Annotated in this window: 55 protein-coding genes (1 of these 55 running past the window's edge); 34 read left to right on the plus strand and 21 right to left on the minus strand. The window is 68.5% G+C overall.

Annotated features, from left to right (window positions below; translation table 11 throughout):
- Both ACFPZ3_RS48255 and ACFPZ3_RS48260 read left to right on the plus strand, forming a co-directional pair.
- The coding region (locus ACFPZ3_RS48255) for a type II secretion system F family protein (RefSeq protein WP_379521155.1) at positions 1–332 on the plus strand (332 nt) is incomplete at its 5' end.
- Positions 333–415: 83 nt separating this feature from the next.
- Complete coding sequence (locus ACFPZ3_RS48260; RefSeq protein WP_379521156.1) at positions 416–1,372, plus strand: alpha/beta fold hydrolase; 957 nt, start codon at positions 416–418, stop codon at positions 1,370–1,372.
- Here the strand turns inward: ACFPZ3_RS48260 and ACFPZ3_RS48265 are convergent.
- Positions 1,307–1,798, minus strand: coding sequence for an HIT family protein (locus ACFPZ3_RS48265; protein WP_379521224.1), 492 nt, complete (start codon positions 1,796–1,798; stop codon positions 1,307–1,309). The genes ACFPZ3_RS48260 and ACFPZ3_RS48265 overlap by 66 nt on opposite strands.
- Positions 1,799–2,264: 466 nt before the next feature.
- Here ACFPZ3_RS48265 and ACFPZ3_RS48270 point away from each other — a divergent pair, with 466 nt between their 5' ends.
- Positions 2,265–2,537 carry a hypothetical protein gene (locus tag ACFPZ3_RS48270; RefSeq protein WP_379521157.1) on the plus strand — a complete coding sequence of 91 codons (273 nt, stop codon included), beginning with the start codon at positions 2,265–2,267 and terminating at the stop codon, positions 2,535–2,537.
- A 417-nt stretch (positions 2,538–2,954) separates the two neighbouring features.
- On the opposite strand, the gene ACFPZ3_RS48275 is transcribed toward ACFPZ3_RS48270, so the two are convergent.
- The gene (locus ACFPZ3_RS48275; RefSeq protein ID WP_379521158.1) at positions 2,955–3,734 is read right to left on the minus strand and encodes a tyrosine-protein phosphatase; all 780 of its coding nucleotides are present in this window, start codon (positions 3,732–3,734) and stop codon (positions 2,955–2,957) included.
- 256 nt (positions 3,735–3,990) lie between these two features.
- On the opposite strand from ACFPZ3_RS48275, the gene ACFPZ3_RS48280 reads away from it, so the two are divergent.
- The 4 genes from ACFPZ3_RS48280 (at position 3,991) to ACFPZ3_RS48295 (ending at position 7,775) form a co-directional block, all read left to right on the plus strand.
- On the plus strand, positions 3,991–4,575 hold the full coding sequence (locus ACFPZ3_RS48280) for a DUF4244 domain-containing protein (protein WP_379521159.1): 585 nt from the start codon (positions 3,991–3,993) through the stop codon (positions 4,573–4,575).
- A 56-nt stretch (positions 4,576–4,631) separates the two neighbouring features.
- Positions 4,632–4,952 (plus strand): TadE family type IV pilus minor pilin, encoded by a 321-nt coding sequence (locus ACFPZ3_RS48285; RefSeq protein ID WP_379521160.1) that lies wholly within the window; start codon positions 4,632–4,634, stop codon positions 4,950–4,952.
- The gene (locus ACFPZ3_RS48290; protein ID WP_379521161.1) at positions 4,949–5,398 is read left to right on the plus strand and encodes an Rv3654c family TadE-like protein; all 450 of its coding nucleotides are present in this window, start codon (positions 4,949–4,951) and stop codon (positions 5,396–5,398) included. The genes ACFPZ3_RS48285 and ACFPZ3_RS48290 overlap by 4 nt, the downstream gene beginning before the upstream one ends.
- Before the next feature lie 373 nt (positions 5,399–5,771).
- Entirely contained in the window at positions 5,772–7,775 is a 2,004-nt protein-coding gene (locus ACFPZ3_RS48295) for a hypothetical protein (RefSeq protein ID WP_379521162.1), read from the plus strand.
- Between the two features lie 325 nt (positions 7,776–8,100).
- On the opposite strand, the gene ACFPZ3_RS48300 is transcribed toward ACFPZ3_RS48295, so the two are convergent.
- Entirely contained in the window at positions 8,101–9,828 is a 1,728-nt protein-coding gene (locus tag ACFPZ3_RS48300) for a Zn-binding domain-containing protein (RefSeq protein WP_379521163.1), read from the minus strand.
- Between ACFPZ3_RS48300 and ACFPZ3_RS48305 the strand changes: the two genes are divergently transcribed.
- The 3 genes from ACFPZ3_RS48305 to ACFPZ3_RS48315 are packed head-to-tail and all read left to right on the plus strand — an operon-like array spanning position 9,815 to position 12,864.
- A complete protein-coding gene (locus ACFPZ3_RS48305; RefSeq protein ID WP_379521164.1) occupies positions 9,815–10,675 on the plus strand; it encodes an ATP-binding cassette domain-containing protein in 861 nt (286 codons plus the stop codon). The genes ACFPZ3_RS48300 and ACFPZ3_RS48305 overlap by 14 nt on opposite strands.
- The gene (locus tag ACFPZ3_RS48310) at positions 10,675–11,469 is read left to right on the plus strand and encodes an ABC transporter permease (protein WP_379521165.1); all 795 of its coding nucleotides are present in this window, start codon (positions 10,675–10,677) and stop codon (positions 11,467–11,469) included. The genes ACFPZ3_RS48305 and ACFPZ3_RS48310 overlap by 1 nt, the downstream gene beginning before the upstream one ends.
- Before the next feature lie 12 nt (positions 11,470–11,481).
- Positions 11,482–12,864, plus strand: coding sequence for an ATP-binding protein (locus ACFPZ3_RS48315; protein ID WP_379521166.1), 1,383 nt, complete (start codon positions 11,482–11,484; stop codon positions 12,862–12,864).
- A 3-nt stretch (positions 12,865–12,867) separates the two neighbouring features.
- Here ACFPZ3_RS48315 and betA read toward each other — a convergent pair whose 3' ends face one another.
- The 5 genes from betA to ACFPZ3_RS48340 are packed head-to-tail and all read right to left on the minus strand — an operon-like array spanning position 12,868 to position 19,417.
- On the minus strand, positions 12,868–14,493 hold the full coding sequence (betA, locus tag ACFPZ3_RS48320; protein WP_379521167.1) for a choline dehydrogenase: 1,626 nt from the start codon (positions 14,491–14,493) through the stop codon (positions 12,868–12,870).
- On the minus strand, positions 14,490–15,428 hold the full coding sequence (locus ACFPZ3_RS48325; RefSeq protein WP_379521168.1) for an ABC transporter substrate-binding protein: 939 nt from the start codon (positions 15,426–15,428) through the stop codon (positions 14,490–14,492). The genes betA and ACFPZ3_RS48325 overlap by 4 nt, the downstream gene beginning before the upstream one ends.
- 49 nt (positions 15,429–15,477) lie before the next feature.
- Complete coding sequence (locus ACFPZ3_RS48330; RefSeq protein WP_379521169.1) at positions 15,478–16,452, minus strand: ABC transporter substrate-binding protein; 975 nt, start codon at positions 16,450–16,452, stop codon at positions 15,478–15,480.
- Positions 16,449–18,365 carry an ABC transporter permease gene (locus ACFPZ3_RS48335; protein ID WP_379521170.1) on the minus strand — a complete coding sequence of 639 codons (1,917 nt, stop codon included), beginning with the start codon at positions 18,363–18,365 and terminating at the stop codon, positions 16,449–16,451. Before ACFPZ3_RS48335 ends, ACFPZ3_RS48330 begins: the two co-directional genes overlap by 4 nt.
- Complete coding sequence (locus tag ACFPZ3_RS48340) at positions 18,362–19,417, minus strand: quaternary amine ABC transporter ATP-binding protein (RefSeq protein WP_379521171.1); 1,056 nt, start codon at positions 19,415–19,417, stop codon at positions 18,362–18,364. Before ACFPZ3_RS48340 ends, ACFPZ3_RS48335 begins: the two co-directional genes overlap by 4 nt.
- Positions 19,418–19,756: 339 nt before the next feature.
- On the opposite strand from ACFPZ3_RS48340, the gene ACFPZ3_RS48345 reads away from it, so the two are divergent.
- From ACFPZ3_RS48345 to ACFPZ3_RS48360, 4 genes are all read left to right on the plus strand, one after another.
- A complete protein-coding gene (locus ACFPZ3_RS48345) occupies positions 19,757–22,354 on the plus strand; it encodes a sensor histidine kinase (RefSeq protein ID WP_379521172.1) in 2,598 nt (865 codons plus the stop codon).
- Positions 22,351–22,773, plus strand: coding sequence for a roadblock/LC7 domain-containing protein (locus ACFPZ3_RS48350; RefSeq protein WP_379521173.1), 423 nt, complete (start codon positions 22,351–22,353; stop codon positions 22,771–22,773). Before ACFPZ3_RS48345 ends, ACFPZ3_RS48350 begins: the two co-directional genes overlap by 4 nt.
- A 66-nt stretch (positions 22,774–22,839) precedes the next feature.
- Positions 22,840–23,154, plus strand: coding sequence for a DUF742 domain-containing protein (locus tag ACFPZ3_RS48355; protein ID WP_379521225.1), 315 nt, complete (start codon positions 22,840–22,842; stop codon positions 23,152–23,154).
- Entirely contained in the window at positions 23,135–23,701 is a 567-nt protein-coding gene (locus ACFPZ3_RS48360; protein ID WP_379521174.1) for a GTP-binding protein, read from the plus strand. The genes ACFPZ3_RS48355 and ACFPZ3_RS48360 overlap by 20 nt, the downstream gene beginning before the upstream one ends.
- A gap of 26 nt (positions 23,702–23,727) precedes the next feature.
- On the opposite strand, the gene ACFPZ3_RS48365 is transcribed toward ACFPZ3_RS48360, so the two are convergent.
- Together ACFPZ3_RS48365 and ACFPZ3_RS48370 are read right to left on the minus strand one after the other, a co-directional pair.
- Positions 23,728–24,687, minus strand: a complete 960-nt coding sequence (locus ACFPZ3_RS48365) for an SIS domain-containing protein (protein WP_379521175.1) — start codon at positions 24,685–24,687, stop codon at positions 23,728–23,730.
- Positions 24,684–25,847 carry a phosphotransferase gene (locus ACFPZ3_RS48370; RefSeq protein ID WP_379521176.1) on the minus strand — a complete coding sequence of 388 codons (1,164 nt, stop codon included), beginning with the start codon at positions 25,845–25,847 and terminating at the stop codon, positions 24,684–24,686. The genes ACFPZ3_RS48365 and ACFPZ3_RS48370 overlap by 4 nt, the downstream gene beginning before the upstream one ends.
- 172 nt (positions 25,848–26,019) lie before the next feature.
- Here ACFPZ3_RS48370 and ACFPZ3_RS48375 point away from each other — a divergent pair, with 172 nt between their 5' ends.
- The 4 genes from ACFPZ3_RS48375 to ACFPZ3_RS48390 are packed head-to-tail and all read left to right on the plus strand — an operon-like array spanning position 26,020 to position 29,827.
- The gene (locus tag ACFPZ3_RS48375; protein ID WP_379521177.1) at positions 26,020–27,141 is read left to right on the plus strand and encodes a polyamine ABC transporter substrate-binding protein; all 1,122 of its coding nucleotides are present in this window, start codon (positions 26,020–26,022) and stop codon (positions 27,139–27,141) included.
- A gap of 38 nt (positions 27,142–27,179) precedes the next feature.
- Complete coding sequence (locus tag ACFPZ3_RS48380; protein WP_379521178.1) at positions 27,180–28,019, plus strand: ABC transporter permease; 840 nt, start codon at positions 27,180–27,182, stop codon at positions 28,017–28,019.
- Positions 28,012–28,791, plus strand: coding sequence for an ABC transporter permease (locus ACFPZ3_RS48385; RefSeq protein ID WP_379521179.1), 780 nt, complete (start codon positions 28,012–28,014; stop codon positions 28,789–28,791). Before ACFPZ3_RS48380 ends, ACFPZ3_RS48385 begins: the two co-directional genes overlap by 8 nt.
- Positions 28,778–29,827, plus strand: coding sequence for an ABC transporter ATP-binding protein (locus ACFPZ3_RS48390; protein ID WP_379521180.1), 1,050 nt, complete (start codon positions 28,778–28,780; stop codon positions 29,825–29,827). Before ACFPZ3_RS48385 ends, ACFPZ3_RS48390 begins: the two co-directional genes overlap by 14 nt.
- Here the strand turns inward: ACFPZ3_RS48390 and ACFPZ3_RS48395 are convergent.
- The gene (locus ACFPZ3_RS48395; RefSeq protein ID WP_379521181.1) at positions 29,821–30,426 is read right to left on the minus strand and encodes a TetR/AcrR family transcriptional regulator; all 606 of its coding nucleotides are present in this window, start codon (positions 30,424–30,426) and stop codon (positions 29,821–29,823) included. The two genes, ACFPZ3_RS48390 and ACFPZ3_RS48395, sit on opposite strands and share 7 nt — an antisense overlap.
- 125 nt (positions 30,427–30,551) lie before the next feature.
- On the opposite strand from ACFPZ3_RS48395, the gene ACFPZ3_RS48400 reads away from it, so the two are divergent.
- From ACFPZ3_RS48400 to ACFPZ3_RS48425, 6 genes are all read left to right on the plus strand, one after another.
- A complete protein-coding gene (locus tag ACFPZ3_RS48400; protein ID WP_379521182.1) occupies positions 30,552–31,889 on the plus strand; it encodes a glycosyltransferase in 1,338 nt (445 codons plus the stop codon).
- A 28-nt stretch (positions 31,890–31,917) separates the two neighbouring features.
- Complete coding sequence (locus ACFPZ3_RS48405; protein WP_379521183.1) at positions 31,918–33,315, plus strand: aminobutyraldehyde dehydrogenase; 1,398 nt, start codon at positions 31,918–31,920, stop codon at positions 33,313–33,315.
- Positions 33,316–33,491: 176 nt separating this feature from the next.
- Entirely contained in the window at positions 33,492–36,761 is a 3,270-nt protein-coding gene (locus ACFPZ3_RS48410; protein ID WP_379521184.1) for a nitrate- and nitrite sensing domain-containing protein, read from the plus strand.
- The gene (locus tag ACFPZ3_RS48415; RefSeq protein ID WP_425570490.1) at positions 36,758–37,180 is read left to right on the plus strand and encodes a roadblock/LC7 domain-containing protein; all 423 of its coding nucleotides are present in this window, start codon (positions 36,758–36,760) and stop codon (positions 37,178–37,180) included. Before ACFPZ3_RS48410 ends, ACFPZ3_RS48415 begins: the two co-directional genes overlap by 4 nt.
- Before the next feature lie 21 nt (positions 37,181–37,201).
- Positions 37,202–37,609 (plus strand): DUF742 domain-containing protein, encoded by a 408-nt coding sequence (locus ACFPZ3_RS48420; protein WP_235030067.1) that lies wholly within the window; start codon positions 37,202–37,204, stop codon positions 37,607–37,609.
- Complete coding sequence (locus ACFPZ3_RS48425) at positions 37,590–38,168, plus strand: GTP-binding protein (protein WP_379521185.1); 579 nt, start codon at positions 37,590–37,592, stop codon at positions 38,166–38,168. The genes ACFPZ3_RS48420 and ACFPZ3_RS48425 overlap by 20 nt, the downstream gene beginning before the upstream one ends.
- 107 nt (positions 38,169–38,275) lie before the next feature.
- On the opposite strand, the gene ACFPZ3_RS48430 is transcribed toward ACFPZ3_RS48425, so the two are convergent.
- The 6 genes from ACFPZ3_RS48430 to ACFPZ3_RS48455 form a co-directional block, all read right to left on the minus strand.
- Positions 38,276–38,431: an SHOCT domain-containing protein gene (locus ACFPZ3_RS48430; RefSeq protein WP_379521186.1), complete on the minus strand. Its 156-nt coding sequence runs from the start codon at positions 38,429–38,431 to the stop codon at positions 38,276–38,278.
- 135 nt (positions 38,432–38,566) lie between these two features.
- On the minus strand, positions 38,567–39,337 hold the full coding sequence (locus ACFPZ3_RS48435) for an ABC transporter ATP-binding protein (RefSeq protein WP_379521187.1): 771 nt from the start codon (positions 39,335–39,337) through the stop codon (positions 38,567–38,569).
- Between the two features lie 148 nt (positions 39,338–39,485).
- The gene (locus ACFPZ3_RS48440) at positions 39,486–40,709 is read right to left on the minus strand and encodes a flavin-dependent oxidoreductase (protein WP_379521226.1); all 1,224 of its coding nucleotides are present in this window, start codon (positions 40,707–40,709) and stop codon (positions 39,486–39,488) included.
- Between the two features lie 81 nt (positions 40,710–40,790).
- The gene (locus ACFPZ3_RS48445) at positions 40,791–41,594 is read right to left on the minus strand and encodes an ABC transporter permease (protein WP_379521188.1); all 804 of its coding nucleotides are present in this window, start codon (positions 41,592–41,594) and stop codon (positions 40,791–40,793) included.
- Positions 41,591–42,406, minus strand: coding sequence for an ABC transporter permease (locus ACFPZ3_RS48450; RefSeq protein ID WP_379521189.1), 816 nt, complete (start codon positions 42,404–42,406; stop codon positions 41,591–41,593). Before ACFPZ3_RS48450 ends, ACFPZ3_RS48445 begins: the two co-directional genes overlap by 4 nt.
- Positions 42,403–43,401, minus strand: a complete 999-nt coding sequence (locus tag ACFPZ3_RS48455) for an ABC transporter substrate-binding protein (protein ID WP_379521190.1) — start codon at positions 43,399–43,401, stop codon at positions 42,403–42,405. Before ACFPZ3_RS48455 ends, ACFPZ3_RS48450 begins: the two co-directional genes overlap by 4 nt.
- 603 nt (positions 43,402–44,004) lie before the next feature.
- Between ACFPZ3_RS48455 and ACFPZ3_RS48460 the strand changes: the two genes are divergently transcribed.
- The 7 genes from ACFPZ3_RS48460 (at position 44,005) to ACFPZ3_RS48490 (ending at position 51,080) form a co-directional block, all read left to right on the plus strand.
- Positions 44,005–46,866, plus strand: a complete 2,862-nt coding sequence (locus ACFPZ3_RS48460) for a sensor histidine kinase (protein ID WP_379521191.1) — start codon at positions 44,005–44,007, stop codon at positions 46,864–46,866.
- A complete protein-coding gene (locus ACFPZ3_RS48465) occupies positions 46,863–47,285 on the plus strand; it encodes a roadblock/LC7 domain-containing protein (protein WP_364114691.1) in 423 nt (140 codons plus the stop codon). Before ACFPZ3_RS48460 ends, ACFPZ3_RS48465 begins: the two co-directional genes overlap by 4 nt.
- A 65-nt stretch (positions 47,286–47,350) precedes the next feature.
- Positions 47,351–47,698: a DUF742 domain-containing protein gene (locus ACFPZ3_RS48470; protein WP_165977372.1), complete on the plus strand. Its 348-nt coding sequence runs from the start codon at positions 47,351–47,353 to the stop codon at positions 47,696–47,698.
- Positions 47,679–48,266: a GTP-binding protein gene (locus ACFPZ3_RS48475; RefSeq protein ID WP_379521192.1), complete on the plus strand. Its 588-nt coding sequence runs from the start codon at positions 47,679–47,681 to the stop codon at positions 48,264–48,266. Before ACFPZ3_RS48470 ends, ACFPZ3_RS48475 begins: the two co-directional genes overlap by 20 nt.
- A 106-nt stretch (positions 48,267–48,372) precedes the next feature.
- Positions 48,373–49,746 (plus strand): aldehyde dehydrogenase family protein, encoded by a 1,374-nt coding sequence (locus ACFPZ3_RS48480; RefSeq protein WP_379521193.1) that lies wholly within the window; start codon positions 48,373–48,375, stop codon positions 49,744–49,746.
- Positions 49,747–49,751: 5 nt separating this feature from the next.
- Entirely contained in the window at positions 49,752–50,189 is a 438-nt protein-coding gene (locus ACFPZ3_RS48485; RefSeq protein ID WP_379521194.1) for a DUF3598 family protein, read from the plus strand.
- Positions 50,190–51,080, plus strand: coding sequence for a nitrilase-related carbon-nitrogen hydrolase (locus tag ACFPZ3_RS48490; protein ID WP_379521195.1), 891 nt, complete (start codon positions 50,190–50,192; stop codon positions 51,078–51,080).
- Here ACFPZ3_RS48490 and ACFPZ3_RS48495 read toward each other — a convergent pair.
- From ACFPZ3_RS48495 to ACFPZ3_RS48510, 4 genes are all read right to left on the minus strand, one after another.
- On the minus strand, positions 51,077–51,865 hold the full coding sequence (locus ACFPZ3_RS48495; protein ID WP_379521196.1) for an ABC transporter permease: 789 nt from the start codon (positions 51,863–51,865) through the stop codon (positions 51,077–51,079). The two genes, ACFPZ3_RS48490 and ACFPZ3_RS48495, sit on opposite strands and share 4 nt — an antisense overlap.
- Positions 51,862–52,734, minus strand: a complete 873-nt coding sequence (locus ACFPZ3_RS48500) for an ABC transporter permease (RefSeq protein ID WP_379521197.1) — start codon at positions 52,732–52,734, stop codon at positions 51,862–51,864. The genes ACFPZ3_RS48495 and ACFPZ3_RS48500 overlap by 4 nt, the downstream gene beginning before the upstream one ends.
- Positions 52,731–53,681 carry an ABC transporter substrate-binding protein gene (locus ACFPZ3_RS48505; protein ID WP_379521198.1) on the minus strand — a complete coding sequence of 317 codons (951 nt, stop codon included), beginning with the start codon at positions 53,679–53,681 and terminating at the stop codon, positions 52,731–52,733. The genes ACFPZ3_RS48500 and ACFPZ3_RS48505 overlap by 4 nt, the downstream gene beginning before the upstream one ends.
- 70 nt (positions 53,682–53,751) lie before the next feature.
- Positions 53,752–53,928, minus strand: a complete 177-nt coding sequence (locus tag ACFPZ3_RS48510; RefSeq protein ID WP_379521199.1) for a hypothetical protein — start codon at positions 53,926–53,928, stop codon at positions 53,752–53,754.
- Between the two features lie 160 nt (positions 53,929–54,088).
- Here ACFPZ3_RS48510 and ACFPZ3_RS48515 point away from each other — a divergent pair, with 160 nt between their 5' ends.
- The 3 genes in view from ACFPZ3_RS48515 to ACFPZ3_RS48525 are tightly spaced (at most 27 nt apart) and all read left to right on the plus strand, a layout consistent with a single transcriptional unit that may run on beyond the window.
- Positions 54,089–54,895: a class I SAM-dependent methyltransferase gene (locus ACFPZ3_RS48515; RefSeq protein ID WP_379521200.1), complete on the plus strand. Its 807-nt coding sequence runs from the start codon at positions 54,089–54,091 to the stop codon at positions 54,893–54,895.
- Positions 54,896–54,922: 27 nt separating this feature from the next.
- A complete protein-coding gene (locus tag ACFPZ3_RS48520; protein ID WP_379521201.1) occupies positions 54,923–55,774 on the plus strand; it encodes a cyclase family protein in 852 nt (283 codons plus the stop codon).
- On the plus strand, positions 55,767–56,291 hold the beginning of the coding sequence (locus ACFPZ3_RS48525) for an MmgE/PrpD family protein (protein ID WP_379521202.1). It continues 891 nt past the right edge of the window; the window shows 525 of its 1,416 coding nt (coding positions 1–525); its start codon is at positions 55,767–55,769; its stop codon lies off the right edge, out of view. The genes ACFPZ3_RS48520 and ACFPZ3_RS48525 overlap by 8 nt, the downstream gene beginning before the upstream one ends.

The raw sequence follows: 56,291 nt of genomic DNA on the forward strand, positions 1-56,291 counted from the left end.
CGCTCGGCGAACGCCTGACCTGGGTAAGCAACCAACTGCGACTGGGTGCCGACCCAGAGCCGACCTGGACCGCCCTCGCCAGAGACCCAGCCATGGGCCGACTATCCCGGGCCATGAGCCGAGCGGTTCAAAGCGGCGCCCCCGTAGCCGACGTCCTGACACGCCTGGCAGACGACGCCCGTGAAGCAGCCAGAGCGGAATCGGTCGCATCAGCCAGAAGCGTCGGCGTAAAGGCGGTAGCCCCTTTGGGCCTGTGCTTCCTACCGGCCTTCGTTCTCCTTGGAATCATCCCGGTAATAGCTGGCCTAGCCTCCACTATCATCATCCCGTAATGCCACTGACTTCTCTCTCGGGTCACCCATGTGGGTCTGTGCGACCCACCCGGACGGCGCACGTGGTGACTCGGAACCGTCGCATGAACGGCGCATCAGATTGCGTGGAACCGCCGGGTGAAGATGCCGCAACGGTGCTGTCTTCAATGACAACAAGCACTACTGCGCAGAAGAATGAGAGTGAGGCCCGCACGGTCAGAGAAGGCTGTGCCAGCATGGCCAGTATGGCGATCTTTGTCCAAGAGGCAGGTCCGGTCGACGCTCCGACGGTAGTGCTGCTGCACGCAGTGGGCACCAGCGGTTGGATGTGGACCAAGCAGGTCTCCGCACTGGCGACCGACATGCGTGTAATCGTTCCCGACCTGCCAGGACATGGGCAGAGCAACACGAGCCCATGGGTCTCGATCGCCGATACCGCCCGTCTGGTAGCCGAGACGGTCTCCGAGCGGGTGCCGTCGGGCCGGGCGCACATCGTCGGGCTTTCCTTGGGAGGCTACGTGGGCGTCTATCTGGCCGCGACAGCTCCCGAGATGGTGGCCAGCGCGATTGTGAGCGGGGTGAACGTGCTGCCGTTCCCCAACCCGGGCAGATTGCGGCTCATGAGTGCGCTGATAGCACCGGTCATGAAATGGGGGCCGGTACTGCGAGCCAATGCTCGCGCGCTCAACGTCCCCGCCGCCGACAGCGACGGCTACCAGAGAGCCGCACGGGCCACCACCCGGCAGGCATTCCGCAAGGTCAGCAGCGAAGCCCTCGACTTCCGGCTTCCGTCGCGGGCCAAGAACTCCGGATGCCGGATCCTGGCAGTGGCCGGTGAGAACGAGCACGATCTCACGAAGCGATCCTTGGCCGAAATCGCCGCAACATTTCCCCATGGCGAAGCCTGCCTGGCGTCCGGCGTGGGACATGGGTGGAGCGGCGAAAAGCCTGAACTGTTCACGGCCATGATCCGTGCCGAGGTCACGGGCTCTCGGCTACCCGAAGGACTCATCTCCGTGCCCGCGGGGGATGACCCTGTCAGTCATACGAGGAGCGCGTAGTCGCCGCGTGAGCCGCGCTCGAGCCTCGATCACCCGTGCCAACACCTCTTGAAGCTCCTGAGAGGAAGCGCGCCGAGAACGCCACATCACCCTCGCGTCATCATCCCGCCACCTCGGAACGACGTGAGCATGGTAATGAAAGACCTCCTGCCCGGCCGCCTCCCCCGTGGCATGGGTGACCGACAGTCCGTCCGGGGCCAGCGCCACCCGCAGCAGGGCGCCCACGCGATGCACCAGCCGAGCAACCTTCGCGCAGGCATCCTCTGACAGCTCCCACAGATCCCGCGCATGCCCCCGGGGGATGACGAGCGTATGACCCGCCGTAGCAGGGGCGATGTCCAAGAACGCCACCGCGTGTTCGTCCTCCAGCACCCGATAGGCGGGAGCCCGACCGGCAACGATCTCGCAAAAGATGCAAGCGTCCATCTGCACGATGATCGCACCCAACCAACCCGTACTACTCCACGCACCACCTCGCACATGTTCGCGCGAGCATGTGCGCTTTGCCGGAACGACTCGTTGGAGGCGATCGCGACGCTCGCGTTCCCCCTTCCCAGCGGTCAGACTCGCGTTCCCCCTCCCCAGCGGTCAGAAAGGTCAGGTCAGCGCCGCGATTGTCGAGCTCCAGAGAGGGCCAGTTCGTCAGCACAAACTGTCCGCGCAACGGGAAACCTCACCAAGGTCAGCGACGCGGGCACCTTGGGGCTCGGGCCACGGAGGTCTGAACGCAACCCAGGGGAGAAACACGCCGAGCTCCAGGAGAAAGAACCACACCCAGACTAGGGGAGACGTCTGCACCAGCTCGATTCATCTGCCACTGTGCTCACCGTCGGACCCCGAGCCGCGTCACAGGTATCGGGATCGCCTCCACAGTGTCGTAAAGGTGGAATGAGTGAACGTAGAGGCACAGATCATCGAGTTGATGCTGCGCATCCAGGAATTCGAACCAGGCCCCCTGACTCGCGAGGACATCATCGTGATCACGATGGGCATAGTCCTGGCGCTGACCAACCTCTCCGAGATCCGGGCAGAGGTGAGACAAGACCTGGCCGCCCTCAGCGACGAACTCGCAGGCCTCCGACGCCACATGAACGAACACCTCACCTCCATCCGCTCGGAACTGCTGCTCACGCTCAGCAATCTGCGACGCGACGTGACCAAATAACGACCGGCCATCCGCCCGCCGCCGGAGAAACGAAAGCCCGGTCTGCGCCTTGATCCCTCATCCGAGGACGCAGACCGGGCTGGCACCTTCGAAACCGCCCCAGCGGCAAGCTCGTCCCAGCCGCCCCAGGTCCTCGGCAGGGTGGCAGAAGTGCCCAGCCGCGCAGGTCTCGCATCCTCAGCGGAACGCCTGACATCCGAGCCCGGCTGCCCAGGTCGCCCGACCTTCCCCGCACGACGGCCAAAGGGCTCGACAGCCCGAGCCCCGCACCCAGCACCCGTGCGACCCACGCCAACGCGACCACCTGGCGATACGCAAGGCGCGCAAAGACGACCCACGCTGGCACCGCGAACTTCGCCCGGACGGGTCCCGACCTCACACGGACGGGTCCCGACCTCACCCGAACAGCGACCGCGACTACCGTACGAGCCGCCCCCGAAGCGCGACGAGATCACCATCGCCAAGCCCAGCCGCGCGGAGATGAGCCTCGACATCCAGCCCGTCCAACGCGGCGAACAGAGCAGCCCGAGCAGTGGTGTTCTTCCTGTCCAGAATCCCCCGTATCTCATCGGTCTGGTCATCAACCTCCAGCGCCTCGAAGAGCGGAGGCAGCCGATCCGTGCTCAGTTCATAATCCGAAGCGATGTCCTCGGGCCGAACCCCCGCGAGCGCCAGCAGCAACATGACGATCAGACCGGTCCGATCGCGCCCCAGCCCGCAGTGAACGAGCACCCCTCCTGGCTGCGCACGAGCGACGGCGGCGACGGCCGCGGCACAGAACCGCGCCTTGCGTTCGATGAACACGCGGTAGTAGAGCGGCGAACCATCAAGCTCGTTCTCCCGCAGATAAGTCCAGAACGTCGTGTCGGCAGAATCATCCAACGGCACTTGTACGGTCGTCAGCCCCGCAGGCCGGCCCCACTGATCATCTTGGCGTTCCCTGTCGTTTCGCAGATCGACGATGGTCCGGACCCCGTGCCCCGCGAGCGCCGCCCACCCGACCGCGGTGAGTCGTTCCGGGTTGTCCGAACGAATCACTGACCCCGCACGGATGACACCGCCCCCGGACACCGGAATCCCCCCGAGATCGCGCACGTTGAAGCACCCCTCCCAGTCGAGATGTCGTTCAACCTGCGCGGACCGGCCCTCGCCGTCAGAAGCCTTTTCCGGATGAGCCTCGCGAATGCATTCACTCATGGCAGATGTGACGCCCCTCGCCCCACAGTTGTTCTCCCGATCGCCGATGAGGTGCTGACCAGCGGAAACACCAGCGACAGGCCGCTTACTGGCCGCCGCGGGGCAGCGCAGCCGTATATCCCCAGGTCACCCCTCTGATTGTGGATAAGCGTTGGTTCTCCACAGAACGCCGTTCGGTCCATCGGCGGCCACCCCGCCTCCGCGACCCTTGGACTCCCGCCGGGCACAACTCCCGGCTCCAACACCTGGAGGCAAGATGCACAGTCCCGCCACCACGCCAGACGACATCAAAGCCACCCCAGCACGCGTCCCCACATCGAGCAGCCACATCATCGGAAGCCCGACCCTCGCAGGGCGAAAGCGCACAGCCACCAACACCCTCAACGAGCCTCACCAGACAACAAAAGCCACAGCCACCGGCACCGTCAACGAGCCTTGCCAGGCAACAGAAGCCACAGCCACCGGCACCGTCAACGAGCCTCGCCAGGCAACAGAAGCCACAGCCACCCGCGCCATCACACCTACCATTCCAGACACTCACGAGTCGACCCCAAGCACCCCCACCAACCAGCAAGAAGCCCCCGCCACCCCGAACAAGCACGCATCGACACCCTCTCTGGCCCCGAGTCGACGCACGAGAAGCGCCTGGCCGCGATACAACAAATGGCTCCACTACGCGGCCGTCAATCGAGAGCGCGGCATGTCAACCGCCGAGTACGCGGTGGGCACCATAGCCGCCTGTGCTTTCGCCGCTCTCCTTTTCAAGGTCGTGAGCAGCCCGGAGGTCCAGGAAATGCTGACATCCCTCATCAACCGAGCACTCAACACCGCGAAGGAATGACACCCCGCCCCAAGCGGACCTTCATGAGCGCCAAGCGGCCAGCATCGCGGGGTTCTGTGACGGCCGAGACCGCCGTGATGCTGCCCGCTCTCATGATCGTGCTGGCAGCCGCCCTGTGGGCGATTCAAGCCGTCGGCGTCCAACTCGAATGCGTGGACGCCGTACGAGCGGCTGCCCGAGCCGCCGCGAGAGGCGAGCCGCTGGACCAGGTCCGCGATTTCGCCCGAGCAGCCACCAGCCCGAACGCTCAAGTAGCCATAACCCGCGAGGAAGAGTTGACAAAGGTGCAGATCACCATAGAAGTACGCCCCTCCTGGGCCGAATCCCTACCCAGCGTCCACGTATCGGCCACCGCCACCGCAAGCACCGAACATTGACCCCACGCCGCCCCCCAAACCAGGAGATACCGATCAACCCCAAAGACCGCGGCTCGGCAACCATCTGGGGCGTGGCGCTCATGGGCCTGCTCATGGTAGTCGCCACAGCGCTCGCCACGGTGGGTTCCATACGTGTCGCCCACCATCGGGTCAACAGCGCCGCCGACCTCAGCGCCCTGGCCGCCGCCAAGCTGGCGCTGATCGACCCGGAAGGAGCCTGCGAGAGAGCTTCCACGCTGGCCGCTCAGAACGACGTCGAGCTGACGCAATGCAAGATCACCGACGATATCGCCGACGTCTGGACCGCGTTACGGCTCTCGCTCCCGTTATTAGGCTCTCGAACCCTGACGGGCAGATCACGCGCCGGCCCGGCAACCCCACTGCAGGCCAGAAACGGTCATCAGGAAGAGCCTGGCATAAGAGACAGAACTGATGTGGTGCGGTAGATCGACAAGTGCGACCACGAAATTGGCCGGGCCCTCCCGACAAGAGGGCCGACGGCGAGCCCTCGTACATGCAAGACAGCAGTTGAAAAGGGTGCCGTTCGACGGTGGGGCGCTTTGTGGCGGTTGTGGCTCGAGAGACAATGTCGCAATCGAGTCACGACTTCTTGGACGTGGTGTCCAAGAGTTGACTATTTCCCGTAAGGTTCCGCTTACCCTCGGTCCATGCCGTATGCGACAGGGGCTCTAGGAGAGCAGGAACGCAGTCGCTAGGGTGCGGGTCCGGGGACGGTCGGTGACCGTATCGGCCGGGCGGACTGCACTTCCGGTCGTCGCATGAACGCCCTGAGGGTGCTCAGGCGGCGCGAGGCTCTCGATGGAGGGAAGCGTCGTGACGGTAGTCGGCAGAGTGGTGGCCGCAGGGACGATCGTGGCCGCTTCCATCGCGCTTGGCGGCTCCGCTCAAGCTGCTGTGGCGACGGATCGGTTCACGTCCTCTGGCCAGACCCCATCCTTGTGGCGTACTGACTCCTCGGGACAGATCACCGCGCCCTCCGATGGCCAGGTGGTTTCGGATGCCTCCGTCACGGTTTCCGCGCGTACGGGGCTGGTGCAGCTGAATATGGGGCTGTACGTCGATGGGCCTTCCACCTCCAGCCAGAAGGTGGCCGGCGGTGGGGCCAACCAGACGATCTCCGGTACGTTCGCGGCGGGCGACGCCCCCAACGGGACCTTCACCGTCACGCTCAAGGGAGAGATCACCGGGACCAGCTACGCGACCAGCACGTTCAAGCTGCGTCGTCCCGCCGAGGCGCCGGGGAACGTGAACGCGAGCAGGCAGGGCACCGAGAAGGTCCTCGTGACCTGGAGCAGGGGAACCGAGCCTGACCTGCAGTCCTACGAGGTCTCCAACACCCAGTCCGGCGTGGTGGGGAGGCTGCCGGCCGACAGCGCGTGCTCGGGTTCCTCGTGCAAGGCGGTGCTCGCCGTGCCGGCCAAGGCGGTGGGGCAGAAGGTGGGATTCACGGTGAAGGCGTTCAGGGGTGATGGCGATGGCGGATCGGTCGAGTCGGGCGATTCGGCTGCCGCGTACATCTCCTTCCCCGCCGTGACCTCAGCCCGGCCGACGAAGAAGAAGACCACCACCGATCAAGCGACGAAGAACAGAGACGCCAAGAGCGTCGACGCACTGCCCACGCTGCCCGCCAAGAAGCAGGCCCTCCCTTCGACCAGTCCGACTCGTAAGTCCACAACCACGAAGCTGCCAGACATACCCGACGCTGATTCGAGCGGCAACCTGCCGATTCCGACCGCCGACGAGCAGGGCGAGAATGGCGAGCTGGTTCCGGCCGATGCGAAAGACGGGGCGGATTCGGCTCCCGTACAGAGCGATGGGGTGAAGGCCCAGTCGAGCGAGTCTCCGATCGGGAACATCGGCCAGTACGGCCTCTACGTCGCAGGAGGCATCCTCCTCCTGCTGCTCGGCGCCCACGCGGGCGCCTGGGCCAGGCGCCGCGCGCTGTCCACCGCCGGGCCCGGCGCCGCGTCCGTCACCTCACCCCCTGGTGACAGCGGTACGCCGGCGCAGGCCGCCAACGCGAACCGTGGAGCGCAGGCCAAGCAGGAGACCGGCAGCACTCCGACCACCACGGCGCCACCACGTCGGCCGGCCGTCATCCTGGCCGTCGCCAAAACTCGCGTCCCAGAGCCGGCGTCTCCGTCCCGGGCTGAGCCATCAGGGCCCGAGGGTGGGGCTCCGTCCAGTGCTCGTGTTGAGCGGCCGGGGTCGGCGGACGGCGTGTCGTCCAGCGTTCATGTTGAGCGGCCGGGGTTGGTGGAGGGGGTGTCGTCCAGCGCTCGTGCTGAGCGATGGGCGTCGGGGTATGGGGTGCCGTACAGCGCGCGTGCTGAGCGGCCGAGGACAGAGGGCAGGCCGCCGATCAGCGCTCGTGCTGAGCAACCAGGGTCGGAGGATGGGCTGCCGAACGGTGCTCGGGGGCTGCGAACGGGGTGGGGTGCGGAGGCGCCGTACAGCGCTTCGAGTGGGCGACCGGTGTCGGAGGCCGAGTCGCTGCCGCGGTCCGAGGAGTCGCTGTCGCGGTCCGAGGAGTCGCCGGGAGCGGTTCATATCGCCTTGCCGAGTTCGGCGGTTACAGAAGTGCCGGAGACCTCCGCTCCGATCGTCACGCCTGCCGTGCGCCTGGAAGAGCGCTGGGACGATTACCTGCCGCCGTCACCGAGGTCCATGGAGGACAGCGGGTTCTGGGAACGTCCGCAGCCAGGGGTGGCCGATTTCTGGGCCGCTGATGAAGACGATGGTGACGGAAAGCATGATGGGCAGGCTTATGCCGGTCGTCGGCACCGGGGTGGTGAAAGTTAGTAGGTCGACGGTTGGTTTGATATTCCGTCGTGCCGCGAGGGTGGGCTCTTAACCGAAGGCGCCGAAACCTCTCGATGGGGTCGCGATTCGCCGGTGCAGGAATGGGCTTCGACGATGTGCGGGGGTCCTCATGCTGCGATGTGCGGGCCTGTGGCGACAGGGCAGGTCAGGCCTGGTTCTTGGTGGGGTTAGGGCTGTCGGGGTGTCGGTGGCGGATGGTGTCCTCAGTGCTGTTGTGGAGCGTTTCTGTTGGGCTCCGCATGGGTTGGTTGGTGATTGATTCTGGTACGGGGCTCGGGGTATCGCTTGCCGGTTTCGGATTGGGTTATTGGGTGTCCAGGAGTGTGTTGAGGAGGCGGATGGCGCCTCGTTTGTCCAAGGGCTCGTTGCCGTTGCCGCATTTCGGGGATTGGATGCAGGAAGGGCAGCCTCGTTCGCATTCGCAGGACGTGATCGCCTCGCGTGTGGCCGTCAGCCAGTCGGTGGCGCGGGCGTAGCCGCGTTCGGCGAAGCCGGCGCCGCCCTCGTGGCCGTCGTACACGAAGACGGTGAGCAGACCGGTGTCGGCGTGCAGTTCCGTGGAGACGCCGCCGATGTCCCAGCGGTCGCAGGTGGCGAACAGGGGGAGCAGGCCGATGGAGGCGTGCTCGGCGGCGTGCGCGGCTCCGCCGAGGTCGATGCCTGCTTCGGCGAGAGGGGCCACTGCTGAGGCGGGGAGTGTCCACCAGACGGCACGGGTGCGGAGGGTGCGGGGTGGGAGGTCCAAGGGCTCGTCGCCGAGCATTTCGCCTGATTGGAGGCGTCTCTTCAGGTAGGAGACCACTTGGCGGGTCACCTCTACCTCACCGAAGTGCAGTGCGCCGGGGCCCAGAGGGTGGGAGCGCTGGGTTGAGAGGATGGAAATGTCGGTGATGTCGCGGGCGAACGTTGAGTAGTCGGGGTTGGCGCTTGAGACCAGGGCCACTCCGGCGTCCAGGTCCAGGAGTTCCACCAGGAAGGTCTCGCCCTGGTGGAGATAGATCGCGCCGGTGTGGACCGTGGTGTGGGCCGACGACTCGTCCACGCTGCCCAGGAGGCGGCCCGTGGACGACTCCACGACCTGAATGGGGGCGCCTCCGCCGCCTCGGATGTCGGCGAGGTCGGTGGCGCGCTCGCGCCTGGTCCAGAACCAGCCTGCCGGGCGCCTTCTGAGCAGGCCTTGAGCCACCAGGTCTTCGAGGACCTCTGACGTGGTGGCGCCGAAGATCGGCAGGTCGTCCTCGGACAGCGGGATCTCGGCGGCCGCGGCGCAGAGGTGGGGGCCCAGGACGTACGGGTTGTCGGGGTCGAGGACGATCGCCTCGACGGGCTGGCCGAACAGGGCCTGGGGGTGGTGTACGAGGTAGGTGTCCAGCGGGTCGTCCCGGGCGATCAGGATGGCGAGGGCGTCCTGCCCGTCCCGTCCTGCCCGGCCCGCCTGCTGCCAGAGGGAGGCGCGGGTGCCGGGCCAGCCCGCGATCAGTACGGCGTCCAGGCCCGAGACGTCGACGCCGAGTTCGAGGGCGTTCGTGGTGGCCAGGCCCAGGATGGTGCCTGCTCGGAGGGCCTTTTCGAGGAGCCTGCGGTCTTCGGCGAGGTAGCCGGCCCGGTAGGCGGCGATCTTGTCCGGGAGGTCGGCCAGGTCTGAGGGAGGAGGTTCCGGAAGCGCCCAGGTCAGAGGGCCTTGGGTATGTGGCGGGGGTTGAGGGTTTCGGGTGTGTGGGAGTTGAGGGGCCTGAGTGCGATGGGGCTGAGGGCCCTGAGCGTGTGGGGGTTGAGGGTTCCCGGGGTGCGCGGTTTGCGGGGTTTGGGCGGGCAGCGCTGGATGGTCGTCGGTGTGGGGGGTGGGGGAGTCCTGGGCGTGGGGTGTCAGGGGGTCCTGGGTGTGGGGAGATCGAGGGGTTTGTGTGGGCGAAGCCGGAGGACCGTCGGCCTTTGCGGGTTGAGGGGTGTGGGAGTTCTCGGGGTGCGCGGTTTGCGGGGTTTGGACGGGCGGCGCTGGACGGTCCTCGGCGTGGGGGGTGGGCCAGGGCACGGTCTGCGGCCTGCTCGGCCCGAACGGCGCGGGAAAGACCACGGCCGTCCGCATCCTCACCACGCTCCTGCGCCCCTCGGGCGGGCGCGCGGAGGTGGCCGGCTTCGACGTGACCACCCAGCCCCGCCAGGTACGCCGCAACATCGGCCTGGTCGGCCAGCACGCCGCCGTGGACGAGCTCCTGACCGGGCGGCAGAACCTGGAGATGTTCGGCCGCCTCCACCACCTCGGCGCCGCCGCGGCCAGGGCCAGGGCGGGGGAGCTGCTGGAACGGTTCGGCCTGGAGCACACGGGACCGGCCAAGGAGTTCTCCGGAGGCATGCGCCGCCGGCTCGACCTGGCGGCGAGCATGATCCTTACGCCGCCCGTGCTGTTCCTGGACGAGCCGACGACCGGGCTCGACCCGCGCAGCCGTACGGGGATCTGGCGCGCGGTGCGCGACCTGGTGTCCGGCGGCACCACGGTGTTGCTGACCACCCAATACCTGGAGGAGGCCGACCAGCTCGCGGACCGGATCTCGGTGATCGACGCGGGCCGGGTGGTCGCCGAGGGCACGCCGGACGAGCTCAAGTCCAAGCTCGGCGGCGACCGGCTCGACGTGGTGATCCACGACCCGGAACGGCTGGCCGAGGCCGCCGGGATCGTCGGCCGCGTGGCGGCCGGGCCCGCCGAGGTCGATCGGGACACCAGGCACGTCAGCGCGCCGGTGAGCGAACGGGTGCGGGCCCTCACGGAGGTGCTCGCGGCCCTGTCGGCGGCCGGGATCGAGGCCGAGGACGTCGCCGTACGCCGCCCCACCCTTGACGAGGTCTTCCTCAACCTCACTCACGCCGGAGGTGGCGCCTGATGACCGCTGTATCGCTGCGCTGGGCGCTGGCCGACGGCTGGACGGTCGCCCGCCGCGACCTGATCCACTGGGCCAACCAGCCCATGACGGTGGTGTTCGGGGTGGTCTTCCCCGTGGTCATCACCCTCGCCTTCGGCTACCTGTTCGGCGGCGCGGTGGAGGTGCCCGCCGGGGCCGGCTACTTCGCCTTCCTCATGCCCGGCATGTACGGCATGACCATGCTCTTCGGCCTGAGCGCCACCATGATCGCCGTCACCACGGACGCCTCGAAGGGTGTCACCGACCGCTTCCGCTCCATGCCCATGGCCCCCTCGGCCGTCCTCATCGGGCGCGCTGTCGCCGACCTGCTGAACTCGGTCCTGATCCTGGCGGGCCTGCTCATCTGCGGGCTCGCGGTCGGCTGGCGCCCCTCCACCCTCACCGGCGCCCTGGCCGCCGTCGGCCTGCTGCTGCTCCTGCGCTTCTCCTTGTTGTGGGTGGGCATGTACCTGGGCCTGCTCACCAAGGACCCGGGCGGGGTGGTCGCGATCCAGACCCTGGAGTTCCCGATCGGCTTCCTCTCGAACGCCTTCGTCGCCCCGGACACCATGCCGGGCTGGCTCGGGGCGATCTCGGAGTGGAACCCGCTGTCGTCCACGGTGGCGGCGGCCAGGCAACTCTTCGGCAACCCTGGGTGGGGCGGGGACTCGTGGGTGGCCCAGCACGCCATCCTGATGGCCGTGGTGTGGCCGGTGGTGATCACGGCCGTCTTCTTCGCGTTGTCGGTCCGCCTCTACCAGCGCCTGGATCGCTGAACTGTCGGCTCAGTGATCCGTGAAGTGTCGGTCGCGGTAACCGTGAAATGTCGGTATTTCTTCAGCGAAGTGTCGGTTCAAAGTCCCGTGAAATGTCGGTCCTCCCTCTGTAGAATGTCGTTTCCGCAGGTTGGAGGTATCGAATTGGATCTTGTTGCGCGACGCATAGCGGCTCATGCGGCGGAGTTTCTGGAGTCGTTCAGGGTGGTGATCATCAATGGGCCACGCCAGTCCGGCAAGACCACCCTGCTCCGTCAACTGGAGGCCTGTCGCGGGGGCACGTACCTGATCCTGGACGATCGGACGTTGCGTGCCGCCGCCCATGCCGACCCGGAGGCGTTCGTCGCTGACGGGCCGAAACCGATGATGATCGACGGAATTCAGCGCGGCGGCGACGACCTGGTGCTCGCGATCAAGGAGGTGGTCGACCGCTCCCCGACGCGAGGGCAGTTCGTGCTCGCCGGTTCGACCAGGTTCCTGGCCACCCCTTCACTCAGCGAGTCGCTGGTCGGCAGAGCGGGCATCCTCGAGGTCTGGCCATTCGCACAACATGAACTCGTCGGCGGTGACACCTCCTTCCTCGTGAGGGCGTTTGAGGAGCCAGAGTCCTTCAGGGCGACCGCGCAAAGCTCTCACAGCCGGACGGACTACTTCGATCTCATCGTCAGGGGCTTCTACCCCGAGGCCATGGCAATGCGGTCGGAACACGCCCGAGCCGAGTGGTACAGCGCCTACGTGCAGGGGATCATCGACACCGACATCCGTGAGATGGCGAAGATCGACGAGCCGAGCAATCTGCGGCAACTTCTGAGGCTCACCGCGGCCGCCACGGCTCAGGAGCTCAACCTGGTCAAGACCGCAAGCGATCTGGGGCTTCACCGCACGACGGTCAGCCGTTACCTCGGGCTGCTGGAAACAGTGTTCCTGGTCAAGCCGTTGCCTGCCTGGTCGCGCAACCTCAACGCCAGGGCCGTGCGACGGCCGAAACTGCACATCACCGACACCGGGCTCGCAGCGCACCTGCTCTCCGTGGACGCCGAAGGGCTGGGGGCGCGGGTGGCGCCCGCACGAGGAGCGCTCGTGGAGACGTTCATCGCCAACGAGCTGGCCAAGCAGGCGACCTGGTCTCCGTTCCGGACCAACCTCTATCACTGGCGCGTCAGCCAAGGCGCGGAGGTCGACATGGTGGTCGAGCGGACCAATGGCCGCGTGATCGGGGTGGAGGCCAAGGCCACGGACGCTGTCGACCTCGGCGACTTCAAGGGCTTGAGCACGCTCAGAGATTCTCTTGGGGATCAGTTCGTCCACGGGTTCGTGCTCTACACCGGTCGGCGATCGCTGGCCTTCGGCGACCGGCTGACGGCTCTGCCGATCAGCGCGCTGTGGGACCGATAGGACTTACCCGTGCCGGTGGAACTCCACCGGCTCGGGGGTCAGGGGGGTGTTGCCGAGGATGAGGTCGGCGGACTTCTCGGCGAGCATCATGACCGGGGCGTAGATGTTGCCGTTCGTGACGTACGGCATGGCCGAGGCGTCCACGACGCGGAGCCCGTCCAGACCGTGCACGCGCATGGTGTCCGGGTCCACGACCGAGAGGTCGTCGGTGCCCATCTTGCAGGTGCACGACGGGTGGAGGGCCGTTTCCGCGTCCTTGGCCACCCAGGCGAGGATCTCCTCGTCGGTGCGGACCTGCGGGCCGGGGGAGAGTTCGCCGCCGTCCAGGCCGGCCCACGCGGGCTGGGCGAGGATCTTCCTGGCGTGCCTGATCGCCTCCACCCACTCCGTGCGGTCCTGGTCCGTGGACAGGTAGTTGAAGCGCAGGGCGGGCTTGTGGCGGGGGTCGGCGGAGGTGATGCGGACCGAGCCGCGCGAGTCGGAGTACATCGGGCCGATGTGCACCTGGTAGCCGTGCCCGCCCGCCGGCGCCGAGCCGTCGTAGCGGACCGCGATGGGCAGGAAGTGGAACATCAGGTTCGGGTAGGCCACCGTGTCGTTCGAGCGGATGAAGCCCCCGGCCTCGAAGTGGTTGGTGGCCCCGGGGCCGCGGCGGCGGAAGAGCCAGTCGGCGCCGATGAAGGGGCGTCGCCACATGGCGAGGGAGGGCTGCTGGGAGACGGGCTGCGTGCAGGCGTGCTGGACGTAGACCTCCAGATGGTCCTGGAGGTTCTCGCCGACGCCGGGGAGGTCGTGGATCGGCTCTATGCCGAGCGGTTCGAGCAGCGAGCTCGGGCCGACGCCGGAGAGCTGGAGGAGCTGGGGGGTGTTGACGGCGCCGCCGCAGAGGATGACCTCCGAGGCCTCGATGCGTTCGCCGCCGCACTGGACGCCCACCGCGCGGGTTCCGTCGAAGAGGATCTTCTCGACGAAGGCGCGGGTCCTGACCTTCAGGTTCGGCCGGTCGCGTACGGGATGGAGGTACGCGCGGGCGGCGCTGAGGCGGCGGCCGCGGTGGATGGTGCGGTCGAAGGCGGCGAAGCCCTCCTGGCGGTAGCCGTTGACGTCGTCGGTCAGCGGATGGCCGGCCTGCTGGACCGCCTCGAAGAACGCCTCGAACAGCGGGCCGCGCGCGGGGCCGCGTTCCAGCTTGAGCGGGCCCCGGTCACCGCGGAAGGCCGTGCCGGGGTCGGCCAGGCAGTTCTCCATCTTCTTGAAGTACGGCAGGCAGTGCGCGTAGTCCCAGTGCTTCATGCCGGGATCGGCCGCCCAGCGTTCGTAGTCGAGCGGGTTGCCGCGCTGGAAGATCATGCCGTTGATGCTGCTGGAGCCGCCCAGGACCTTGCCGCGGGCGTGGTAGACGCGCCGCCCGTCCATGTACGGCTCCGGCTCCGACTCGTACTTCCAGTCGTAGAAGCGGCTGCCGATCGGGAACATCAGCGCGGCCGGCATGTGGATGAACACGTCCCAGAGGTAGTCGGGCCGGCCGGCCTCCAGCACCAGCACCGAGGTCGATGGGTCGGCGCTCAGCCGGTTGGCCAGGGCGCAACCGGCCGAGCCGCCGCCCACGATGACGAAGTCGAACCTCAACGGGGGATCCAGTCCTTCCACACGATCTTGTTCTCGTCCACCCACCGCTTCGCGGCGTCCTCGGCGCTCATCTTCTCGTTGATCATGTCGCTGGCCACGGCGTTCTGGTCGTCGTTGGTCCAGGTGAAGTTGCGCACCAGCTCGTACGCCGGCCCGCCCGTCTCCGCGAACCGCCGGCTGACGATCTTGTCCAGCAAGTACGGCGGGTAGTCGCAGGCGACCCTGGCCGCGTTGTCGTCACAGCCCACGGCGTAGGGGGGCAGCGCGACCTTGACGAGCCTGGTCTTGGTGAACAGCCATTGCGGTTCGTAGAAATACATCAGCAGCGGTGTCCGATTCTTCGTCGCCGCCTGGGCCGCCTTGATCAGAGCCGCTTCGCTGCCCGAGTAGACGACCTTGTAATTGAGCCCGAGATTCTTGACGAGAGCTTCGTCATTCGTGACGAACGTCGGATCTCCGTCAAGGACCTGTCCGGCGGTTCCGGTTTTCTCGGTCCGGAATAGGCTCGCGTACTTATTGAGGTTTCGGTAGTCCGTAATGTCGGGATACTTTTTGGCCATCCACTCAGGAACGTACCAGCCGATGACTCCCTTGTTGCCCGTGAGGCCGGCCGACAGCGCGACGTTCTTATCCTCGATGAACTGCCTCTTGAGGTCGTTGTGGCCCCAGCTCTCGACGATCACGTCGACCTTGCCGGATTCGAAATCCTTCCAGGACTGGTCCTCTTTTATCGGCCGCTTGTTCACCTTGTACCCCAGTTCGAACTGGAGCAGGTGCGCCAGCACCGCGGCCTGGGCCTCGTACCCGACCCAGCCGTGGATGTCGATGTTCACGGTGCCCTTGGCCTTGGCGGCGGACTCGGGCTCTCCACTGGAGCAGGCCGCCAGCAGCAGGGCCACGACGAGTGGCCCCGCGAGCGTCTTCGTACGGATCATGAGATCTCCGTGACCGCGGCCCCAGGAGCGGGGCCGCGACCGAGAGGGGTTACTTGGGAATCCAGGCCTGCCACTTGGCGGTGTTGGCCTCGACCCACTTCTTGGCGGCTTCCTCGCCCGTCATGCCGTTGTTCGTCATGTCGTCGGCGACGGCGTTCTGGTCCTCGTTGGTCCAGCTGAAGTTCTTGACCAGCTCATACGCCTTGCCGCCGGACGTCGCGAACTTCGTGCTGACGATCTTGTCGAGGTCCATCTCCGGGTAGTCGCAGGCGACCTTCTTGGGGTCGGCGTCGCAGCCCGTGGTGTAGGCGGGCAGGTTGACGCGGACCAGGTCGGTCTTGCTGAACAGCCAGTGCGGGTCCCAGAAGTAGAACAGCAGCGCCTTCTTCTGCTCCTGCGCCTGCTGGGCGCCCTTGATCAGGGCCGCCTCGCTGCCGCCGACGACGACCTTGTAGTTCAGCTTGAGGTTCTTGATCAGGGCTTCCTCGTTGCTGACGTACGAGGGGTCGCCGAACAGGAGCTGACCCTTGTCACCGGACTCCGAGGTCTTGAACAGACTGGCGTACTTGTTGAGGTTCTTGGAGTCCGTGATGTCGGGGTGCTCATCGGCCATCCACTTGGGGATGTACCAGCCGATGACGCCCTTGTTGCCGGTCGAGCCGGCCTCCTGCGCGGTCTTCTTCTCCTCGATGAACTGCTTCTTCAGGTCGGGGTGACCCCAGTTCTCGATGATGACGTCGACATCGCCGGTCTCGAAGCCCTCCCAGGCGAGCTGCTCCTTGATCTCGGGCAGCTCGACGTTGTACTTGAGCTCGTTCTTCAGCAGGTACCCCACGACGTTCGCGCTGGCCTCGTACCCCACCCACGGGTTGATCGCGATCTTCACCGTGCCGGTGGCGGTGTTCGAGGCGCTGGCTCCGGCGGCCGGAGCGGAGGCACTGGGAGAGGTCTCTACTGTGGCCCCGCCGCAGCCAGTGGCGGCTATTCCCAGTGCGAATAGGCCTGCGAGCAGGCGAATCTTCATGTCAACTTCCTCTTTCGGGGGGAAGGGCGCCTGTTGTCGGCGCCCTGCGTGATGCGATCGAGCATGACTCCGAGGAGTACGGTCGCGATGCCGGCCACGAAGCCCATGCCGAAGTCGGTCCGCTGGGAGAAGCCGGTGACCACGTCGTAGCCGAGGGCCCCCGCCCCGACCAGGCCGCCGACGACCACCATGGCCAGGGTCATCACGATGCCCTGGTTGGCCGCGAGCAGGATGGCCCGCCTGGCCATGGGGAGCTGCACCTTCCACAGGAGCTGGCCCGGCGTGGAGCCCGCCGAGGTGGCCGCCTCGACGACCGTGGCGGGCACGGCCTTGATACCGTCCTCGACCAGGCGTACCACCGGCGGGACCGCGTAGATGACGGAGGCGAAGATCGCGGTGAACCGGGTGGTCTCGAACAGGGCCAGGGCGGGCAGCAGGTACACGAACGCGGGCATGGTCTGGGCGGCGTCGAGCAGCGGGCGCTGGATGGCCGAATAGCGCGGCGAGCGGGCCGCGGCGACTCCCAGCAGCAGGCCGATGACCAGGGTGACCAGCACCGCGACGGCGACCGTGGTCATCGTCTGCATGGTGTGCTCCCACACGCCGAGCAGCGCGATCGCCAGCAGGCAGGCCAGTGCGATCAGCGCGGGCCGTACGCCGCTGAACCGCCAGGCGACGGTCAGCACGGCGAGCGCGACCAGCCACCACGGGGCCGAGGTGAGCAGCGACTCCAGCGGGTTGAGCAGGAGGTGGGACGTCGTGTCCTTGATCCACGTCGTCACCCCGAACCAGTTCGTCTCCGCCCAGCGCACGACGTCGTTGACCTCGGAGACGAGGTTGAGCGTGAGGTTCTCCGGCCAGAGCTTCGGCAGCACGGGAATGAGCGCCAGCCCGGCGACCGCCAGCACCAACGCTCCGACGACGTCGATCCGGCCGACCCTGGCGTGCGTGTCGCGGCGGGCCACCGCCATCATCATGCGGTCGAGCATCACGGCCATGATCACGACTGCGATGCCGGCCGGCAGCATGATGCCGACCTGCGCGCGGGACAGGCCGCGGATGATGTCGCCGCCCAGGCCGGGGGCCGAGATCAGGTTCGCGATGACGACCATGGACAGCGCCATCATGATCGTCTGGTTGATGGCCAGCGCCATCGTGGACCTGGCCAGCGGCAGGTGCACCTTGAACAACGTCTGCCGCCGCGTGGCCCCGAGGGAGGCGGACGCCTCGACCGCGGTGGGGGAGACCCCCGAGATGGCCAGGGCGGTGATGCGGATGGCGGGCGGGATCGCATAGATCATCGTCGCGATGGCCCCGGCCGCCGCCCCGATGTGGAAGAACAGCGCGAGCGGCGCCAGGTACGCGAACGTCGGCATGATCTGCATGACGTCCAGCACAGGTGTGATCACCCGCCGCGCGCGGCTGGAGAGCCCGGCCCAGACGCCCAGCGGGATCCCGATCGCCAGCGACAGCAGCACCGCCACCGCGACCAGGGCCAGCGTGTCCACGCTCGACTCCCACAGCCCGAGCACGCCGAACGCGCTCACGCTCCCGACCGCCAGCAGCGCGATCCGCCAGCCGCCCGCGAGCCAGGCCAGCGCGCCCATGACGCCGGTGATGCCGGGCCAGCCGAGCGCGTACAGAGTGGACTGGAAGACCTCGTAGAGCGAGCCCACGAAGAGCCGGATGTAGTTGAGGAAGTACAGGAAGAGCGGGTTGTCGTTGCGGTGGTCGTCGATCCACTCACGCAGGTCGGTGACGGCCAGGAACTGCGGCGCCTCCTTGTCGTGCGGCAGCGTCCCCGTCCCCTGGAAGAGCAGGTACGCCGCCACGAACAGCACCGCCACCCCCGCGGGAGCCACCCATCTCGGCAACCCGAGCCGGGAGGGCGTGGTGACGGCCGTGGTGCTCATGTCCCGGCCTTCACCGCAGTGTCCTGGCCTGCCAGGAAGCCGAGCAGGTCCACCCGGTCCACCACGCCCACCAGCTCCTTGCCGTCCATCACCCGGATCGGCCGGGAGGAGGCGGAGGAGGCGCCGATGGCGTCCTTGATGACCGTGGTGACCGGTAACGCCGGTCCGTCCAGCGGCTCGTCCGGCTCGGGGGTGCGGCAGATCCAGCGCAGGGTCAGCACGTGGCTCCTGGGCACGTCGCGGACGAAGTCGGCCACGTAGTCGTCGGCCGGCGCGCCCACCAGCTCCTCCGCCGTGCCGAGCTGCACGATCGAGCCGGCTCGCATGATCGCGATCCGCTCGCCCAGCTTGAGCGCCTCGGACAGGTCGTGCGTGATGAACAACATCGTCTTGCCGACCTCGCGGTGCAGCCGGATGACCTCGGCCTGCATGTCGCGCCTGATCAGCGGGTCGAGCGCGCTGAACGGCTCGTCGAACAACATCACCTGCGGCTCCACGGCCAGCGCCCTGGCCAGGCCCACGCGCTGCTGCATGCCGCCGGAGAGCTGGTCGGGGTAGGCGTCGGCGTAGCCGTCGAGGCCGACGAGCGAGAGGATCTCGCCGGCCCGCGCGTGCCTGGCGGCCTTGGCGGTGCCCTGGACCTCCAGCCCGTAGGCCACGTTGTCGATCACCTTGCGGTGCGGCAGCAGGCCGAAGTGCTGGAAGACCATGCTGACCTGGTGCCGGCGGATCTCGCGGAGCCGGGTGGGCGAGGCGGCGCGGATGTCCTCGCCGCCGATGCTGATCTGGCCCGCGCTGGGCTCGATGAGGCGGGTCAGGCAGCGTACGAGTGTGGACTTGCCGCTGCCCGACAGTCCCATGACCACGAAGACCTCGCCCGGGCGTACCTCGAAGCTGACGTCCCTGACGGCGGCGGTGCAGCCGGTCTTCTCCCTCAGCGCGGCGGGTTCGAGGTGTCTGTCCTCGGTGCCCAGCACTTTCTGTGCCTTGGCGCCGAAGATCTTCCAAAGGCCCGCAACGGTGATAGCCGCGTTGTCGGGAGAAACTCCCACACTCGCCTCCTCGATTGACGTCGCTCAACATATGTGGTGAATGCCGAGAATCTCAACGCCGTGACCTTCCGGAGATCATGGTGCTCCTGGCGCGTTACTCGTTTGGAACGTACGAACCGCCCATAGCCGGACATTTATTCTGTTAAAGGTTTATTTCGTGCCGTAAGGTCTTCCGGGATGGAGTGCCAGGTTCTATCCTCATGAGCCACGCGAGCCAACTTTTGTCGCGTTATGTTCGTTTGGCCACGAGCCATGTGATGTGTTCCAATAACCCGCACTTGTTGATTTCCCCCCAGGCACAGACTCCTCATATACGCCGATTCGGGCGAGGTGCGTTCGGTGACTACAGAGCTGGGCGTCAGGCAGGCCAGCCAAGGCGGCTGGCGCCTGCGCAATTGGCGTGTCCGGGCGCGACTCGTCGCTCTCATCCTGATTCCGACGGCGGCCGCCGTGCTGCTGGGCGGGATCCAGGTGTTGTCCTCGACGTCCGCGGCCGGTGACTACGCGCGTACGAACCAGTTCGCCCAGCTCTCCGCCGAACTGGGCGAACTGACGCACCTGGTCTCCTCCGAGCGGGCCAGGACCTCCTGGTACATCGCCCGCAACCGGCCACCCGCCGGGCTCGCCGAGATTCAGGCCCAGATGGACCAGGTGGACCTGTCGGCCAAAGAGGTGCGGGGCGTCGCCACACAACTGCTGAACGACTCCACCGGCCGTACCGCGGACCAGCTCGAAAGCCTGCTCAACCGCCTCAGCGACCTGACCTCCCTGCGCAAGCAGGCACTGGAGGCCAACCTGCTGCCGGGACCCGCCGTCGAGCTCTACACCACGGTGATCAACGACCTGCTCTCCTTCCACAACGAGCTGATCAAGGGCAGCGTGGACGACGAGCTGTTCCGCCAGACGCGCATGCTCGACGGCCTCGCCCGCGCGAAGGAGAGCCTGTCCTACCAGCAGGCGCTGGTCACCATCGTCCTGGCAGAAGGCGCGTTCGACCAGGACCAGCTCAAGCGTTTCCTCGGCGAGCAGTCGAGGGAGGCGGGCGAGCGCAAGGGCTTCGCCGCCGAGGCCACCGCCGACGAGCGCCGCTTCTTCGACGAGACCGTCAACGGCCGCCCCGCCGACCGCATGTTGTTCCTGCGCGAACTGGTGCTGATCAGGGCCACCAAGGGACTGCCGCTGCGCGGGCTCGACCTGGCCAAGAAGGACGACGCCCAGGAGTGGTTCGACGCGTCGAACGTGGTCATCGACTCCATGCGCGAGGTCGAGGAGCGCCAGGCCGAGGGCATCGTGGCGCGCAGCGAGGCGCTCAGCGCGGACGAGCGCCGCCAGGCGTTCGTGACCGCGGGCGCGGTGCTCGCGCTGCTCGTGGCCGTCTTGCTGATCACCACCGGCGTGGCCAGATCCCTCGTACGGCCGCTGCGCCGCCTGCGCGGCGAGGCACTGGAGATCGCCGGCAAGCGGCTGCCCGAGTTCGTCCAGCACCTGAGGGAATCGCGTGACGGCGAGGTCAACGCCGAGGTGCCGCCCATCGGGATCTTCTCCAAGGACGAGGTGGGCGAGGTCGCGCGGGCCTTCGACGAGGTGCACCGCGAGGCCGTACGGCTGGCGGGCGACGAGGCCAGGCTGCGCTCCAACGTCAACGCCATGTTCGTCAACCTGTCCAGGCGCAGCCAGACACTGGTCGAGCGGCAGCTCAAGCTGATCGAGAACCTGGAGCGCGGCGAGCGCGACGACACCCGGCTCGGCGACCTGTTCAAGCTCGACCACCTGGCCACCCGCATGCGCCGCAACAGCGAGAACCTCCTCGTCCTGGCCGGCCAGGAGGCCGCGCGCAAGTGGAGCGAGCCGGTCGAGCTGATGGACATCGTGCGGGCGGCGCTCGGCGAGGTCGAGAGCTACGACCGGGTCAGCATCCAGGTGGAGTCGGACGTCGCCATCGCCGGGCAGGCCGTCACCGACGTCGTGCACCTGCTCGCCGAACTGGTCGAGAACGCGGCGTCTTTCTCCTCCAGGGACACCAAGGTCATCATCTCCAGCAGCCGCATCGACGGCGGCAGCCTGATGTTGTCGGTCACCGACCACGGCATCGGCATGAACCAGGAGGAGCTGGGCGGAGCCAACTGGCGGCTGGCCAACCCGCCCGTCGTGGACGTGTCGGTGTCGCGGCGGATGGGGTTGTTCGTGGTCGGGCGGCTGGCGCTGCGGCACAACATCCGGGTGCAGCTCAGGCGGCAGGACATCGGCGGGCTGACCGCGATGGTGCTGGTCCCGCCCATGTTGCTCACCGCGATCCCGGGGCCGATCCCCGGCGCGGGGCAGCGGCACCAGGTGCCCAGGCAGGCGTCCTTCCCCGCCCAGCCGATGGCCGGGCCGCCGCTGACCGGGCCCCCGCCCGGGCATCCGTCGTTCGACGCCGTCGCGCCCGAGCCGTTGTCCTGGTTCACCTCCAGCAACACCCACTCGGTCGAGCAGCCGCCACTGGACCTGATCGGCCGTGGCCCTGCCAGGTCGTCGTTCGCCGATCTGGGCCCTGCCGGGTCGTCGTTCGCCGATCTGGGCACGCCGGGATCGTCGTATCCGACCCCCGCGGCGCCCTCCAAGGACGAGTTCCTGCCGATCTTCGCCTCCGTCGAGGAGAGCAGTTGGTTCAGCAAGGCGGCCCCGACGGCCGACCACCGCGAGGAGCCCTGGGCCTCTCCCGCCGACCAGGGCTGGCAGGCCGCCGGCGCGGTCGCCGAGCCCGCGGGGAACGGCACCACGAACTCCGGCTTGCCGAAGCGCACGCCGCGCGCGAATCTGGTACCGGGCACCGCCAATCCGCAGCCGCCGCCTGTTCCCGCTCCTCCGGTGTCCCCAGACCGCCTGCGCAACCGGCTGGCCAGCTACCAGCAGGGCGTGCGCAAGGGTCGCGCCGAGCTTGAGGAGGACTCATGAAGGAGCTGAGCCAGGCCGCCAGGGACGTCAACTGGCTGGTCACCGGCTTCGTCGAGGAGGTCCCCGGCGTGGCGCACGCCGTGGTCGTCTCGGCCGACGGACTGCCCATGGCCTTCTCGCGCGGCTTCCCTCAGGACCGCGCCGACCAGCTCGCCGCCATCTCGGCCGGGCTGGTGAGCCTGACAGCGGGATCGGCGCGGGTGTTCGAGGGCGGCGGGGTCACGCAGACACTCGTCGAGATGGAACGCGGCCTGATGCTGGTGATGTCGATCAGCGACGGATCCTGCCTGGCGGTGCTGGCCGCACCCGACTGTGACATGGGCTTGGTCGCCTACCAGATGACGATCCTGGTCGAGCGTGCGGGGCAGGTGCTGACGCCTGCCGTACGGGCGGAGCTCTCCGCCGCGCGTCCGTGGTGATGGGAGTGAACCTTGGCATCGTGGCATAACGGGGATCCGGAGCCCGAGCGTAGTTCGCTCGTCCGGATGTACGCCGTAACCGGCGGCAGGACCACTCCGCGCACGGAGCTCGCCATGGAGGCACTGGTATCCTCGGCCACCTCGGCACAGCTCGGCACGACGTACACGCGGGAATACCGCGCGATCAGTGAGTTGTGCCGGCAGGTGCGGTCCGTGGCGGAGATCTCCGCGCTGCTCAGCGTCCCCCTGGGGGTGGCGAGAGTGGTGGTCGCCGACATGGAGGCGGACGGGCTGGTCAAGGTGTACCAGCCGCAGCTTGATGCGGGTCTTCCCGACAAGGACCTGCTCGAAAGGGTACTAAGTGGACTTCGCAGGCTCTAGCCGCCTCACCTCCACGAAGATCGTCGTGGCGGGCGGGTTCGGCGTAGGGAAGACCACGTTCGTGGGCTCCGTGTCCGAGATCATGCCGCTGACCACGGAGGCGGTGATGACCGACGCCTCCGAGGGCATCGACGACCTCGGGCACACCCCCGGCAAGACCACCACCACCGTGGCCATGGACTTCGGGCGGCTCTCCCTCGACCAGGAGCTGATCCTCTACCTGTTCGGCACGCCTGGGCAGCACCGGTTCTGGTTCATGTGGGACGACCTGGTGAAAGGCGCGATCGGGGCCGTGGTGCTGGTGGACTCGCGGCGGCTGGCCGACAGCTTCCCCGCCGTGGACTACTTCGAGAACTCCGGGCTCCCGTTCGTGATCGGGCTGAACGGCTGGGACGGGGAGTTCCCGCACATCGAGAGCGAAGTGCGGGAAGCTCTGACGCTCTCGGCGCACGTGCCGATCGTGCGCACCGACGCGCGGGTGCGGCCGGCCGTCAAGAGCACGCTGATCACGCTCGTCGAGCACGCGCTCACCGTACGGGCCTACTGAGCCCTTATTGGGCCCTTTCTGGGCCCCTACTGGGCCGTCCACCAGTAGGCGGCGATCAGCTCCGCCACCAGCGTCTCCGTGAGCAGGGCGACGTCCGGGTCGTCGTCGTGCGCGTACCGGACGGCCGCCGCGGCGTCCTTCACCTCGGCGCCCACGGTGATGACCAGCGACTCGCGCTCGCGTACCCAGTCCATGGCCTGCTCGTCGTAGCGGGAACCGGGGAAGAGCAGGGCGCGGTAGTCGAGCGTCTTGGTGAGGTAGACGTCCACGTGCGACCAGTCGCCGCTCTCGCAGGCGTCGGCCCGGCGGCGCGGGCCCTCGCGGAACATCAGCGCCGACTGCTCGGCCGACGACAGGCGCTCGGCCGGGGCGATCGTGTGGACGCCGTCGGGGCCGTCGAGCAGCTCCAGGGCCAGGGGCAGCCACTCGTCCCGGCGATCCAGCAGGTCGGCCGTCGCCTCCGCCGCCCTGGTGAGCAGCTCAGGCAGGTCGCGGCCCCTTCCCGTGAGCCTGTACTCCAGGACCAGGAGGAGGGCCAGGGTGTGCTGGAACGTACGGCAGGCGACGCCGCCGCGCTCCTCGCCCGCGCGCATGTCGACCACCAGGTCGGCGGCCTCGGCCAGGGGTGAGTCCGGTCGGTTGGTGAGGGTGGCCAGGTAGGCGGGGCCGCCCGCGTACCGGGCGACGGCGTCCAGCGTTTCCCTGCTCGTGCCGGTCGCCGAAATCGGGACGACCAGGGTGCCCGCTTCCGGCGGGAGGCTCGCGGCGGCCGAGGCGTACTCGGCGTGGGCGTACACACCGGCGGCGCGCAGACGCAGAGCGGCCACGCCGGCGGCGTAACGGGAGCTGCCCATGCCCAGGAACAGCACCTTTCCGATGCCCCGGGGGAGCTTCTCGAACGGGTCTTCCGTCCTCAGCCCGTCGGCCAGTTCGGTCAGGTAGGCCGGCTTGGACTCCAGGTCGGACAGGTAGAGCTCGGAATTCACGCGTAATTCTCCTCGGGGTACCAGGTGCGCAGGACGCCCATGGGGGCGTAGCGCCAGCGGGGGAGGTGGCGGGCGGCGTAGATCAGCTCGCGGCACTCCTGCTCCACCTCGAACGGGCGGATCAGCCTTTCGTCCAACAGGTCCGGTCGCTGCCTTTCTTCCAGGCGGGCCTTGTAGGCGGCCAGCAGTTCGGCACGGGCCCTTCTTGCCCAGGTGGCTGCTTGGCCGGGTGGGGTGCCTCTCCTCTTGATCGCCACCTGGGCGACGTGCTCGAGGCTCGTGGTGAGCTGGGCGATGTCCCTGGCCGCGGGTTGGTGCGGGTCTTCGCCGGTGATGGTGGGGTTGCCGTCGAAGTCGATGATCGCGTAGCCGTTCCGCCACTTGAGGATCTGGCCCACGTGCAGGTCACCGTGAATCCTGATCAGCGGGGATTTCGCCGGCACCACGGCCGGTTCCCGCAGTGCGGCAAGCTCCTGCCTCATGTCCTCGACCCTGGTGGCCAGCCATTCGCCGTCCTCGCCGTCGGTCAGCCGCAGAGCTTCGGCCAGCGCCGCCTCCGCCCTGACCGCCGCCGGGCTCCCCTCCGCACCGGCGCTCGATCGGTCGACACCCCTGCCGAGGTCGGCCTTGTCCAGGGTGGAGAGGGCCAGGGTGGAGAGGGCGAGGTGGAGGTCGGCGGTTAGGTGGCCGAGGTGGGTGGCGAAGGTGGTGGTGCCGGAGGCCGTGTCGTCGACGCACCATTCCCAGCCGTCCCTGGCTTCAGGAAGGTAGCCCGTGATCAAGGCCAGGAGGTGGTCGCGGCCGTTCAACAGGCCTGTCAGAGCGGCGTAAGGAGGTGCTGTGTCGTTGAAGCCGGCCTCAACGAGGTGGGCGAAGACGTCCGGGGTGGGGTGTGGCAGGGGCAGGGGAGGGGTAAGCCACTTCACCACCACCTGTTCCCCCACCACCACGGAGTAGTTCGTCTGGTCCACGTGCGCGCCGAAATCACGTTCACCTGGGGCCCCAGTGTGGAGATCTCCAGGGCCGTACGAGAGGGTGGGCAGCGGGAGGAAGCGTCGTACCGAGAAGGGCGGCGGCACCTCCCCCTCCAGCCGCTGCAGCAGGGCGGCGGTGAGCCCTCGATCTCGGGCGGTGAGTGGGCTCTCACCCAGAGAGATCAAGCGGCGACTTATTGAATCCCAATTCAACAGATCGACCAAACTTCCAGGTAGCAATGTCATAAAAAGTCTTGCTCATGTTGATTCGGGCTGCAACACTCCTGGTCTGGTCGGCTGTGTCCGGTAAGGTCGCGCGACCCCCCTTACACCTCAAATTTCAGAAGGAGTAGCGGCCGTGTCCCGTTCCCGGTTCACCCGTCGTCTCCCGGCCGCCGTCGCGGTGGCCGGTCTCGCGCTTGCCGTCGCGGCGTGCGGCGGTGAGTCGTCGTCAGGCTCCAACGGCTCGACGGTGGCGGCGGCCGACCAACTCAAGCCCAACGCGGACCTGTCGAAGCAGTCTCTGCAGATCACGGTCTGGGATGGTTACACGCCCGAGACGCTCCCGCAGAAGGTCAAGGACAAGCTCAAGGTCAAGGACGTGCAGATCCAGCTGCACGACACCAACGAGATCGCGATGAACAAGCTCACCGCCCCCGGCGACAGCGGCATCGACGTGGCGTTCGTGTCCGGCCAGTACGCCCAGGCGCTCAACGAGCAGGGCCTGCTGGAGCCGATCCACCCCGAGCTGATCCCCAACCTGGCCAACCTCTACCCGGAGGCCACGCAGCTCTCCTACGACAAGGGCAACAAGTACTCGGTGCCCTACACCTGGGGCACGACCGGCATCTGCTACCGCACGGACCTGGTGAAGGCCAAGCCGACGAGTTGGAACGATCTCCTGAAGCCCCCGGCCTGGGCCGAGAAGAAGGTCACCATGATGACCACCGAGCGCTGGCTGGCCCTGCCCGCGCTCAAGGCGCTCGGCTACTCGGTCAACACCGACAAGGACGACGAGATCGCCAAGGTCCGTGAGCTGCTCATGGCCCAGAAGCCGCACCTGCTCACCTACGACGACACGACGTTCGGCGACCGCCTGAAGTCCGGCGAGGCCGTCATGGTCGAGGCGTGGGACGGCTGGTGCCCGACCACGGACCCGAAGGGCAACATCGCGTTCCAGGTGCCGAAGGAGGGCAGCGACCTCTGGGTGGACACCATGGTGATCATGAAGTCCTCCAAGAACAAGGAGGCGGCGCACGCCCTGATCAACTACATCCTGGACCCCTCGATCCACAGCTGGGCGGCCGAGAACATCAACTACAAGGTCCCGAACAAGGCGGCCATGGAGCAGGTGAAGATCGCCAAGGGCTCCCTGCTCGACATCCCGCCGGCCAAGCTGCTCGACGGTGAGTCGATCATCGACCTCGGACAGGCGTCCACGAAGTACACCCGGCTGTCGTCCGACGTTCAGGCGAAGTAGTTGTCGTTGCAGTGAAGTCAGAGGCCAAGACCCGGCCGGTGTCCCGTTCTCGGGGGCGCCGGCTGGGCGCGTTCGTGTTCCTGTCGCCCGGCTTGACGTATCTGCTCGTGCTGCTGTTGGTGCCGCTGGCGCTGATGATGAGCTACACCGTGTTCCAGCGAGGCCGGTTCGGCGGTGTGGTCTACGAGTTCACGATGGAGAACTTCGCCCGTCTGGCGGATCCGCTCTACGTGGGCGTGGTCGTCGAGTCGCTGAAGATCGCGGCGGTGACGACGGTGATCGCGTTGCTGGTCGGCTATCCGACGGCGTACCTGATCGCCCAGCTCCCGCGTAAGTGGAAGACGATCGCGCTGGTCGCGGTCGTGCTGCCGTTCTGGACGAACTTCATCATCCGCGTCTACGCCTGGGTCATCCTGCTGAGCGGTCCCGGGCTGATCAACAGCGGGCTGAAGGTGTTCGGGCTGGGCCCGCTGGATCTGCTCTACAACGAGGGCGCGATCGTGGCGGGGCTGGTGTACTCCTACCTGCCGCTGATGGTGTTGCCGTTGTTCGCGGCGATCGAGAAGCTCGACCCCCAGCTCAGGGAGGCCTCGGCCAACCTGGGGGCGGCGCCGCTCACCACGTTCCGCAAGGTCACGCTGCCGCTGTCGCTGCCGGGGGTGATGACCGGCTGCCTGTTCGTGTTCGTGCCGAGCTTCGGCAACTTCGTCATCCCCGAGCTGCTCGGCGGGAGTAAGTCGATCATGGTGGGCAACCTGATCCGCCAGCAGTTCCTGTCGGCGCGCGACTGGCCGTTCGGCTCCACGCTGGCGCTGGCCGTCATCGCGGTGCTGATCGTGCTGGTCGTCGTGCAGGCGTGGGTGGCGCGCCGTGCGTAGATCAAAGCTCCTGTACGTCCCGTTCTGGGCCACCTACGCCTTCCTCTACCTGCCGATCATCGTGCTCGTCGTGATGTCGTTCAACTCCGGCGACTCGGCGTACAGCTACGAGGGCTTCAGCCTCAAGTGGTACGGCGAGCTGGCCAAGGACGAGCGGGTCCTGGACGGCGTGGTGAACACGCTGATCGTGGCCACGGGCGCCACCGTGATCGCCACCGTGCTCGGCACGCTGCTGGCCGTCGGGCTGGTCAGGCACACCAAGTCCAAGGTCCTCGAAGCGGTCTCGCTGATGCCCGCCGTGCTGCCCGACCTGGTGCTGGCCATCGGGCTGCTGGTCTTCTACGGGATGATCCAGCTCACGCTCGGCCTGTACTCGGCGATCCTGGCCCACGGCGTGTTCGCCATGGCGTTCGTCGCGGCGGTGGTGCGCACCCGGCTGAGCGGCGCCGACACCTCGCTGGAGGAGGCGTCGCGGGACCTGGGCGCCGGGCCGGTGGCGACGTTCATGAAGATCACACTGCCGCAGCTCATGCCCGGCATCGTTGCGGGGGCGCTGCTGGCGTTCACGTTGTCGCTGGACGAGTTCGTGATCGCGTTCTTCACGATCGGCAACAGCGACCAGACGCTGCCGATCGTCATCTACTCAATGATCCGTTTCGGGGTGACCCCGAAGATCAACGCGCTGGCCGCGATCCTGCTCCTCGTGAGCTTCACGGCGGTGATCGCGGGGCAGCGCCTGACGAAGATCGGGGAATCTCGTGCTCAAGATTGACGGGGTGTCCCGCAGGTTCGGCGAGGTCACCGCGCTCGACGAGGTGTCGCTGGAGATCGGCCAGGGCGAGTTCTTCGCCCTGCTCGGCCCCTCCGGCTGCGGCAAGACCACGCTGCTGCGCATCATCGCCGGGTTCGAGACGCCAGACGCGGGCACGGTCACGCTCGACGGCGAGGACCTGCTGGCCAAGCAGCCGAACCGGCGGCCGATCAGCCTCATGTTCCAGTCGTACGCGCTGTTCCCGCACATGACCGTGGCCAAGAACGTGGCCTACGGGCTGGAGCGCGAGCGGCTGCCCCGGCAGGAGATCAAGCAGCGCGTCGGCGAGGTGCTGGAGACGGTCGGCCTGTCGGCGCACGCCTCGCGCAAGCCCGCGCAGCTCTCCGGCGGGCAGCGGCAGCGGGTGGCGCTGGCTCGTTCCATCGTCAAGCGGCCCCGGTTGCTGCTGCTCGACGAGCCGCTGTCGGCCCTGGACAAGAAGGTCCGCGCCGACATGCAACTCGAGCTCAAACGGCTGCAGCACGAGGTGGGCATCACGTTCGTGGTCGTCACGCACGACCAGGAGGAGGCCATGTCGCTGGCCGACCGCATCGCGGTCTTCGACAGCGGCTCCGTGCGCCAGGTGGACGAACCGATCTCCCTGTACGAGCGCCCGCGCACGCCGTTCGTGGCCGACTTCGTCGGCGCCAACAACCTCTTCCAGGGCACCGCCAGCGGCCTCGACGGGATCAAGAGCGCCGAGTTCGGCATGCTGGCGGGCACGCCGCTGACGGATCTGGAGCCGGGAGCCAAGGCGCTGCTGGCGGTGCGGCCGGAGAAGCTCGTGCTGGCGGAGGGGAACGCGACCAGGGGCCTGTCCGGCAGCGTCCTAGACGTCAGCTTCTACGGTGGCGTGTCGCACCTGTCCGTGGACGTCCCCGGGCACGTCAAGCCGGTCCTCGTCGCCGTACAGGGGGCCAGCTCGGTACGGCAGGGCGCCAAGGTCAAGGTGCGCTGGGAGGCCAAGGACGCGGTGATCATGGCGGCCGATCAGTGAGCCAGGTCGTTGCCCGTGGCCGTGCGGGCGTAGGAGAGGATCAGCTCGGCGGCCTCCTCCGGGCCGATCAGCGGGTGCCTGGCCGTGATGCGGTAGCCGTAGGCGTCCTCCAGCGCCACCAGGTTGCGCGCGATCGTCTGCGAGTCGGTGCTCAGCCTGAACACCCCCAGAGCGGCCCCGGTGTCCAGGATCGCCTGGTACATCGACACCTGCCGATCGTAGAGCGAGGTGAGCAGCACGCCGTAGACCCGGTTGCGGCCCGCGGCCCCGCCCAGCTCGTTGAGCAGGCGCACGTCCGGGTCGAGCGGCCCGGTGGGCAACCCCGACCTGATCGTGAGGACCAGCTTCTCGGCGGGGTCGGTAAGTGTGGCGAGCTGGCGCAGCCGCTGCTCGTAGAAACGTTCCATGCCCGCGTGCTGCGCCTCGACCAGCAGTTCGCTGAGGTCGGGGTAGTGGTAGAGCACGGCGCCCGAGGTCAGACCGGCCTCCTCTGCGACGTGCGAGAGCTGTACACCGTCGATGCCATGACGGATGATGGCCCTGCGTGCGGCCTCGATCAAGTCGATGCGCCGGTCACTGCGGCTTTTACGCTGAGCCACCCCCACCACCCTCACCCATTAGGCCACTGTTCAGTTAGCCGTGACCATAGTGCCCTTAACTTGACCTTCACGCTAGATCCCTTTTTGAATTCATCTTCAAATTGACGAGTTCCCCCGGAGTCTCGATGTCTCTCACGATCCTGTTCATGCCGGAAAGCGCCTACGGTCCGACCAACAACTGCATCGGCATCGGCGACATCCTGCGCCGCCGCGGCCACCGCGTCGTCTTCGCCGCCGAGTCGTCGTGGAAGGGCAAGCTCGAAGCGCTCGGCTTCGAGGAGGACCTGGTCGACCTCGCCCCGCCGGCCGAGGAGGAGCAGGACCCGGGCCAGTTCTGGAAGGACTTCATCCGCGAGACCGCGCCCGAATACCGCAAGAGCACGCTGGAGCAGCTCGAGACCGTCACCAAGCCCATCTGGGCCGAGCTGGTCGACGGCGCCAAATACTGCGAGCCGCAGCTCAAGGCCATCATCGAGCGGGTGAACCCGGACGTGATCGTCGAGGACAACGTGCTCACGTTCCCGGCGCTGCTCACGGCGGGCAAGAAGTTCGTCCGCATCGTCTCATGCAACCCGCTGGAGGCGCGCGGCGAGGACGTCGCGCCGGTCTTCTCCGGTCTGCCCGCGGGCGACCGCTCCGAGTGGGACGCCTTCAAGGCCGAGTACGACCGCACCCACCGCGAGGTCTGGACCGCCTTCAACGAGTGGTGCGTGGAGCAGGGCACCGCCCCGCTGCCCGACCTCGACTTCATCCACGAGGGCGACCTGAACCTCTACGTCTACCCGGAGATCCTCGACTACGTCGACGCCCGCCCGCTGGGCGACACCTGGCACCGTCTCGACTCCTCTGTGCGCGAGACGGAGGAGGACTTCGCGCTGCCCTTCGAGCGCAGGAGCTCGCGACGAGAGAGCGACGAAGGAGCCAACGAGGAGCGAAGCGGGCGCGACCATGAGCACGAACGAAATGATGGAGCGCTGATCTACTTCTCGCTCGGCTCGCTGGGCTCGGCCGACGTGGAGCTGATGCAGCGGGTGATCGACGTGCTGGCCACCACCCCGCACCAGTACATCGTCTCCAAGGGCGCCCTGCACGAGGAGATCAAGCTGCCCGCCAACATGTGGGGCGCGGAGACCGTTCCGCAGACTAAGATCATCCCACTGTGTGACTTGGTCATCACCCACGGCGGCAACAACACGACCACCGAGACGCTGCACTTCGGCAAGCCGATGATCGCGTTGCCGCTCTTCTGGGACCAGTACGACAACGCCCAGAGGGTCGACGAACTCGGCTATGGTGTCAGGCTCTCGACCTACACCTTCACCGACGAGGAACTGAAGGAGGCGGTCGCGCGGCTGCTCGGCGACGTCGAGCTTCGTGCGGGGCTCGCCGCCGCGGGTGAGGAGATCCGGCGCCGCGACGGCCTGCGCAAGGCCGCCGATCTGATCGAGCAGCTCGGCCAGTAGCACGACCCTGAGAGATGAAGTCTTCCTGATGCGTGAACTGATCAACCCTGCCACCGGCCTCCCATGTGCCGAAATTCCGGACACGTCGGTTGAGGGCGTGGCGTCGGCCGTGCGCGCGGCCCGCGTGGCGTTCGAGGAGTGGTCCCAGACCACCCCGGCCGAGCGCCAGCGGGTGCTGCTGCGGCTGGCCGACCTGGTCGAGGCCGACGCCGACGAGCTGACCAGGCTGGAGGTGGAGGAGACGGGCAAGCCCGCGGCGGTATTCAGGGACGGTGAGCTGCCCTTCGCCGTGGACAACCTGCGCTTCTTCGCCGGGGCCGCCCGCTCGCTGGAGGGCTCCGGGGCCGGGGTGTTCAGCCCCGGCTACACCTCGGTCCTGCTGCGCCGGCCCGTCGGGGTGGTGGGGTCGATCGCGCCGTGGAACTTCCCGTTCGTGATGGCGGTCTGGAAGGTCGGCCCGGCGGTGGCCGCGGGCAACGCCGTGGTGATCAAGCCGGCGCCGCAGACGCCCCGTACGACGTTGCGCCTGGCCGAGTTGTTCGCCAAGGCCGGCGCGCCCGACAACCTCGTGCAGGCGGTCACCGGCGACGCCGAGGCGGGCCAGGCGCTGGTCACCGATCCCGGCGTGGACATGGTGAGCGTCACCGGCTCCACCGAGACCGGCAGGGCCGTGATGAGCGGCGCGGCGGCCACGCTCAAGCGGGTGCACCTGGAGCTGGGCGGCAAGGCGCCGGCGCTGGTGTTCGAGGACGCCGACCTGGCCGAGATGGCCCATGGCGTGGCCATGGGGGCGACGTACAACTCCGGTCAGGACTGTACGGCCGCCACCCGCGTGTACGTCGCCAGGGAGGTCTACGACGACGCCGTGGAGGCCATCAAGGCAACTCTTGCCAACATCACCGTCGGCGACCCCTGGGACCCGGCCACGGACATCGGCCCGCTCATCTCCGCAGCGCACCGGGACCGGGTGCACGGGTTCGTCACGCGGGCCGGGGGTCGGGTGTTGCACGGTGGAGCCCCGATCCGGGGCTCCGGCTTTTTCTATCCGCCGACCCTCGTGGCCGATGTCGCACAGAGCAGCGAGATCGTGCAGGGTGAACTCTTCGGACCGGTCCTGGTCGCGCTCCCATTCGACGGCGAGGACGAAGCGGTCCGGCTGGCCAACGACACTAGATACGGGCTCGCCTCGTCGGTGTGGTCACGTGACGTGGCCCGCGCGATGCGCGTCTCCCACCGGCTCGACGTGGGCGTCACGTGGGTTAACGACCATCTGCCCATCGCCAGTGAAGCTCCGCACGGCGGGGTGAAGGGCAGCGGGTTCGGCAAGGACATGAGCCAGGAGGCAGTGCAGGAGTATTCGGTGACGCGGCACCTGATGGTGAAGCACGCGGCGCCGGCGGAGCGGGATTCGTTCCGCCCCGCCTGAAGACGTGTTGGCGCTATGCTGCCCAAAGTGCCTCTTTGGGTGCATGAGATGGGATATGTTCGGTTGGCCGATCTGGTACGGGTTGTGTTCCAATTACCCAGCCGGACAGAATCCCATGCGCCCCACGCGTGTCTGATTTTCTTCGAGCACGTACCGGCGAGAGGTTGCGAGACTCAGTGAGGACGAAAGACCCCAGACACACCAGGTCGGGGGAGTACACAGGCGGACGGTTCCGGCTGGCGAACTGGCGTGTGCGCTCCAGGCTGGTCGCGCTGATCCTCATTCCCACGGTCGTGGGTGTGCTGCTCGCCGGCATCCAGCTCGCCGACGCCATCGGCACCAGCGCCGAATACCGCCGGCTCAGCCAGGTGGCCGAGCTGGTCCAGCGCATCGGCGCGCTCAACGACGAGCTCGGCAAGGAACGCACGCTCACCGCCTGGTACGTCGCCGACCGCCGCAAGGGCCAGCGCTTCGTGCAGCTCAAGACGCAGCGGCAGGCGACCGACAAGGCCAAGAAGGACACCCTCTCCGCGGCCACGGCCATCGACGCCTCGCACTCGGTCCGTGTGCAGGAGGGCGTCGCGAACATGCGCCGCTGGCTCGACGGCCTCGACAGCCTGCGTGCCACCATGGTCGGCAACGTGCCCGCGCGCGCCTCCGTCGGCACGTACAGCACGATGATCGAGGTCTTCTCCTCCATCCAGGGAGACCTGGGCGACGGCGTCAGCGACGACGCCCTGCAGGGTGACGTCGCCGCGCTCAACTCGCTCCAGAACGTCAAGGAGGAGGTCTCGCGGCAGCAGATCATCCTCATCGTCACGCTGGTGCAGCGCAAGATCGACAGCGCCGACTGGTCCGACTTCCTGGGCTCCTGGAACAAGCAGCAGGCCGAGCTGGCCGCCTTCGAGCAGGAGGCGAACCCCGCGGACCTCAAGGCGTACCAGCAGGGGGTCAAGGGCTCGGAGGTCGACCTCGCCGACGCCATGCGCCAGCGCGCGCTGGCGCAGGTGAGCGACGGCAACCGGATCACCGACCTCGACGTCACCACGCCCACTCTGGTGCGCGACCTCAACAACTGGTACGAGAGCACCACCGTCGCGACCAACGCCATGCGCAAGGTCGAGGACGGCCTGGCCACCAAGATCGTGGCCAGCACCCGCGAGCTGAGCGACACCGAGCAGCGCAGCGCCATCATCTCCGGCGCGCTGATCCTCGTCCTGCTGCTCCTCGTCCTGGTCATCACCACCCGCGTGGCCGGTTCGCTGGTCCGCCCGCTGCGCCGACTGCGGGCCGAGGCGCTCCAGGTCGCCACGACCCGGCTGCCCGACACCGTCCGCATCCTGCGCGAGTCCGGCGATGGCGCCCACGTGCCGGAAGTGCCGTCGGTCGGTGTCAACACCCGCGACGAGATCGGTGAAGTGGCCCGGGCCTTCGACGAGGTCCACCGCGAGGCGATCCGGCTGGCCGGCGACGAGGCCAAGCTGCGCGCCAACGTCAACTCGATGTTCGTCAACCTCTCCCGCCGCAGCCAGACGCTGGTCGAACGGCAACTCCAGCTCATCGAGGGCCTGGAGCAGGGCGAGGAGGACGAGCAGCGGCTCGCGAACCTCTTCCGCCTCGACCACCTGGCCACCCGCATGCGCCGCAACAGCGAGAACCTCCTGGTCCTCGCCGGCCAGGAGGCCGCGCGCAAGTGGAGCGAGCCGGTGCCGCTGGTCGACATCGCCCGCGCCTCGTTGTCGGAGGTCGAGAACTACGAACGGGTCCAGATCCAGATCCCGTCCGGCACCCTCATCGTCGGCCCCGCCGTCACCGACGCCGTCCACCTGCTCGCCGAGCTGATCGAGAACGCCGTCTCCTTCTCCCCGCGCGAGAGCAAGGTCGCGGTGACCAGCGCGGTCGCCGAGGGCGGCGTGATGATCTCGATCAACGACCTCGGCATCGGCATGAACCAGGAGGAGCTGGGCGAGGCCAACTGGCGTCTGGCGAACCCGCCCGTCGTGGACGTGTCCGTCTCGCGGCGCATGGGCCTGTTCGTGGTCGGCCGCCTGGCCCTGCGGCACGGCATCCGCGTCCAGCTCAGCATGCGGGAGACCGGCGGCCTGAGCGCGCTGGTGATGATGCCCGACATGCTCATCAGCAACGGGCAGGGCCTGCCGCAGCAGGGCGGGCAGTACGAGGCGTTCACCACGTTCGACCCGAGCATGTTCGGCCAGCCCCCGGCGCCGAACGGCGCCGGCGGCAAGCACCCCTCCTTCGACGACATCCCCGGCCAGGTGGTGGACACGCAGTGGCCGGGCTCGCTGCCCGTGCCGGGGACCGGGAACTGGCCCTCGTTCGGCGAGCAGCAGCAGGCGGCCTTCGGCGAGCAGCCGTTCGCCGAGCAGTCCTTCGGGGAGCAGCCCTTCGGGGAGCAGCAGCCCTTCGGGGAACAGCAGCCTCCGCGGGCCGACGAGCCCCGCTGGCCGTCGTTCGCCGACGACTCCCCGCCCGTGCAGCAGCCGTTCGGCGAGCAGCCGCAGGATGCTCAGCCGTTCGGCGAGCAGCGGTGGCCGTCCTTCGCGGAGGAGGCCCCGGCGCCGCCGCAGCCCTTCGCGGACAACAGGTGGCCGTCGTTCGCCGAGACGCCGCCGCCCCTCCAGGAGGGCGACGAGCCGCGCTGGCCGTCCTTCTCGACCGAGCCGCCCAAGCAGCAGCAGTCGCAGGAGGACCCGAACTGGTCCTCCTTCGCCGACCCGCTGCCGCGCCGCTCGTTGTTCGAGGCAGAGGACACACCGAGGACGCAGCTCGGCGACTCCTACCGCTCCCCGTTCGGGGAGGAGGCCAGGCCCGCCGAGCACTACGAGCAGAACGGGAACTCGCAGTACAGCCCGTTCGGCCCCGGCGACTACTCCTCCCAGGACATGACCGGGCCGCTCCCCATCGTGCGCAGCTCGCCGATGGAGGAGCAGAGCGAGGAGTTCCTGCCGATCTTCTCGTCGGTCGGCTCGGACTGGTTCCGCCGTCCGGACCCCGAGGTGCTGCAGTATCAGGAGCCCGAGAGCGAGCCGGAGATCACCGCGATCCACCCGGCCGTGCCCGCCGACCCGCCCCCGGCGGCGCCGCCCATGGTCGGTGGCACGCCGGACAAGCCAGGGCTGCCGCAGCGCACGCCAGGCGCCTCGGGTGCCGGTGCGACCTGGTCGTCGCCCGCGGACTCCGGCTTCCAGGCCGCGCAGGCCGCCGCCCAGCCCCAGCAGGCCGGTACGACGGCGTCGGGTCTGCCCCGCCGCGTTCCCAAGGCCAACCTGGTGCCCGGTACGGCCAGCCTCGCCGAGCCCCAGGCCCAGTCTCCGGCGCCGCAGATCTCACCCGAGCGGTTGCGCAGCCGGCTCTCCAGCTTCCAGCAGGGTGTCCGGCAAGGCCGGGCGTTCACCCGCGGAGATGAGAACGAGGAGGACAAATGAGAGAAATGAGCCAGGGAGCGCGCGGCATAAGCTGGCTGATCACGGACTTCGTGAACAACGTGCCAGGCGTCGCCCACACAGTCGTGGTGTCGTCTGACGGGTTGCCACTGGCCTTCTCCGAGGGTTTTCCCAAGGATCGGGCCGACCAGCTCGCCGCGGTGGCCTCGGGCGTGATCAGCTTGACCCAGGGAGCCGCGCGGGTTTTCGAGGGCGGTATGGTGTCCCAGACCGTTATCGAAATGCAGCGTGGGCTCTTGATGATCATGTCGATCAGTGATGGATCCTGCTTGGCGGTCCTGGCTGCTCCCGACTGTGACATGGGGCTGGTCGCGTACCAGATGACCCTGCTCGTAGAGCGGGCCGGTCAGGTGCTGACTCCAGCCGTACGCGCGGAGCTGCAAGCGACTCGCCCCCGCTAGTTTGGGCGGTGACAGGAGATCATGGTGTCAGGTCAGCAGGGTTGGGCTGGTGATAGCACTCCGCCGCATCCGGCGGCTCCCCGTCCGCAGAAGCAGAGCTCCCTGGTACGGCCCTATGCCGTGACCGGGGGGCGCACCGCCCCGCGGATGAAGTTCGCCATGGAGGCACTCGTGTCCTCTGTGACGTCGGAATACCAAGATATTTCCCTACTAAGTCCGGAGTATCAGGCGATCATTCAGCTGACCCGGAACGTCCGGTCGGTTGCCGAGATCTCCGCCCTTTTACGCCAGCCTCTTGGCGTGGTCCGGGTGCTGATCGCCGACATGGCGTCGGAGGGCCTGATCCGCGTGCACCAGCCTGCGCTGGACGCGGGAAAGCCGGACCTCAACTTGCTCGAAAGGGTGCTCAGTGGACTTCGCAGGCTCTAGCCCCGGCCTAACCTCGACGAAGATCGTCGTGGCCGGGGGCTTCGGCGTGGGGAAGACGACTTTCGTGGGAGCGGTCTCCGAGATCCTGCCGCTCACCACGGAAGCGATCATGACGGACGCCTCGGCCCATGTGGACGACGTCTCACTCACGCCGAACAAGACCACCACGACCGTCGCCATGGACTTCGGCCGGGTCTCGCTCGACCGTGACCTGATCCTTTACCTGTTCGGCACGCCCGGACAGCACCGCTTCTGGTTCATGTGGGACGACCTCGTCAAAGGCGCCATCGGCGCGGTCGTCCTCGTGGACACCCGCCGGCTGGCCGACAGCTTCCCGGCCATCGACTACTTCGAAGAGGCCAAGCTGCCGTTCGTGATCGGCATCAACGGCTGGGACGGCCAATTCGCGCACGCGGAGGACGAACTCAGGGAGGCCCTGTCGATCGGCGGCCACACCCCGATCATCAGACTGGACGCCCGGCAACGCGAGTCGGTCAAATCCACCTTGATCACCTTGGTGGAACACGCCCTGACCCGCCACATGCACACTCCGGTCTAGCGACCCCCGCGCCTTCCGGCGTCATCGCAGCCCACCCCTCGCCCCATCGAGGTGGTGGGCTGTCGAATGCCCGCCTGCCTCCGCGCCCCTCCCCGGGGATTCCGAGCTCACAGCCGGGACAACAGCTCGGCCTTCTTGGCCGGGAACTCCTCCTCGGACAGCACCCCCGCGTCCCGCAGCTCACCCAGCCTGGCGATCAGCTCGGCCACCTCGCTCCCGCGCACCGGCTTCGGCGGTGCGGAGGCGAGGATCGTGGCCAGCATTGCTGCGGCGAAGGGCAGTGAGGTGTGCGTGGCGCCCGTCCCATCCTTTGAACGAACGCGGCACCCGCACACCACCCGGCCGCGCTTGGCCGGCGCGAGCGTGACGGCGGCGATCGCCGGGGGGAGAAGCCGCGATCAGACGGTGGCGTGACCGCGGACGAGTCGCCCCACCTCCGCGCGCAGATGCACGAAGTCCGGGTGCTCCCGCGTGGTGATCTGATCGCGTGGCCCGGGCAGAGCCACCTTCAGGTCTCCCACCACGTGAGCGGGCGCCTTGGACAACACCACCACCCGGTCGCCCACATAGACGCTCTCGTCGATGTCATGGGTGATGAGCACGATCGTCATCTGGTGGTGGCCGCGGACCTTGAGCACCAGGTCCTCCAGGTCCTCCCTGGTCTGCGCGTCCACCGAGCCGAACGGCTCGTCCATGAGCATCAGCGTCGGCCGGTACGCCAGCGCCCGCGCGATCGCCACCCGCTGCTGCATGCCGCCCGAGAGCTGGAACGGGTATTTGCGCCCCGCGCCTTCGAGGCCCACCGACTCAAGGGCCTCCTGGGCGGCCTCGCGGCGCTGGCGCTTGTCCATGCTCTTGCGGCGCAGCGGCAGGGCCACGTTGTCGGCGACCGACATCCATGGGAACAACGAGCGGCTGTAGTCCTGGAAGACCACGGCGAGGTTGTCCGGCGTCTGGCGGACCAGATTGCCCTCGACCCTGACCTCCCCGCCGGTCGGCGTGATCAGGCCGGCGATGGAGCGCAGCAGCGTCGACTTCCCGCAGCCCGAGGGACCGACGATGCAGAGCAGCTCGCCCTCGGCGACGCTCAGGTTGAGTCCGTCGATGGCGTGGTGCGCGTTGGGAGTGCCGCCGCCGTACACATGGGAAAGGTTGTCTATCTCGAGCACTGGATTTCCTAGGGGGCGAGACCGCGGACGCTTTTGGGGTTGAAATGACTCTAGCGGAGCGGTAATTGCTGGACATGTCAGTCAGGTAAACCCATTCAGGGCGTGATCTTACTCTTGCACGATCCCGGCTGCCATGGGAGCCACAGCCTCATACGCTCCACGATTCACGTTCGTTCAGCGCCCGCACATCGGCGTCGGAGATGCGGCGCTGCGCGTCCGCCATCGCCGACAACTCCTGCTCCGTCAGCACCTCGCCGATCTCGCCGAATCCATCCGGCGCCCGCGCGGCCACCAGCCTGATCGTCTCCTCGATGGGCAGCGCCCGGTGCGCGAGGACCAGCGCCGACGTGGGCGGACGCCGCTCCTCCTCGTACGCCTCCAGGGCCCGCGCCGGATCCCCGTACGTCGCCAGGCACCGGGCCAGGACCCGCGCGTCCAGTACGGCCTGGGAGCCGCCGTTCGAGCCGATCGGATACATGGGATGGGCGGCGTCGCCCAGCAGCGTCACCCGGCCCTGGCTCCAGCGGGGCAGGGGGGCGCGATCCACCATCGGATATTCGAGGATTCGTCCCGTGGTGGCGAGCAGCGCCCGGATGTCGGCGGGCGGATATTTCCAGGACGAGAAATGTGCTGACACGTCGGAGAGCATGCCCTCGCGGGCCCAGTCGGCGTCCGGCACGATCCCGGGCTCGGTCACCTTCACCTCGGCCACCCAGTTGATCAACCGCGGATTGCGGGCCGAGATGTGATAAGTCACAAATTTAGCGGTCATATTCGAGCCACCGACGAGTACCGTCGCGCCGTCGAGGATCGGATCGGCCTCCGCCACCCCGCGCCACATCCTGATCCCCGCCCACAGCAGCGGGTCGTCGCAAGGCCGCAGCCTGGCGCGGACGGCCGACTGCACCCCGTCCGCGCCGACCAGCACGTCCACCCGCTCCCGCAGCACCTGCCCGCCCCGGCGGAGGGTGACGAGCACCCCGTCGCCGTCCTGCGCGAAGTCCTCGAACCTGACCCCCGTGCGCACCGGCCCGACCCGCTCCTCGACGGCCACGAGCAGCGCCATCTGCAGTTCGCCCCGGTGGATGCTGTATTGGGGCCAGCGGTAACCCGCCGATCGGCCGCGCGGCAGGGCGAGGATGACGTTGCCGTGGCAGTCGGCGAACGTCATGAAGCTCGTCTCCACGGCCAGCCCCGCCAGTGCGCCGCCGAGGCCCAGCTCGGTCAGCTCGCGTACGGCATGGGGCTGCACGTTGATGCCCACCCCGAGGGGCCGCAGCGTGCGGGCGGCCTCCACGATCACGCATTCCAGCCCGGCGGCGTGCAGGCTCAGGGCCGCGCTGAGACCCCCGATGCCACCGCCCACGATCATCGTCCGCACGATGTCTCCCCCACGGGGGGACTCTAACCCGCGGCCCCGCCGGGTAAGCCGGCTATTCCTTTCTGCTCTGGGCTAGCCGGTGAGCTGCTGGGCCGAGCGGTGCCAGGCGAGGACGCGGCGCTCGACGACCAGGAACAGCTCGTTGAGCAGGTACCCCAGCACGCCGAGCAGCACGATCCCACCCCACATGGCGGGCAGGTCGAAGGTCGAGTAGGCCTCCGTGAGCTGGAAGCCGATGCCGTTCGTGGTGCCCGGGAGCAGCTCGGAGAAGACCATGACGATCAGGGAGAGCGACAGCGCCAGCCGCAGCCCCGCGAACATCTTGGGCAGCGCCGAGGGCAGGATCACCCGGAAGAGCCGCTCCGCCCGCGACAGCCGGAACGCCTGGCACGTCTGCAGGTGCAGCGGCTCGACCGAGCGGGCCCCGTCGGCGGTGTTGAGCAGCACCGGCCACACGATGGAGAACATGATGAACGCGAGCTGCATCCCCAGCCCGAACCCGAACACCACGAGGAACACGGTCACCAGCGCGGGCGGCGGGATGGCGCGCAGGAACTGCAGCACGCCGTCCAGGTAGTCGTAGACCCGGGCGGACAGGCCCACCGCCAGCCCGAGCACGACCCCGCCCGCCGCGCCTCCCGCGAAGCCGAGCGCCATCCGGCCCAGGCTGGGCAGGATGTTCCCGGTGGCGGCGTCGGTCAGGAAGAGCGTGGAGGGCGGCCCCGAGAACCACATCGCGTGCATCCGGGTGACGATCGTGCTGGGTGAGGGGAAGAACGGACTGCCCGCCACCCTCGTGGCCACCTCCCAGGCCAGGACCAGCACGACCAGGACGATGGTCCGGAACATCGCCGTGCGCATACCCCGGTCGCTCATCCAGGCTCCCCCCGCTGCGCGTGATGCCAGCGGAACGCCCGCCGCTCGACGGCCACCAGCAGCGCGTTCACCGCGACGCCGAACAACCCCACCCAGAACACCCCGGCCAGGATGTCGGTCATCCGCGCGGGCACGGCGATACCGGCGAAGAAGATGAACACGCCGATGCCGTCGCCCCGCCCGGCCACGATCTCGGTGCTGACGGTCAGGATGAGCGCCACCCCTGCCGCCAGCCGGAGGCCGGTGGTGATGAAGGGCGCCGAGGACGGCAGGGAGACACGCAGCAGCACCGACAGGGGGCCGAAGCCGTAGGAGCGGAGGGACTCCTTGGCCAGGGGGTCGACGCCGCGCAGGCCGTACATCGTGTTGTAGAGGATGGGCCAGAGCGAGGCGTAGACCACGAGGGCGACGCGGTGTTGCAGGCCGGTGCCGATGACCAGGGCCACCAGCGGGATCAGCGCCACGGACGGGATCGGCCTGAGGAACTCCACCACCGAGCGGGTGGCGGCGTCGATGACCGGCACGCTGCCGAGCAACAGCCCGAGCGGGACGGCGAGCACGGCGACGATGCCGAGCCCGATGGCCCAGGCGAGCAGGCTCGTCAGGGCGTGGGCACGGAACGCCGGGTCGAGCAGCAGCGTGACCGCCCGCCCGACGATCTCCGTGGCGGGCGGGAGGAATTCGCGATCGGCCAGCCCGGTCCTGCTGACCAGCTCGATCAGGGCGGCGAAGGCGAGAGCCCCGGCCGCCCGGCGTGACCAGCGAGTGGCGGCGGACGCCGGGCGGGGGCGGGACAGGGTTTGTGCGCTCACCCTGACGTGGTGGGCGACATGAGCGACTCGACGTTGATGGCCTTCGTCAGCCACTTGGCTTCCAGCATCCAGTCGGCCACCCGCTGGAGGCGGACCGGGTTGTCGTTGCTGGAGAAGTAGGGGAAGGTCACGGTGGCCGCGGTGGCCGCGTTGATCTGCGTGAAGGTCGGCAGCACCTTGGCCACCACCTCACGGTTGTTCTCCATGAGCTTGGCCGCGTTGTGGATGGCCCGCTGGAACGCCGCGGACACCTTGGGGTTCTTGTCGTACCACTCCTGGCTGCTGACGTAGCCGGAGATGGGGAACTCGGCGGCGGGCCCGGAGGCCGGGTCGAGGATCTTGCGCGCGCCCATGGTGGAGGTGGCGGCCGTGACCATCGGCTCGCCGAGGTAGGCGGCGTCGATCTGGCCCTGCTTCCACGAGGGCATGATGTTCTGGAAGGTCACCTGGACGTACTTGATGGTGGCCGGGTCGACGTTGTTGGCCTTGAGCACCTGGGTGAGCGCCAGCTCCTGGAAGTTGTGCAGGACGTTGACGTTGATCGTCTTGCCTTCCAGGTCCTTCGGCGTCTTGATGGGCGAGTTGGGCAGGGCCATGATGCTGAGCGAGTCGGGGGCCGCGCGAGAGCCCTCGGCCAGGATGCGCAGCTTCAGCGTCTGCTTGTCATGGGCGGCGAACATCGAGACGTAGTTCCCGAACATCGCGTCGATCTCGCCCTTGATCAGCATGGGGATGGCATCAGGCGCGGCCTGGACGATCTGCGGAGTGACCTCCAGTCCCTCCTTCTCGAAGAGCCCTTGGTCGATGGCGACGTAGAGGGCGGCGCTGTCGATGGCCGGCAGGGTGGCGACCTTGATCTGGGTCTTCTCCAGCCCGCTGCCGGATGCGGACGGCGGGGCGCTGGCGGTTGGGGAGCCGCCGGCGCTGCACGCCGCGGCGCCGAGTGTCAAAGCGAACCCGATGATGGCGGCCCTGGCGGAACGGCCAAGCCTCATGTCAGGGACTCCTTTCGGATGGAGCCAGGGGGGGACCGGGTGGCTTTTTGCTCCCGGGGGCTGTGTGCCTGACGCACAACAGGGATTGACGGTAGCACCAAATGGGTGGGCATTATCGTGAAGATGACACTTGTGGTTGCAATGTCTGTTTGTCGCTATATCGTGAAAATTTGACGACCCAAATGTTTGTCCGGTTTGGGATTGGAGGTAACTGCCGGGACTTCGGGTAACCCCTGGTGCCCCGTATTCGATCTTTTCGGCGAGTCAGGAAGTGGCTCGTGGAACGGTCCCTTATTGCCTGTTTTCCCTGGTAGAAGGCCATCTACCGATTCGGTCGCTTTTTTCGGACATATAGGGCTAAAGGCCCCAGAGGGGCACTAGTAGTGGTTGGCCCTTGTCGATCTGTGTGCTTATCTCGATGCACATATTGCCTCACCTGCATTATCTGAGCTGGTCACCTGAGAATTCCCTCAAGGGCGAGAGGTTGCGAAGGCAGTGAGAACGCAGAACGCTGAAGCTTCCGCCGACCGCGAGCCGCACGGCCATGAGAAGCGACGGCTGTCCAAACCGACCTCGCGCAGGTTCGGATTGGGTAACTGGCATGTGCGATCACGCCTCATAGCGCTGATCGTCGTTCCCACGGCCGTCGCCGTGGGCCTGGGTGGGCTGAGCGTCGTCACCTCGCTCAGTGACGCCAACACCTACCAGACTCTCAGAGAGGTCGCCGAGCTCAGCCAGCAGCTCGGGGCCGTGACGCAGGAGTTGTCCTTCGAGCGCGACGAGACCGCCCTCTACATCGCCCAGGGCCGGCCCCAGAATCGCGAGGCGCAGCTCAACACCACCTACAGCGGGGTCAACGGCCTCATCGACGAGGCCAAGAAGCGGGCCCTCGCGCTGGGGGAGAGCCACGGCGAGGCCGTACGGCCGGTGCTGCGGCGCCTGGAGGAGATCCCGACACTGCGTGACACGGCGGTGAACGGCAAGATCCAGCCCCTGCCGATGATCAGGAAGTATTCGGAGATCATCGCGGCCCTGCTGCAGTTCCACGACCAGGTCGGGCAGGTCGCGGTGGACGACGAGGTGGCCGACAGCGCCGGCTCGATGGCCGCCATCGCCCGGGCCAAGGAGCAGGCGTCCAAGCAACGCGGCATCCTGGCCAGTTCGCTGAACAACAAGAACTTCGACAGCGGCGAACTCGACGCGCTCACCGACGCCAAGTCGCGTGAGGAGAGCGAGGAGACGCTGTTCAGGACCCTGGCCAACCTCGACCAGCTGGAGCTCTACCGCAACACCGTCGTGGGCAGGGACATCGACCAGACCGACCTGTTCCGGCTGCGTGCGATGGCGCAGGCGTCCGAGGGCAAGGAGCTGAGCATCGGGGCGCGGCCCGAGCGGGATGTCGCCACCTGGTTCGAGGTCAGCACCGGCAAGGTCGACGCGCTGCGGAACGTGGAGAAGGCGCTGTCCTCCTCCGTCATCCTGCGCGCCCGCGGCCTGGAGGAGAGCGCCAACCGCTCCGCCATGATCTCCGGCGGCCTCATCCTGCTGCTGCTGATCGTGGTGATCTCGATCATCTCGCTCATCGCCCGCTCGCTGATCAGGCCGCTGCGCAGGCTGCGCCGCGAGGCGCTCGACGTCGCCGGGCAGCGCCTGCCGGAGACCGTGCGGCAGTTGCGCGAGAGCGGGGACGGCACGGTCGGCCCCGTCGTGCCGATCGGGGTGGACACGCACGACGAGATCGGTGAGGTCGCGCGGGCGTTCGACGAGGTGCACCGTGAGGCGGTGCGGCTGGCGGGCGAGGAGGCCCGGCTGCGCAGCAACGTCAACGCGATGTTCGTGAACCTGTCGCGGCGTAGCCAGACGCTGGTGGAACGGCAGATCACCCTGATCGACGGGCTGGAGCAGGGCGAGCAGGACGAGCAGCGGCTCGGCAATCTGTTCAAGCTCGACCACCTGGCCACCCGTATGCGGCGCAACAGCGAGAACCTGCTGGTGCTGGCGGGCCAGGACCCGCCGCGGCGGTGGAGCCAGCCGGTCAAGCTGGTCGACGTGGCCAGGGCGTCGTTGTCGGAGGTCGAGAACTACGAGCGCGTCGTGCTCCAGGTGCCCGACGGGGTGTCGGTGGCCGGCCAGGCCGTGAACGACGTGATCCACCTGATCGCCGAGCTGGTCGAGAACGCGCTGTCGTTCTCGCCGCGCGAGACCAGGGTGACCGTCTCGGGCAGCCGGATCGACGGCGGCGGCGTGATGTTGTCGATCACCGACTCCGGCATCGGCATGACCCAGGAGGAACTGATCGCGGCCAACGAGCGGCTGACGGACGCGCCGAGCGTGGACGTGTCGGTGTCGCGGCGGATGGGCCTGTTCGTGGTGGCCAGGCTGGCGCACCGGCACGGCATCCGGGTGCAACTGCGCCCGCACGCCTCCGGCGGCCTGACCGCGATGGTGCTGATCCCCGAGAACATGCTGGGCTCCCAGGCTCCGACCTTCTCCGGCATGCCGTCCTTCTCCGGAAACCAGCCACCGTCGTTCTCGGACAACCAGCCGTCCTCCTTCTCCGGAAACCAGCCATCCTCCTTCTCCGGCAATCAGCCATCCTCCTTCTCGGGCAATCAGCCGCCGGCCTTCGCGGGAGCGGGCGCGGGCGGGCCGGGCGGGCCGGGCGGCGGGCCGAGAGGGGACGAGCCGTACTCGGGGCCCAGGGGAGACGAACCGTACTCCGGCCCGCACTCCGCCCCGCCCCCCACCGACTGGCCGCAACCGACGTTCCAGATGGGCCCCGGCCACCCGTCGTTCCCCTCCAACCCCGAGACGGGCGGCAACTGGTCGACGCCACCGCCCGCCTGGCAACCCGACCCCTCGGCCTGGCCCGCCGAACCACGCGGCGGCGGCTTCGAGAGCGGCGACGTCTGGGCGCCGCCCCGCGGCCCCGCCTGGAACGGCGAGCGGGGCCTGCCCAAGAGACCCGTCCCCCAAGCGCCACCCGGCGGCTGGAACCAGGACACCAACCCGCCGCAGCGGCCGGGGTTCGACTTCCCCGAGCCCGCCTCCGGCGCGACGGACCCCATGCCGGCGGCCCCGCCCGCGTCCGCCGGCGACGACTACCTGCCGATCTTCGCCGCCGTGGAATCCGCCTGGTTCGGCCGCGACGCGAACGGCGCGAGCTGGGGATCCGCCAAGGCGGACGCGGGCTGGAGCGCTGCGGAGGCAGTAGTGGAGCCGGTACGTGACGGTGCGACGGCGGCGGGACTGCCCAAACGGGTGCCCAAGGCCAACCTGGTGCCCGGCTCGGCGGACACCGCCGCGTCCCCGAAGGGCGTCACGCCGATGCCCTCGGTGTCCCCGGACCGGATCCGCAACCGTCTGTCCAGCTTCCAGCAGGGCTTCCGTGCGGCACGAGACGACATCAGCGAGGGCAGGGCCTTCCCCTCCCCGAAGGACAACGAAAGGGAGGAGCGCGCATGAACGACCTCAGCCACGCGGCACGCGGAGTCGACTGGCTGATCACGGACTTCGTCAGCACGGTCCCGGGTGTGGCGCACGCGGTGGTGGTCTCGTCCGACGGTCTGCCGCTGGCGGCGTCGTCGGGCTTTCCGGCTGACCGGGCTGATCAGCTCGCCGCGATCGCGTCAGGTTTGGTGAGCCTGACGCAGGGCGCGGCCAGGGTGTTCGAGGGTGGTGCGGTCAACCAGACGATCGTGGAGATGCAGCGCGGGCTGATGCTGATCATGTCGGTCAGTGACGGCTCGTGCCTGGCGGTGCTGGCCGCTCCGGACTGTGACATGGGGCTGGTGGCGTACCAGATGACGTTGATGGTCGATCGCGCCGGTCAGGTGCTGACCCCGGCTGTGCGCGCGGAGCTGCGCGCCAGCCAGATCAGGTGATGTACGTGACAGACCCCAGATGGAACAGCGGCGGCTGGGCCCCCCCACCTCAGCCCCAGTCGCAGCTGAATCCCGACCCCGCTTCGCCCGTCCGCCCGTACGCGGTGACAGGTGGACGGACGGCGCCGCGGGTCAAGCTGGCGATGGAGGCCCTGGTGTCCTCGGCGACCGCCGAGCAGCGGGAGTTCTCGCATATCACGCCGGAGTACCAGGCGATCAGCCAACTGTGCCGGCAGGTCCGGTCCGTGGCAGAGGTGTCGGCTCTGCTGCGGATCCCGCTCGGCGTGGTACGCGTGCTGATCGCTGACATGGCCGCCGAAGGTCTGGTCCGCGTGCACCAGCCACAGCTGGATGAGGGTAGGCCGGACGTAAATCTGCTCGAAAGGGTGCTCAGTGGACTTCGCAGGCTCTAGCCCCGGCCTCACCTCGACGAAGATCGTGGTGGCTGGAGGTTTCGGGGTGGGGAAGACGACGTTCGTCGGCGCGGTGTCGGAGATCATGCCGTTGACGACGGAGGCGGTGATGACCGACGCCTCCGCCGGAATCGACGACCTGGGGATGACGCCGCTGAAGTCGACCACGACCGTCGCCATGGACTTCGGCCGGGTCTCCTTGGACCGTGACCTGATCCTCTACCTGTTCGGCACGCCCGGACAGCACCGGTTCTGGTTCATGTGGGACGACCTGGTACGCGGCGCCATCGGCGCTGTCGTGCTGGTCGACACGCGCCGTCTCGCCGACAGTTTCCCGGCCATCGACTACTTCGAGGAGGCGCAACTCCCGTTCGTGGTGGGCGTGAACGGATGGGACGGCCAATATCCGCACAGCGACGGGGAAGTGCGCGACGCGCTGACACTGGCCCCGCACATACCGTTGGTACGGCTCGACGCCCGCTCCAAGGACTCGGTCAAGAGCGCTCTGATCAACCTGGTCGAACACGCGCTCACGGTACGGATGGCCGTGCCGGGCTGGGGCGGCTGAACACATCCGACCCGCCGGTGCGTTGACGCGCGGCCGATCACATGATCACAATGGCTCCCGCCGAGCATCGCAGGAGCACCATGTCCCGTGGCCGCACCGCATGAACGTGACGAACCCGATCACCGGGCAGGCCGACAGGCCCCTCGCCCCGATCCCGCCCGACCGGCTGGCCGCCGTGGCCGCCGGGTTGCGCGAACTGTCCCCCTCCTGGCTGAGCGCCGATCGCGGCGCGGTGTTGTCCCGGTTCGGCGCCGCGCTGGCAGACGACGACGCCCTGCTCGCGGCCCTGGTGGCCGACACCGGCAGGGTGGGGGAGTCGCTGCTGGAGCGCCGGCTCGTGGCCGGCCTCATCGACCGCTGGGTACGCCTGGCGCCCGCCCTCCTCACCCCGCCCGCCGAACACTCCGCCTCCCTGCCCGGCATCGTCGTGGCGGGGGACGCGGTGCCGTACGAGCTGGTGGGGGTGATCAGCCCGTGGAACCTGCCGCTGCTGCTCGCCCTCATCGACGCCGTCCCCGCGCTGGCCGCCGGCTGCGCGGTGCTGGTCAAGCCGAGCGAGGTGACGCCCCGCTTCATCGAGCCGTTGATGCGGCTGGTCCCCGACGAGTTGCCGCTGCGGATCGTCGAGGGCGACGGCGGCACCGGGGCCGCGCTCGTGGACCTGGTGGACGCCGTGGTGTTCACCGGCAGCGTCGAGACGGGACGTCAGGTGGCGCGGGCGGCGGCGCGCGCGTTCGTGCCGGCGTTCCTGGAGCTGGGCGGCAAGGACCCGGCGATCGTGCTGGCCGGGGCCGACCTCGACCGGGCCGCGTCGGCCGTCCTGTGGGGCGGCACCGCCAACGCCGGGCAGTCCTGCCAGTCCATCGAGCGTGTCTACGTGGCCCGCGAGGCACACGAGGAGTTCCTCGCCCGGCTCGTGGTCAAGGCCACGCAGGTGGGCCTGACCTGCGAGGGAGGCCCGATCGGCCCCATCATCGCCCCCGGCCAGGAGGACGTGATCGCAGCCCACCTCGCCGACGCCGTGGCCAGGGGCGCGAGGGTGCACACGGGCGGCCGGATCGAGCGGCACGGCGGTGGCCACTGGTGCCGTCCGACCGTGTTGTCCGGGGTCGATCACACCATGCTGGTCATGACGGAGGAGACGTTCGGCCCTGTGCTGCCGGTCATGGCCGTGGACGGGCCCGCCGAGGCCGTCGCCCTGGCCAACGACTCCGTGTACGGGTTGTCGGCCGCCGTCTTCGCCGCCACCGAGGAGCAGGGCCTGGCCGTCGCGGCCCAGCTCCGGGTCGGCGCCGTCAGCATCAACGACGCCGCCCTGACCGCCCTCGTGCACGAGGGCGAGAAACACTCCTTCCGCCTGTCCGGGCTGGGCGGCTCCCGCATGGGTACGGCCTCCATCAGCCGTTTCCTGCGCCGCCGGGCCTTCCTGGTCAACCGATCCGAGGCCGCCGACCCGTGGTGGCACACGACGAAGGAGTAGCCCGGATGGGACTGCGCGCCGACATGCCGCTGCTGGCCAGGCACGAGGGCGAGTGGGAGGGCGAATACCTCCACCTCGGCCCCGGCGGCGCCCTGCTCGACCGGCACCGGGTACGGATGACCTGCGCGATCGCCGACGACGCCGTCTACCACCAGACCAACCGCTACACCTGGGACGACGGGCGGACGGAGGTGCACGAGTTCCCCGGGACGTACCTGGGCGGCGGGCGGTGCGGGTTCGACACCGAGCGGCTCAAGGGCGTGTTCTGGGAGCTGGACGAGAGCACGATCTATCTCACGTGGCAGTTCAAGGGGCAGGACATGCGGCTGTTCGAGCTGATCGTGCTGAGCGAGGACGGCGACTCCCGCAGCAGGGTGTGGCAGTGGATCGAGGACGGGGTGTGCGTGCGGCGTACGCTGATCGACGAGCGGCGGGCCGGCTGAATGACCGCCTTCACCGCCCTGGCCCTGCAGGTGGAGACCGTGGCCGGGGGCGATCTCCCGGCCGCCGTGGACCGCATCGGCGCCCAGGTGGGGGCCTCGAAGGCATGGCTCGGACCGGACCTGCGCCTGGTGGTGCTGCCCGAATACGTGCTGACCGGCTTCCCCATGCGGGTGAGCGTCGCCGAGTGGCGGGACCGGGCGGCGCTCGACCCCGGAGGCGCCGAATACCGCACGCTCGGGGCCGTCGCCGCCGACCACGACGTGTTCCTGTGCGTGAACGCCTACGAGCGTGACGAGCACTTTCCCGACCTGTTCTTCCAGGCGACGGTGATCCTGTCTCCTTCCGGTGAGGTCGTCCTGCGCTATCGCCGGCTGCACTCCATGTTCTCGCCCACGCCGCACGACGTGTGGGAGCGCTACCTGGAGATCTACGGCATGGACGGGGTGCTCCCGGTGGCCCGCACCGAGATCGGCAACCTCGCGGCCATCGCCTCCGAGGAGATCCTCATGCCGGAACTGGCCCGCGCTCTGGCCCTGCGCGGCGCCGAGATCTTCTGCAACCCCACCTCGGAGGCCTCATCCCCGCAGCTCACCCCCAAGGCCGTCGCCCGCAGGGCGCGGGCGGTGGAGAACCTGGCGTACGTGGTCGCGGCCAACAGCGGCGGCCTGCGCGGCATCGCGATCCCCGGCGACTCCACCAACGGCGGCTCGGAGGTGATCGACCACCGGGGACGCGTGCTGGCCCAGGCCGGGCCGGGCGAGTCGCTGGTCGCCGCCGCCGAGCTGGACCTCGAAGTGCTGCGCCGCGCCAGGCGCAGGCCCGGCATGGACAACCTCCCCAGCCGGGTCAAGACCGCGCTGTGGGCGGAGGAGTACGCCCGCTACGACTAGTCGGTCGTCCTGGCCCGGGTGTGCCAGCCGAGCATCGCCCGCTCCACTCCCAGGAACGCCGCGTTGAGCACGATGCCGAGCAGCCCCAGCAGCACGATGCCCGCCCACATGGCCGGGATGTCGAACTGGCTCTGCGCCTCCAGCATGCGGTGCCCGATTCCCTCGCTGCTGCCCACCAGCTCAGAGATGATCATCATGATGAGCGCCAGCGACACGCTCAGCCGCAGCCCGGCGAAGATCTTCGGGGCGGCGGCGGGCAGGATGACGCGGGTGAGCCGGTGCCAGGCGCTGAGCTGGTAGACGACGCCGGTCTCGATGTACTGGCGGTCCACGTGCCGGGCGCCGTCCATGGAGTTGATCAGCACGGGCCAGATGACGCCGTACACGATGGAGGCCAGCTCCATCGGCGTACCGATCTTGAACAGCACCAGGAACACCGGCAGCAACGCGGCGGGCGGCACCGAGCGGCCGAAGTGCAGCAGCGGCTCCACCAGGCCCGACAGCCAGGACGAGCGCCCCAGCGCCACCCCGATCAGCACCCCCGCCACGCACGCCATCGCCCACCCCGCGAACAACCGGGCCAGGCTGGGCAGCACGTCCGCGAGAGCCTCGTCGGTGAGGAACGCCCGCGCCACCGGCCCCGAGAACCACATCTCGTGCAGCCTGACCACGATCTGCGACGGCGGCGGGAAGTACGTGGCCCGCACGGACCGCGTGACGAACTCCCAGGCCAGCACCGCCAGGGGCGGCATCCAGTACCACGCGATCCGCCGCACGACGCTCACGCCCTCTCCCCCGTCCGCGCGTGGTGCCACCGGAACAGCCGCCGCTCACCGGCCGTGAACAGCAGGTTGGCGGCCAGCCCTATCGCTCCGGCCCACACCGTGGCCGCCAGCACCCGGTCGAGCCGGTTGGCGCTGCCCGCCAGCGACTGGAAGGCCCCGATCCCGCCGCCGCCGGGCGCCAGCAGCTCCACGCTCACCGCCACGATCAGGGTGACCGCCACCGCGATCCGCACACCGGTGGCGATGAACGGGGCCGCGCTGGGCAGGCTCACCCGCAGCACCACCGACAGCGGGCCGAATCCGAAGCCGCGCAGCGTCTCCTTGGCCAGGGGGTCGACGTCGCTCAGGCCGTACATGGTGTTGATGAGCAGCGGCCAGGAGCAGGTGTAGACGACGAGCGCGGTCTTGGCGTCGTGCCCCTCAGGGAACAGGAACATCGCCAGCGGGATCAGCGCCACCGACGGGATCGGCCGCAGGAACTCCACCAGCGGCCGGGCCGAGCGCTCCATGAACGGCACCGTCCCGAACAGCAGCCCGGCGGGCACGGCGATCGAGATCGCGATCGCCAGCCCCAGAAGGCACGGGCCGAGCGTGGCCAGCACGTCGGCCCTGAACCGCGCCTCCAGCGGCAGCGCGGCGGCCGTGGCGAGCACGTGCGACACCTGCGGCAGGAAGCTCGGGATCAGCCCGATCCGCCCGGCCAGCTCGGCGGCGGCGAGAAAGCCCGCAACCCCGATGGCCCCGAGCATCCCGCGCCCGAACATCCCGCGCCGAAGTGCCCCGCGTCCGAACATCCCGCGCCCGTGCTCGTGCGCCTCGGGACCGGGCACGGCGCCGACCGCGCCGTGCCCGGGTCGCCGACGGATCATTCGCCGACTGACGCGAAGAGCTGCCCCACGTCCGCCTTGGCTTTCAGGTAGCCGTATCCGTGCATGAGGTCGGCCAGCTTCTGCACGCTGGCCTTGTCGGCCTCCATCGTGAAGGCGCCGACCTTCATCCTCGCCGCCACGTCCGCGGGGATCTGCGTGTACGTCGGCACGACCTCGTCGACCGCCTTACGGTCGGTGCCGGCGACCTGCTGGGCCTTGGCCAGCGCACGGTGGAAGGCGGCGGCCGTCTTCGGGTATTTGGCCAGCCACTGCTCGGTGACGCCCCAGCCGTCGATCGGCACGCCCTCCGTGACGCCGCTGACGGTGTCGACGATCTGGGTGGCGCCGTTGTTCTTCGCCGCGCTCAGGAACGGCTCGACCAGCCAGGCCGCGTCCACCGTGCCCGTGGACAGGGCGCCGAGCTGGTCGGCGAACGGCACGGGGACGAACTTGACGTCCTCGGTCTTGAGCCCGGCCTCCTGCAGGTGGGCGTTGGTCACCGTCTGCCCGAGCGCCTTGAGCACGTTGACCGCGACCGTCTTGCCCTTGAGGTCGGCGACCGTCCTGATCGGCGAGCCCTTGGCCACGACCACCGCGGAGATGCCCGGGGCGCCTCCCATGGTGTGCTGGAACAGCTTGAGCTTGGCCGCGCCCGAGTCGTTGATCGTCATGAGGGCCACGTAGCTCGTCATGAACGCGTCCATGCTGCCGTTGACGATCTTCGGCATGACCGCCGTCGGCGCCTGGATGATCTCGGTCTTGACGGTCAGGCCCTCCTCCTTGAAGAAGCCGCGTTTCTCGGCGATGAACAGCGACGCCGAGGACGGGACCGGCACGATGCCGACCAGGAGCTGGGTCTTCTCCAGACCGCCGGAGGACGCGGCACCGGTCGTGCCGCCCTCTCCTCCTCCGCCCCCGCACGCGCTGAGCGTCAGCGCCACTGCCATACCCGCGACTACGATCCTGGTCAGTTGCATCGCCACTGCCTTTCTGAGTCCGGTGGTCTGGTGGAGGGGTTCAGCGGCGCCCGGCCCATACGGGCTCGTCGGGCAGCGCCACTTCCAGTATCGGGACGCGCCCGCCGGAGTTCATGGTCACGCGGAAGTTGATCGTGACGGCGTCCCAGGTGTGCAGAGCCGCGAAACGGGAGATCTCGCCTACGGCTCCCCACAGGAGATCGGCGGGCCCCGGCATAGGTGCCTCCCAATGCGCGCGACGTGATCGTAACCCACATCCGGCCGCGTGACAGGTGGGTCAAATGCGACCCTTGTGGCGGTTCTGGGCCTTTCGTGGCAGGCTCAGTCGCGAGCTCATCTGATCATCGGTCCACCCCCTAGCGCCCCGAGGACGTCTGATGAATGCCAAGGAGTACATGGCCGGCCTGTTCGATCGTGCGGCCGGCACCTATGAGCGGGTCGGCGTGGCGTTCTTCGCCCCCGTCGCCGCCGAGTTGGTCCGCCGCGCCGCCCCCGGGCCCGGTGATCACGTCCTGGACGCGGGTTGCGGCACGGGCGCCTCGCTCGTCCCCGCGGCGCAGGCCGTCGGCCCCACCGGTCGCGTGGTCGGCCTGGACCTCGCGCCCGGGATGGTGGCGGAGGCCACGGCCGAGATCGAGCGCCACGGCCTGAGCCAGGCGACGGTCCTGCTGGGCGACGCGGAGCGGGCCGAGGAACTGCTGCCCGGTGAGCGCTTCGACATCGTGCTGGCCGGGATGATGCTCTACTTCCTGCCGGACCCGCTCGCCGCCGTGCGCTCCATGGCCGGATTGTTGAAGCCCGGCGGAAGGCTGGCGGCCAGCCTGCTGGTCAGGTCGAGCCCGGCGGAGGCGGAGTTGCTGGGGCTGGTGGAGCGGGCGCTGGAGCCGTACACGACGGGGGCGGGAAGTGCTCCCTTCCAGCACAAGCTGGGCGGGCCAGAAGAGATGGTCAAGTTGTTCGAAGAGGGCGGCCTGAGCGACGTCGCCTGCGCCGATGTGACGTTCGAGGTTCCCATCGCGGCCGGTCAGGTGTGGGATTGGCTCTGGTCGGCTGCCCGCAGGGCCGCGCTGGAGAGCATCCCGGAGTCCCTGCGCGGCGAGGCCAGATCAGCCCTGGAGGCGTCGCTGCCCCAGGACGGCTTCGTCCTGGAACGCACGGTGCGCTACACAACAGGACGCCAGTAAGAGAGCCATGCAAGAGAGACGGAGAAGATGAGCACGACCGCGAACACCGACCCCCTGCTCGACGTGGTACGCGGCGGTGTGACGATCTACGACCTGGGCAGGCCGCTCTTCGCCGGCATGCCCCAGTCGCCCAATCACCCCGCCTACACCCACACCCTCCCGCGCCGGCACGGCGACAAGGTCCGTCCTGACGGGGGGTCGGCCGCCAACGACCTGATCTTAATGGGCACCCACGTCGGCACCCACATCGACGCGCTCGCGCATGTGTCCCAGGACGGCAGGTTGCACGGCGGGGCCGACGCGGCCGAGGCGTGCGTGGCGGGCCGCTACCCCGAGCACGGGGTGCACACGATCGCGCCGATCGTGTGCCGCGGCGTGCTCCTGGACGTGCCCGCCGCGCTCGGGCTGGAGGGTTGCGCGCCCGGTTACGAGATCACCCCGGCCGACCTGGACGAGACCGTCCTGCGGCAGGGCGTCGAGCCCGCCTCCGGCGACGTCATCCTGGTCCGCAGCGGGTGGGGACGCCACTTCGGCGACCCCGACCGGGAGGTCTACATCGGCGGCGAGTCGGGCGTGCCCGGGGTGGGCGAGGCCGGGGCCCGCTGGCTGGCCGGGCGGAGTCCGCACGCCGTGGGGGCCGACACCATCGCGTTCGAGCAGCTGGCGCCCGGGCAGGGGCACAGCGTGCTGCCCGCGCACCGGGTGCTGCTGGTGGAGTCCGGCGTCTTCATCGTCGAGGCGATGGACCTGGACGGGCTGGCCCGCGACGGTGTTCACGAGTTCACGTTCGTCCTGTCGCCGCTGGCGTTTGTCGGCGCGACCGGCTCGCCGGTGCGCCCGCTCGCGCTGGTGCCGGCCCGGGAGGTCTCCCATGGCTGAGCCGACCCTCGCCGGGCGCCTGGCCGACTTCGCGGTCGACGCCACACTGCCGGACGCAGTCGTGGACAGCGTGCGCAAACGGGTGCTCGACGTGATCGGGCTCTGCGTGGCCGCACACCGGCTGCCGACCAGCACCGCCATCCTCGACTACGTACGCGACCAGGGCGGCCGCCCCCAGGCGCACGTCGTGGGCGGCGGCCCGCCGGTGCCCGCCGCGCTGGCCGCCCTGGCCAACGGGGTGCTGGCCCACTCCCTCGACTACGACGACACCCATCTGCCCTCGGTGCTGCACCCCAGCGCCCCGGTCATCCCGGCCGCGCTCGCCGCCGCCGAACTGGCCGGCGCCTCGGGCCGGGACACGATCCGCGCGATCGCCGTCGGCCTGGAGGTCTGCGTACGGCTGGGCATGGCGGGCTACGACCCCGAGGCAGGCAACTCCACCTTCTTCGAGCACGGCCAGCACGCCACCTCGATCTGCGGCACCATGGGCGGCGCCGTCGCGGCCGCCATGCTGCTC

Source organism: Nonomuraea insulae (genome assembly GCF_042656245.1).

Excerpts from the sequence above, each read along its gene's own strand:
- ACFPZ3_RS48260 (WP_379521156.1), top strand. The coding sequence starts at position 416 with ATGAACGGCGCATCAGATTGCGTGGAACCGCCGGGTGAAGATGCCGCA.
- ACFPZ3_RS48265 (WP_379521224.1), bottom strand. The coding sequence starts at position 1,798 with ATGGACGCTTGCATCTTTTGCGAGATCGTTGCCGGTCGGGCTCCCGCC.
- ACFPZ3_RS48275 (WP_379521158.1), bottom strand. The coding sequence starts at position 3,734 with ATGAGTGAATGCATTCGCGAGGCTCATCCGGAAAAGGCTTCTGACGGC.
- ACFPZ3_RS48280 (WP_379521159.1), top strand. The coding sequence starts at position 3,991 with ATGCACAGTCCCGCCACCACGCCAGACGACATCAAAGCCACCCCAGCA.
- ACFPZ3_RS48295 (WP_379521162.1), top strand. The coding sequence starts at position 5,772 with ATGGAGGGAAGCGTCGTGACGGTAGTCGGCAGAGTGGTGGCCGCAGGG.
- ACFPZ3_RS48310 (WP_379521165.1), top strand. The coding sequence starts at position 10,675 with ATGACCGCTGTATCGCTGCGCTGGGCGCTGGCCGACGGCTGGACGGTC.
- ACFPZ3_RS48325 (WP_379521168.1), bottom strand. The coding sequence starts at position 15,428 with ATGATCCGTACGAAGACGCTCGCGGGGCCACTCGTCGTGGCCCTGCTG.
- ACFPZ3_RS48330 (WP_379521169.1), bottom strand. The coding sequence starts at position 16,452 with ATGAAGATTCGCCTGCTCGCAGGCCTATTCGCACTGGGAATAGCCGCC.
- ACFPZ3_RS48335 (WP_379521170.1), bottom strand. The coding sequence starts at position 18,365 with ATGAGCACCACGGCCGTCACCACGCCCTCCCGGCTCGGGTTGCCGAGA.
- ACFPZ3_RS48350 (WP_379521173.1), top strand. The coding sequence starts at position 22,351 with ATGAAGGAGCTGAGCCAGGCCGCCAGGGACGTCAACTGGCTGGTCACC.
- ACFPZ3_RS48355 (WP_379521225.1), top strand. The coding sequence starts at position 22,840 with ATGTACGCCGTAACCGGCGGCAGGACCACTCCGCGCACGGAGCTCGCC.
- ACFPZ3_RS48400 (WP_379521182.1), top strand. The coding sequence starts at position 30,552 with ATGTCTCTCACGATCCTGTTCATGCCGGAAAGCGCCTACGGTCCGACC.
- ACFPZ3_RS48405 (WP_379521183.1), top strand. The coding sequence starts at position 31,918 with ATGCGTGAACTGATCAACCCTGCCACCGGCCTCCCATGTGCCGAAATT.
- ACFPZ3_RS48415 (WP_425570490.1), top strand. The coding sequence starts at position 36,758 with ATGAGAGAAATGAGCCAGGGAGCGCGCGGCATAAGCTGGCTGATCACG.
- ACFPZ3_RS48420 (WP_235030067.1), top strand. The coding sequence starts at position 37,202 with ATGGTGTCAGGTCAGCAGGGTTGGGCTGGTGATAGCACTCCGCCGCAT.
- ACFPZ3_RS48430 (WP_379521186.1), bottom strand. The coding sequence starts at position 38,431 with ATGCTGGCCACGATCCTCGCCTCCGCACCGCCGAAGCCGGTGCGCGGG.
- ACFPZ3_RS48440 (WP_379521226.1), bottom strand. The coding sequence starts at position 40,709 with ATGATCGTGGGCGGTGGCATCGGGGGTCTCAGCGCGGCCCTGAGCCTG.
- ACFPZ3_RS48445 (WP_379521188.1), bottom strand. The coding sequence starts at position 41,594 with ATGAGCGACCGGGGTATGCGCACGGCGATGTTCCGGACCATCGTCCTG.
- ACFPZ3_RS48455 (WP_379521190.1), bottom strand. The coding sequence starts at position 43,401 with ATGAGGCTTGGCCGTTCCGCCAGGGCCGCCATCATCGGGTTCGCTTTG.
- ACFPZ3_RS48465 (WP_364114691.1), top strand. The coding sequence starts at position 46,863 with ATGAACGACCTCAGCCACGCGGCACGCGGAGTCGACTGGCTGATCACG.
- ACFPZ3_RS48485 (WP_379521194.1), top strand. The coding sequence starts at position 49,752 with ATGGGACTGCGCGCCGACATGCCGCTGCTGGCCAGGCACGAGGGCGAG.
- ACFPZ3_RS48490 (WP_379521195.1), top strand. The coding sequence starts at position 50,190 with ATGACCGCCTTCACCGCCCTGGCCCTGCAGGTGGAGACCGTGGCCGGG.
- ACFPZ3_RS48500 (WP_379521197.1), bottom strand. The coding sequence starts at position 52,734 with ATGATCCGTCGGCGACCCGGGCACGGCGCGGTCGGCGCCGTGCCCGGT.
- ACFPZ3_RS48505 (WP_379521198.1), bottom strand. The coding sequence starts at position 53,681 with ATGGCAGTGGCGCTGACGCTCAGCGCGTGCGGGGGCGGAGGAGGAGAG.
- ACFPZ3_RS48510 (WP_379521199.1), bottom strand. The coding sequence starts at position 53,928 with ATGCCGGGGCCCGCCGATCTCCTGTGGGGAGCCGTAGGCGAGATCTCC.
- ACFPZ3_RS48515 (WP_379521200.1), top strand. The coding sequence starts at position 54,089 with ATGAATGCCAAGGAGTACATGGCCGGCCTGTTCGATCGTGCGGCCGGC.
- ACFPZ3_RS48520 (WP_379521201.1), top strand. The coding sequence starts at position 54,923 with ATGAGCACGACCGCGAACACCGACCCCCTGCTCGACGTGGTACGCGGC.